The organism is Pseudoalteromonas lipolytica (assembly GCF_001306915.1).
Taxonomy (GTDB): Bacteria; Pseudomonadota; Gammaproteobacteria; order Enterobacterales; family Alteromonadaceae; genus Pseudoalteromonas; species Pseudoalteromonas simplex.
Genome location: NZ_LJTC01000003.1, coordinates 173,014 through 230,684 on the forward strand (window position 1 = coordinate 173,014; position 57,671 = coordinate 230,684).

Annotated in this window: 52 protein-coding genes and 1 pseudogene (1 of these 53 running past the window's edge); 34 read left to right on the plus strand and 19 right to left on the minus strand. The window is 40.3% G+C overall.

The genetic code is table 11. The annotated features are described in order from the left end of the window. Positions 1-1,330: 1,330 nt before the first annotated feature. Positions 1,331-2,233 carry an alpha/beta fold hydrolase gene (locus tag AOG27_RS06060; protein WP_054552115.1) on the plus strand — a complete coding sequence of 301 codons (903 nt, stop codon included), beginning with the start codon at positions 1,331-1,333 and terminating at the stop codon, positions 2,231-2,233. Here AOG27_RS06060 and AOG27_RS06065 read toward each other — a convergent pair. From AOG27_RS06065 to AOG27_RS21180, 3 genes are all read right to left on the minus strand, one after another. After that, positions 2,166-3,650, minus strand: coding sequence for a tetratricopeptide repeat-containing sulfotransferase family protein (locus tag AOG27_RS06065; protein ID WP_054552116.1), 1,485 nt, complete (start codon positions 3,648-3,650; stop codon positions 2,166-2,168). The two genes, AOG27_RS06060 and AOG27_RS06065, sit on opposite strands and share 68 nt — an antisense overlap. A gap of 136 nt (positions 3,651-3,786) precedes the next feature. Further along, positions 3,787-6,372 carry a TonB-dependent receptor plug domain-containing protein gene (locus AOG27_RS06070; RefSeq protein WP_054552117.1) on the minus strand — a complete coding sequence of 862 codons (2,586 nt, stop codon included), beginning with the start codon at positions 6,370-6,372 and terminating at the stop codon, positions 3,787-3,789. A 297-nt stretch (positions 6,373-6,669) separates the two neighbouring features. Continuing rightward, positions 6,670-6,822: an oxidoreductase-like domain-containing protein gene (locus AOG27_RS21180; protein WP_082389209.1), complete on the minus strand. Its 153-nt coding sequence runs from the start codon at positions 6,820-6,822 to the stop codon at positions 6,670-6,672. Between the two features lie 106 nt (positions 6,823-6,928). Here AOG27_RS21180 and AOG27_RS06075 point away from each other — a divergent pair, with 106 nt between their 5' ends. Both AOG27_RS06075 and AOG27_RS06080 read left to right on the plus strand, forming a co-directional pair. Continuing rightward, complete coding sequence (locus tag AOG27_RS06075) at positions 6,929-7,339, plus strand: hypothetical protein (protein WP_054552118.1); 411 nt, start codon at positions 6,929-6,931, stop codon at positions 7,337-7,339. Positions 7,340-7,425: 86 nt separating this feature from the next. Then, positions 7,426-8,787: a leucyl aminopeptidase family protein gene (locus AOG27_RS06080; RefSeq protein WP_054552236.1), complete on the plus strand. Its 1,362-nt coding sequence runs from the start codon at positions 7,426-7,428 to the stop codon at positions 8,785-8,787. Position 8,788: 1 nt separating this feature from the next. On the opposite strand, the gene AOG27_RS06085 is transcribed toward AOG27_RS06080, so the two are convergent. Beyond that, the gene (locus AOG27_RS06085) at positions 8,789-9,175 is read right to left on the minus strand and encodes a VOC family protein (protein ID WP_054552119.1); all 387 of its coding nucleotides are present in this window, start codon (positions 9,173-9,175) and stop codon (positions 8,789-8,791) included. 68 nt (positions 9,176-9,243) lie between these two features. Next, a complete protein-coding gene (locus AOG27_RS06090) occupies positions 9,244-10,317 on the minus strand; it encodes a ketoacyl-ACP synthase III (RefSeq protein WP_054552120.1) in 1,074 nt (357 codons plus the stop codon). A 160-nt stretch (positions 10,318-10,477) separates the two neighbouring features. On the opposite strand from AOG27_RS06090, the gene AOG27_RS06095 reads away from it, so the two are divergent. From AOG27_RS06095 to AOG27_RS06155, 13 genes are all read left to right on the plus strand, one after another. Further along, positions 10,478-11,779, plus strand: a complete 1,302-nt coding sequence (locus tag AOG27_RS06095; RefSeq protein ID WP_327077882.1) for an amidohydrolase family protein — start codon at positions 10,478-10,480, stop codon at positions 11,777-11,779. Positions 11,780-11,787: 8 nt separating this feature from the next. Further along, positions 11,788-12,192 (plus strand): DUF4440 domain-containing protein, encoded by a 405-nt coding sequence (locus AOG27_RS06100; protein ID WP_054552122.1) that lies wholly within the window; start codon positions 11,788-11,790, stop codon positions 12,190-12,192. 17 nt (positions 12,193-12,209) lie between these two features. Continuing rightward, on the plus strand, positions 12,210-13,421 hold the full coding sequence (locus tag AOG27_RS06105) for a sensor histidine kinase (protein ID WP_054552123.1): 1,212 nt from the start codon (positions 12,210-12,212) through the stop codon (positions 13,419-13,421). Continuing rightward, on the plus strand, positions 13,418-13,951 hold the full coding sequence (locus tag AOG27_RS06110; protein ID WP_054552124.1) for a response regulator transcription factor: 534 nt from the start codon (positions 13,418-13,420) through the stop codon (positions 13,949-13,951). The genes AOG27_RS06105 and AOG27_RS06110 overlap by 4 nt, the downstream gene beginning before the upstream one ends. Positions 13,952-14,103: 152 nt before the next feature. Further along, positions 14,104-14,508, plus strand: a complete 405-nt coding sequence (locus AOG27_RS06115) for a DUF1761 domain-containing protein (protein ID WP_054552125.1) — start codon at positions 14,104-14,106, stop codon at positions 14,506-14,508. Between the two features lie 38 nt (positions 14,509-14,546). Further along, on the plus strand, positions 14,547-14,798 hold the full coding sequence (locus tag AOG27_RS06120) for a hypothetical protein (protein WP_054552126.1): 252 nt from the start codon (positions 14,547-14,549) through the stop codon (positions 14,796-14,798). 147 nt (positions 14,799-14,945) lie between these two features. Beyond that, positions 14,946-15,215 (plus strand): CBU_0592 family membrane protein, encoded by a 270-nt coding sequence (locus tag AOG27_RS06125; protein WP_054552127.1) that lies wholly within the window; start codon positions 14,946-14,948, stop codon positions 15,213-15,215. A gap of 194 nt (positions 15,216-15,409) precedes the next feature. After that, positions 15,410-17,392, plus strand: coding sequence for a TonB-dependent receptor plug domain-containing protein (locus AOG27_RS06130; RefSeq protein WP_054552128.1), 1,983 nt, complete (start codon positions 15,410-15,412; stop codon positions 17,390-17,392). A gap of 22 nt (positions 17,393-17,414) precedes the next feature. After that, positions 17,415-19,154 carry a sensor histidine kinase gene (locus tag AOG27_RS06135; protein WP_054552129.1) on the plus strand — a complete coding sequence of 580 codons (1,740 nt, stop codon included), beginning with the start codon at positions 17,415-17,417 and terminating at the stop codon, positions 19,152-19,154. Beyond that, the gene (locus AOG27_RS06140) at positions 19,151-20,521 is read left to right on the plus strand and encodes a sigma-54-dependent transcriptional regulator (RefSeq protein ID WP_054552130.1); all 1,371 of its coding nucleotides are present in this window, start codon (positions 19,151-19,153) and stop codon (positions 20,519-20,521) included. The genes AOG27_RS06135 and AOG27_RS06140 overlap by 4 nt, the downstream gene beginning before the upstream one ends. 213 nt (positions 20,522-20,734) lie before the next feature. Continuing rightward, entirely contained in the window at positions 20,735-21,694 is a 960-nt protein-coding gene (locus AOG27_RS06145) for a porin (protein ID WP_054552131.1), read from the plus strand. 57 nt (positions 21,695-21,751) lie between these two features. Beyond that, a complete protein-coding gene (locus AOG27_RS06150) occupies positions 21,752-23,182 on the plus strand; it encodes an SLC13 family permease (RefSeq protein ID WP_054552237.1) in 1,431 nt (476 codons plus the stop codon). A 139-nt stretch (positions 23,183-23,321) separates the two neighbouring features. After that, entirely contained in the window at positions 23,322-24,734 is a 1,413-nt protein-coding gene (locus AOG27_RS06155) for a coniferyl aldehyde dehydrogenase (protein ID WP_054552132.1), read from the plus strand. A gap of 19 nt (positions 24,735-24,753) precedes the next feature. On the opposite strand, the gene AOG27_RS06160 is transcribed toward AOG27_RS06155, so the two are convergent. Continuing rightward, positions 24,754-25,476 carry a tetratricopeptide repeat protein gene (locus AOG27_RS06160; RefSeq protein ID WP_054552133.1) on the minus strand — a complete coding sequence of 241 codons (723 nt, stop codon included), beginning with the start codon at positions 25,474-25,476 and terminating at the stop codon, positions 24,754-24,756. Positions 25,477-26,021: 545 nt separating this feature from the next. Here AOG27_RS06160 and AOG27_RS06165 point away from each other — a divergent pair. Continuing rightward, positions 26,022-26,870, plus strand: coding sequence for a DUF6279 family lipoprotein (locus tag AOG27_RS06165; protein WP_054552134.1), 849 nt, complete (start codon positions 26,022-26,024; stop codon positions 26,868-26,870). Positions 26,871-27,069: 199 nt separating this feature from the next. Then, complete coding sequence (locus AOG27_RS06170; protein ID WP_054552135.1) at positions 27,070-28,113, plus strand: GGDEF domain-containing protein; 1,044 nt, start codon at positions 27,070-27,072, stop codon at positions 28,111-28,113. 11 nt (positions 28,114-28,124) lie between these two features. On the opposite strand, the gene AOG27_RS06175 is transcribed toward AOG27_RS06170, so the two are convergent. Beyond that, the gene (locus AOG27_RS06175) at positions 28,125-29,069 is read right to left on the minus strand and encodes a LysR family transcriptional regulator (RefSeq protein WP_054552136.1); all 945 of its coding nucleotides are present in this window, start codon (positions 29,067-29,069) and stop codon (positions 28,125-28,127) included. A gap of 118 nt (positions 29,070-29,187) precedes the next feature. On the opposite strand from AOG27_RS06175, the gene AOG27_RS06180 reads away from it, so the two are divergent. From AOG27_RS06180 to ppiC, 9 genes are all read left to right on the plus strand, one after another. Then, a complete protein-coding gene (locus tag AOG27_RS06180) occupies positions 29,188-30,354 on the plus strand; it encodes an efflux RND transporter periplasmic adaptor subunit (protein WP_054552137.1) in 1,167 nt (388 codons plus the stop codon). Positions 30,355-30,360: 6 nt separating this feature from the next. Further along, positions 30,361-33,507 (plus strand): efflux RND transporter permease subunit, encoded by a 3,147-nt coding sequence (locus AOG27_RS06185; protein WP_054552138.1) that lies wholly within the window; start codon positions 30,361-30,363, stop codon positions 33,505-33,507. Then, positions 33,500-34,906: a TolC family protein gene (locus AOG27_RS06190; protein WP_054552139.1), complete on the plus strand. Its 1,407-nt coding sequence runs from the start codon at positions 33,500-33,502 to the stop codon at positions 34,904-34,906. Before AOG27_RS06185 ends, AOG27_RS06190 begins: the two co-directional genes overlap by 8 nt. Before the next feature lie 13 nt (positions 34,907-34,919). After that, positions 34,920-35,942: a zinc-binding dehydrogenase gene (locus tag AOG27_RS06195; protein ID WP_054552140.1), complete on the plus strand. Its 1,023-nt coding sequence runs from the start codon at positions 34,920-34,922 to the stop codon at positions 35,940-35,942. 26 nt (positions 35,943-35,968) lie between these two features. Next, on the plus strand, positions 35,969-36,343 hold the full coding sequence (locus AOG27_RS06200) for a thiol-disulfide oxidoreductase DCC family protein (protein WP_235523679.1): 375 nt from the start codon (positions 35,969-35,971) through the stop codon (positions 36,341-36,343). 58 nt (positions 36,344-36,401) lie between these two features. Continuing rightward, the gene (locus AOG27_RS06205; RefSeq protein WP_054552142.1) at positions 36,402-37,031 is read left to right on the plus strand and encodes a lysoplasmalogenase; all 630 of its coding nucleotides are present in this window, start codon (positions 36,402-36,404) and stop codon (positions 37,029-37,031) included. A gap of 338 nt (positions 37,032-37,369) precedes the next feature. Beyond that, positions 37,370-40,420 carry a S8 family serine peptidase gene (locus tag AOG27_RS06210; protein ID WP_054552143.1) on the plus strand — a complete coding sequence of 1,017 codons (3,051 nt, stop codon included), beginning with the start codon at positions 37,370-37,372 and terminating at the stop codon, positions 40,418-40,420. A gap of 47 nt (positions 40,421-40,467) precedes the next feature. Continuing rightward, positions 40,468-40,806: a hypothetical protein gene (locus AOG27_RS06215; protein WP_054552144.1), complete on the plus strand. Its 339-nt coding sequence runs from the start codon at positions 40,468-40,470 to the stop codon at positions 40,804-40,806. 69 nt (positions 40,807-40,875) lie between these two features. Continuing rightward, a complete protein-coding gene (ppiC, locus tag AOG27_RS06220) occupies positions 40,876-41,154 on the plus strand; it encodes a peptidylprolyl isomerase PpiC (protein ID WP_054552145.1) in 279 nt (92 codons plus the stop codon). Between the two features lie 158 nt (positions 41,155-41,312). On the opposite strand, the gene AOG27_RS06225 is transcribed toward ppiC, so the two are convergent. The 3 genes from AOG27_RS06225 to AOG27_RS06240 form a co-directional block, all read right to left on the minus strand. Continuing rightward, entirely contained in the window at positions 41,313-41,870 is a 558-nt protein-coding gene (locus AOG27_RS06225) for a GNAT family N-acetyltransferase (RefSeq protein ID WP_054552146.1), read from the minus strand. A gap of 575 nt (positions 41,871-42,445) precedes the next feature. Continuing rightward, the gene (locus AOG27_RS06235; protein ID WP_054552148.1) at positions 42,446-42,934 is read right to left on the minus strand and encodes a hypothetical protein; all 489 of its coding nucleotides are present in this window, start codon (positions 42,932-42,934) and stop codon (positions 42,446-42,448) included. Positions 42,935-43,032: 98 nt separating this feature from the next. Then, positions 43,033-43,365 (minus strand): hypothetical protein, encoded by a 333-nt coding sequence (locus tag AOG27_RS06240; RefSeq protein WP_054552149.1) that lies wholly within the window; start codon positions 43,363-43,365, stop codon positions 43,033-43,035. 209 nt (positions 43,366-43,574) lie between these two features. Between AOG27_RS06240 and AOG27_RS21500 the strand changes: the two genes are divergently transcribed. Then, entirely contained in the window at positions 43,575-43,745 is a 171-nt protein-coding gene (locus AOG27_RS21500; RefSeq protein ID WP_161804343.1) for a hypothetical protein, read from the plus strand. Between the two features lie 223 nt (positions 43,746-43,968). Here AOG27_RS21500 and AOG27_RS06245 read toward each other — a convergent pair whose 3' ends face one another. From AOG27_RS06245 to AOG27_RS06260, 4 genes are all read right to left on the minus strand, one after another. Then, positions 43,969-44,352, minus strand: coding sequence for a DUF6678 family protein (locus AOG27_RS06245; RefSeq protein ID WP_054552150.1), 384 nt, complete (start codon positions 44,350-44,352; stop codon positions 43,969-43,971). 102 nt (positions 44,353-44,454) lie between these two features. Continuing rightward, positions 44,455-44,982: a hypothetical protein gene (locus tag AOG27_RS06250; protein WP_152967117.1), complete on the minus strand. Its 528-nt coding sequence runs from the start codon at positions 44,980-44,982 to the stop codon at positions 44,455-44,457. 117 nt (positions 44,983-45,099) lie between these two features. Continuing rightward, a complete protein-coding gene (locus AOG27_RS06255) occupies positions 45,100-45,384 on the minus strand; it encodes a DUF6881 domain-containing protein (protein WP_054552152.1) in 285 nt (94 codons plus the stop codon). A gap of 117 nt (positions 45,385-45,501) precedes the next feature. Beyond that, positions 45,502-46,023: a hypothetical protein gene (locus AOG27_RS06260; RefSeq protein WP_054552153.1), complete on the minus strand. Its 522-nt coding sequence runs from the start codon at positions 46,021-46,023 to the stop codon at positions 45,502-45,504. Positions 46,024-46,285: 262 nt separating this feature from the next. Here AOG27_RS06260 and AOG27_RS21895 point away from each other — a divergent pair. From AOG27_RS21895 to AOG27_RS06270, 4 genes and pseudogenes are all read left to right on the plus strand, one after another. After that, a pseudogene (locus AOG27_RS21895) lies at positions 46,286-46,928 on the plus strand (tyrosine-type recombinase/integrase). Between the two features lie 386 nt (positions 46,929-47,314). Next, positions 47,315-47,434 (plus strand): type II toxin-antitoxin system RelE/ParE family toxin, encoded by a 120-nt coding sequence (locus AOG27_RS21850; protein ID WP_268795031.1) that lies wholly within the window; start codon positions 47,315-47,317, stop codon positions 47,432-47,434. A 31-nt stretch (positions 47,435-47,465) separates the two neighbouring features. Further along, a complete protein-coding gene (locus tag AOG27_RS21855; protein ID WP_268795032.1) occupies positions 47,466-47,546 on the plus strand; it encodes a type II toxin-antitoxin system RelE/ParE family toxin in 81 nt (26 codons plus the stop codon). Between the two features lie 10 nt (positions 47,547-47,556). After that, positions 47,557-47,886, plus strand: coding sequence for a HigA family addiction module antitoxin (locus AOG27_RS06270; RefSeq protein WP_054552154.1), 330 nt, complete (start codon positions 47,557-47,559; stop codon positions 47,884-47,886). 224 nt (positions 47,887-48,110) lie between these two features. Here the strand turns inward: AOG27_RS06270 and AOG27_RS06275 are convergent, their stop codons facing one another. Both AOG27_RS06275 and AOG27_RS06280 read right to left on the minus strand, forming a co-directional pair. Continuing rightward, positions 48,111-49,517: a YfcC family protein gene (locus tag AOG27_RS06275; protein ID WP_054552155.1), complete on the minus strand. Its 1,407-nt coding sequence runs from the start codon at positions 49,515-49,517 to the stop codon at positions 48,111-48,113. A 152-nt stretch (positions 49,518-49,669) separates the two neighbouring features. After that, positions 49,670-50,890, minus strand: coding sequence for a M24 family metallopeptidase (locus AOG27_RS06280; protein ID WP_054552156.1), 1,221 nt, complete (start codon positions 50,888-50,890; stop codon positions 49,670-49,672). A gap of 129 nt (positions 50,891-51,019) precedes the next feature. Between AOG27_RS06280 and AOG27_RS06285 the strand changes: the two genes are divergently transcribed. Beyond that, positions 51,020-52,105 carry a M24 family metallopeptidase gene (locus AOG27_RS06285; RefSeq protein ID WP_054552157.1) on the plus strand — a complete coding sequence of 362 codons (1,086 nt, stop codon included), beginning with the start codon at positions 51,020-51,022 and terminating at the stop codon, positions 52,103-52,105. Positions 52,106-52,112: 7 nt separating this feature from the next. Here AOG27_RS06285 and AOG27_RS06290 read toward each other — a convergent pair whose 3' ends face one another. Together AOG27_RS06290 and AOG27_RS06295 are read right to left on the minus strand one after the other, a co-directional pair. Further along, positions 52,113-52,721, minus strand: coding sequence for a flavin reductase family protein (locus AOG27_RS06290; protein ID WP_054552158.1), 609 nt, complete (start codon positions 52,719-52,721; stop codon positions 52,113-52,115). A 10-nt stretch (positions 52,722-52,731) separates the two neighbouring features. After that, positions 52,732-53,478, minus strand: a complete 747-nt coding sequence (locus tag AOG27_RS06295; RefSeq protein ID WP_054552159.1) for an SDR family NAD(P)-dependent oxidoreductase — start codon at positions 53,476-53,478, stop codon at positions 52,732-52,734. Positions 53,479-53,902: 424 nt separating this feature from the next. Here AOG27_RS06295 and ppc point away from each other — a divergent pair, with 424 nt between their 5' ends. After that, positions 53,903-56,548, plus strand: coding sequence for a phosphoenolpyruvate carboxylase (ppc, locus tag AOG27_RS06300; protein ID WP_054552160.1), 2,646 nt, complete (start codon positions 53,903-53,905; stop codon positions 56,546-56,548). Here ppc and AOG27_RS06305 read toward each other — a convergent pair. Beyond that, positions 56,545-57,671 carry the 3' portion of an ATP-binding protein gene (locus AOG27_RS06305; protein WP_054552161.1) on the minus strand. Its footprint extends 904 nt past the window's final position, so the window shows 1,127 of its 2,031 coding nt (coding positions 905-2,031); its start codon lies beyond the right edge, outside the window; its stop codon occupies positions 56,545-56,547. The genes ppc and AOG27_RS06305 overlap by 4 nt on opposite strands.

A 57,671-nucleotide genomic window follows, 5' to 3' on the forward strand; every position in this document is an offset into this window, starting at 1 on the left:
GAGCTTACTTTTAGACCCACGCTAGCAGACTGGTTTCATTTATGGGAATCAGCGCAAGCAGCATTTTCTGATATGACGGATGGTATTGAGCAAGGATTAGAGGAGCTGCGCAGTATAAATAAGCTGGAAGATGCAGATAAATTCCATCTTAATGAGCTTTTTGTTCAAATTTGCCACGATATATAATTTAGCCTAACAAGGCCGTTAATAAAGGACCAAAAGCTTGGCTTAGCTCATTCTTTGCACTTAATGAGAGCGAATAATCAAACACATAACAAAGATATGCACCGGAACTGCTGTCCTTCGTAGCAATTTATACGCAACGCTGCCGCTTCGTTAATATAAATTACAGCTTCAGTCCGCTGTTCAGTGATAACAGTGTTACCAAGGCCTTTCTTTTATACAGAGCCGACCTTCGGTTCTAAGTCATAAATGTACAGCGATGGGTTATAAATATAACAGCCCTAAAAACTAGTTAGCATAAATGCTCTAAAGATCTATTCTTCAGAGGTAGCTAAACAATGAGGTTCCTTCTTGAGCGTTTTGTTACGGAACGACCTTTATCAATACCTTTGTGCGCACAAGTTGCCTCTCTACATTCTTGGTAATAGACCAAAGGATATTTGCTTGATGTTCTTAACGGAAAATAATTCGTAATGATTTGTATATTCGGATGAGATAATAAGTTCGAATTAAAGAAGGCTTCGGTATGTGTATTTTAAATCCAGAAACTTTCTCATTCTGTATGCTTTGAATATATAGGCCTAAAGTACATTTTGATTTTTCGGTTCAATGCTCCATTGTTCCATAATATTGATGAAGGTCTTAAAGCCTACTAGAGAAAGTTTTCCGTAAGAAATAATAGTTCCTGGTTAGTAAAGGAAATACCAAGCCTTGATAGCTTAAAGATATTAATAAACCTAAATTATGCCTAATAAAGTAAGCAATAACTCATATATTGCCTACTTTATTATGCATCATGGTTGCTAGAACTTATAACTGAAGCCTACGGAAAATGTTTGTTGGTTAGGCATGCCCTCGGGTTTTGTTTCGGTGTTCCCTACATAAAATTTTGTCCCTTTATCTATAAAGACTTCAGCACCATTTCATAGCTTTTCGTTAGTGATCATTTAGCCAAAGGCTCGTGCAAGTCGAACTTCTAACTTCAATGAATAATGGCTCTGCATTGGTGTTACTATTTAATCAAAATCTAATCGTGCCTGAGATTCTCATTTTGAGTGGCAATCGCCAAAATCACTCTTGCTTTGCTGTATAGACTGGCGTAACTTGATACTGGTACGATGAGTCTATAAGAATAAAAAGGTCAAACGTGACGATTAAACAAGAATCGGTGTTTATTAAACTCGCCGAAAGCCAAACTTTACATTTACGCCGTATCAGTAAGACTGATGTGAAAGGCCCTGCGGTGTTTTTTATGCATGGTGCCGTTGAAAATGGCAAAATCTTTTACACCCACAGCAATAAAGGTTTAGCACCATTTTTAGCTGAGCATGGCTATGTTTGCTATGTGGCTGATTTGCGTGGTCGTGGTGAGAGTAAACCTGCGATTTCAAAGCATGCAAAGTATGGTCAAACCGAGGCTATTTTAGAAGATATCCCCGCATTTCTAGATAAAATTAAACAGCTTGAAGGCGAGCCCGCTCGTTATTGGGTGGCGCACTCATGGGGTGGGGTGTTAATGAACAGTGTGTTTGCCCGTTTTCCTGAGTTGATTGATGATGTGAAAGCCTGCGGCTATTTTGGTTCTAAACGGTCTTTGTATAACCATCACCCAAGCAAGTATATTCAAGGTAATTTAATTTGGTATGGGTTGGCGCCCTTAGTTGCCCGTAAGCATGGCTTTGTGCCGGCTAAAAAGCTGAAATGGGGCAGTGATGATGAAACCCGTAAGTCACATTATCAAAGTATGCAGTGGGCTAAGCGTAAACCTTGGGTCGATACTGACGATGGCTTTGATTACGCCAACGCATTAGCTGATAAGGCACTGCCGCCCATTATGCATGTGGCGGGTGTTAAAGATAAAGCCCTATGCCAGCCGATTGATATTGAAAAATTTATGGAAGAGTCAGGCATCGGCAAGCAAACGATGACCATTTATGGCCGTAAGTTTGGCCATAAGGTCGATTATGATCACATTAATATGCTCACTCACCCACAGGCGCGTTTTGATCAGTTTGTTGACTTGTTGAACTGGTTTGAGACTCACGCATAAGCGTGTGCATTGCGCTCTCGTAGCGTTTGTATTTCTCTAATGCTTTATCAGTTAACGGCTGTCTTACAGCCGTTTTGCTGAGTGTTGCCACCGGTTTTTTTGACTTATAAAAATCTAAAAACTGTGTGTTGTACTCGATGTTTAAGAACTTACACAGGGCTGTTAGTGTTTGTTCGCTGTCACTGATAAGTGCTTCATAGCTTAAATCAAAAACCGCTTCTGGCATCACGTTTTGCCAATGCTCCATTAACTGCTGATACAAATCAAAGTACTGTTTAAACTCTGGGAGTGAACAAAAATAAGGTTCGTTTTCAGCAAAATAGTTGCTAAACACCGACCACGCAATTGCATCATATTCGCGCTGCATATTAATAAACTTGGCGTTAGGAAAGAGTAAGTAAATCAATCCAAGTGACTGATAGTTAGCAGGTAGCTTGTTGATCATAAAAGGGCGCACAACTGGCGCTTGTTTTATTCGTTCAATATAAATATTGCGGGCATTGTTAATTAGCCCTTGGTTTAGCTCTGCTAGGCAATCTGGGTAGAGGAGTTGCGTTTGTTGTTCAAGGTATGCAACAACCTGATTACTGATACTGGCATCTTCGCCAAGGCTGGCAAAGTCATTGTGGCTTGCCAGCATTTGCTCTACCAGCGTTGAGCCACTTCTTGGCATGCCAATTATAAAAATGGGGGTAATTGTGCCTGTAAATGTTTTGTCTCTGGCATCAATTAGCTCAGCTGTATTTTGCTCTATGATGCGCTGATAAAAAGGCACTAAGTCACGGGTTTTAAACTGCGTGAGTTTTGTTTGTAGCTTATTAGCTAGGCTGAAGTAGTTAAAAGCTTGTTCTGTATCATTTAACTGATCATAGCTTTTACCAAGGGCATAATAACACACCATTTTTAAACGCAGATTATTGGTTAAAGTTAAAAACTGGTGTAGCTCATTTATGTAATTTTGTTCGTTGTTAAAGCGCCCAAACTGTATTAGTTCAAATAAAATGTACGCCGTCACTGGGTAATTTCCCATACCGAGTGCATGCTTTAAAATACTGTACGCTTTGTCTAACTCACCATAAGTTAAATAATGCTGGGCAAGGTAGTAATGTGGCTCAGGGTTATGGCTGGCAATTGATTTAGCATATTCGAGTACAGTTAAGGCATCTTGCGGTGAATGCACGCCATTAAAAGCATCGGCAAGGGCATGGAGTGGTTCAAGCATGTGCGGTAGTCGTTCACAGGCTCTTTGTAAAAGGTAAACAGCGGCATCATAACGTTCTAAACGCAGTGCAATGCGGCTCAATCCAAATAACGCTTCGCCATTTTCAGGATCTGAATCGAGAAGGGTTTTAAAATGAAATTCGGCCTCTTTAAGCTTGTTTTCATTCAGTAGTTGATTCGCTTTTTCTAACAGCATAGGAATGGAGGGTTATTTGTTATTTTTATTTACTATAAAACGAAAAAGGCGAAATGTCTTTCGCCTTGGTTAACTATAAATATCCAGAAAAAATCCGGGGTATCGACTTTCTAGGTTGATTGCTCAACCTAGAAATTTAGAAAGTATAGGTAGCTTTCACGTAATAGAAGCCGCCGTTGATACCATATGGCGACGTTTCGTAGTATTTACCACCCCAGTTATTGTTAGGGATGCCAGTACTATCGAAGAAATCAAGTTTCTCTGCTTCTTGGTCGAATAAGTTTGTCGCACCAACAGAGAAGCTAAGCTCTTCAGTTAGGAAATAAGTCACTTCTGCATCAATCGTTACTGCAGCATCAGCTGTTTTCGCTGTTGCATCGTAATCTACGTGAACACCTTGGTATTCGCCATAGTAGTTAACACGTGTAAATGCAGAGAAGCTCTCCCATTGTTGTGCCCAGCTAAGTGTTGCACGGTGGTTTGGTAAGTCATTTTCTAAACGGCTTACTTTAAATTCACCAGTAATGTCTGTTGACTTAGTTACTTCAGTGTCGTTCCAGTTGTACGCTAAGCTGAATGTTGAGCTACCGCCTAACAAATCAGTTGAGTAGTTAGCTACTGCATCAATACCTTGCGTTGTTGTATCAAAGTCATTGGTGAAGAAGCTTACTTGCGCTAAGTTTTGTACGTTTGGCACGCCTGCTGCTTCAAGTGTGTCTTTATCTGCTTGACTTAATTCAATTTTATCTGATTGACTGATACGGTCATCTACTTGGATGTTGTAGTAGTCAATAGTGAAGAATAAGTCGCCAAGTGTCCATACTGCACCAAACGTGTAGCTTTGAGACTCTTCAGGTTGTAGCTCTGTACCACCTAATTGCACTGCAATTGGGTTTGTTGGTGGTAAAAGTGCCGAGTCAACAAGTACACCGCTGCTTAGGTTAGTTTGAACGTTACTTACGTTTGCTTGACCAACTGTTGGTGCACGAAAACCAGTACTGATTGAACCACGAATGTTCAAGTCTTCAGTTACGTGGTATTGACCCGTTAACTTGTAGTTAGTTGTTGAACCAAATGAATCATAATCTTCATAACGTAGTGCTAAGCCCATTAAGAAGTCTTCTGTGAATGGTGCTTCAACATCAACGTATGCAGCATAGTTACGACGTGTATACTCGCCCGCATCAGATGGTTTGAAACCAGGGAAACCATTTGAACCGATACCAAAACCTTGTTCTGTTAGTGGGCCAGCTGTGAAAGACGCTTCGTCACCAGAAACAACTGTGAATGTTTCTTCGTGCCATTCTAGACCACCGGCAACGTTTACATCGTAAGCTAAACCAAAGTCAAACCCTTTTGATAAATCAGCATTAAAGTTTTTCTCTAACTGTGAGTATTTACCTGGGCTGAAATCGCGCGGGCTTTCTGGGCCTAATGACGCATTGATTGTGTCATAGATGAAGTAGCGTGATTCGTTGTAACCAACTGTACCGCTTAAGTCATAGTATGCACCTTCAAGGAAACCAGATGTGATTTCACCTTTAGTACCAATTGTTAATGCAGTATCAGTGATGTTACCACCGAAGTTAGGTGTAAAACCGCCCGGAAGCATTTCGTTAAACGCAAAACAGTCTGGGTTGTTAGCAACTTCATCGATGTATCTTTGGTTATCTAAAACGTTATCATCAATCATGATATCGGTAGGACAGTTACCGCTCATATCGCCAGTTAAATCACCAACAAGCAGTGTTTCACCGCCGTCATTTGAGTAAACACCTGGGCGAGTGTGTGGGTTACGATAGTAGAAACCACCACGTACATCACGCTCAGAGTAGTTACCAAACATGTAGAATTCAGATGAATTACTTAACTCAAGACCGATGTTACCAAAGATAGTAATATCATCATCAACTTCTGGTGCACCCCAAACTTGTGCTAACGAAGATACTTCAGGCACACCTGCGGCATCTAGTGCGGCTGCATCAGGGCGTTGTACTGAGCGGCTAGTCGCATCAGCTGTTTTATATTGGAAGCTTAAGTTAGCAAAACCACTATCGGTAAATGGTAGACCCACGTTACCAGAAATTTGCGTTGTATCTCCATCGCCTTCGTAGTATTCACCTTGACGTATTTCGAATGAGCCGCCTTCAGAGGCATCTTTTAATACAAAGTTCATTACACCTGCGATTGCATCAGAACCATACTGTGCAGCAGCACCATCACGAAGTACTTCTACTTGCTTTAAGGCAATACTTGGAATAACAGAGATATCGGCACCTTGAGCACCATCATTAATACCACCGCCTAAGAAAGCGATAACAGATGCACGGTGACGGCGTTTACCATTAACAAGTACTAAAGTACTGTCAGAAGGAAGGCCACGTAAGTTAGCTGGGCGAACAAGTGACGCAGCATCACTAATTGGGTTTTGGTGAACGTTAAAAGAAGGAACGGAGCCTTTTAAAAGCTCAAGCATATCAGTGTTACCACCTTTATCTAGCTCTTCACCACCAATGATATCAATGGGTACTGGTGAATCACCGATTGAACGTGGTGCTGAACGAGTACCCACCACGGCAATTTTCTCTACATTTTTGTTAACTTTCGTCTCTTCAGCTGCTTGCTCTGCAGCAACAACCGAACCCGACACAAACAGGCCTGCTGTTGTTGTCGCTAAAGCAAATTTAATTGCTTGTTGTAGCGCATTATTTTTGAATTTCATTCCGACTTCCCCAGTTAGAATAGTTATGATTATGTCACCAAATAAAGTATTAGAACTTGGTGTAAATCTCTTATACATCCTGTAAATAATTTTTGCAAATTGTTAATTTTATGTTGTTTTGTGGGTGTTTCTTTGTTTTTTGTCGTTCTTTTGTGGATTATCTTATTGAAAGTAAAGAGGATAATTTATTCTCGATATTGGATTTTAGCGTAAGAAAATATATAAATTATGCAAAAATAATTAGATGGAAGGCTTTTTTGGATGGTTTTTGAACGGTTTTTGATTTGGAACGGTCTATTAAGCTTGTTGCAAATTATTGCTTAACCGCCATTGTTGCAGTTTTTCTCGGTATTCATCCCATACACATGGGCAACAGCTACCACCTCCACAACACTCATCTGAAGCTGGTTTTTTGGGTTTTGGCTCAGCTTGTTGTTTAGGTTGGTTCATTTTTAATACTGAAAAATAGTTACGAATAGAGTATTAAGGATAAAGTAAAATCTAATATAAGTAAATTATGCTTTGTGAACGTCGCATGCTGTGTGAAAATAACTAAATGCGATTATATAAAGTTATTCATCGAGCCCCATTTCGAGTGGCTAAAATTACCAAAAAGCGTCAAACATTACGTTTTAAGCGCGCTATGGTAGCACTCAAAATCGCACTTGCCCAAGAAAAGCAAGAAACAAAAGAAATGCTTCATATTTATAGGCGATACACCCAAGGCCAAGCTACTAAAGAAGAGTTACATACTGCTAATGAGCAGTTTTTAGATATCTTAAAAGGGCTTGGTTTAGGTGTGTTTGCAGTTTTACCCTTTGCGCCTATTACCATTCCTTTGGTTGTAAAGCTGGGGCAATGGGTTGGTGTCGATGTGCTACCTAGTTCATTCAATATAAATAAGTCAATTAAAGAGCTGGATCAACAAGTAGCAAAAGAAGAAAAAGAGAAACAAAACAAAGACTGATTAGGTTTTTTATCTGATTTTGCCTATACCTTTTGTATCAAGATATTGGTATGCTTAAATACCTTTTCTTTATATCGAGTCGTTTAATGAGTTCATTAATTCGCCATTCTTCTTCGGGAATTCCCCTGTCATTTATTGCTAAAGCTGACCTATCAACGTGGTTAACCGAGCAGCCGCAAGCCTTACAAAATTGGCTAACAAATTGTGATTTTAAAAACAAAGGCATGGCCTTAGTTGCTAATAATGAAACCGGCTCACTTGAGCATGTTTATTGTCTGGTAAATGATTTACAAGACTTTTGGTTAGCAGGTGACTTGTCAACAAAACTGCCAGCAGGTTGTTACCAAATACAAGGTGATGACAAATTTGTAGAACAAGTAGCGCTGGGTTTTGTGTTAGGCGGTTACGAGTTTAGTGAATATAAAGAAAAACCTTCGCCACGCGCTACCCTTGCCATTAAAGACGAATCGTTAGTAAATCGTTTATCTCAGCATGCAAGTGCTATTAATTTAGTGCGTGATTTAGTGAATACGCCTGCTGCGGATATGATGCCGCAGCATTTATCACAAGTAATGGCTGATTTAGCTGATACCTTTGATGGTGAGTTTAGCGAGTGGGTGGGTGATGAATTATTAGAGCAAAACTACCCAACGATTCATATGGTTGGTCGTGCGTCTGAGAATAAACCTCGCTTACTTGATCTACGTTGGGGCGCAAAAGATGCATCGCAAATTACCTTAGTCGGTAAAGGCGTGTGTTTTGATTCTGGCGGTTTAGATTTGAAACCAAGCTCAGGGATGCGCAACATGAAAAAAGACATGGGCGGTGCGGCACATGTTATTGGCCTTGCGCAGTTAATTATGGCTGCCAACTTACCAATTCGCTTACGTGTTCTGGTACCTGCGGTTGAAAATGCGGTTTCTCGAAATGCATTTAGACCGGGTGATGTGATAAAAACTCGCAAAGGGATCACAGTAGAAATTGATAACACGGACGCTGAGGGCCGTTTAGTGCTGTGTGATGCACTTGCTGAAGCGCAAAATGATAACCCCGATCTTATCGTTGACTTTGCAACCTTAACTGGTGCTTGTCGTGTAGCCCTAGGTACAGAATTACCTGGCTTTTTCGCAAATAACCGTGAAGTGGCTAATAAACTGATGGATGCAGGTGAAAGCTGTCATGATCCTGTATGGCAACTGCCGTTATTTGATCAATACAAAGCATTATTAAAAAGTGACGTAGCAGATATTGCTAATTGTGCTTCCACTCCATTTGGTGGTGCGATCACCGCGGCACTTTACTTAAAAGAGTTTATTGAACCAAGTACGCCATGGGTTCACTTTGATGTGATGGCCTGGAACTTACGTGCATTACCGGGTCGTCCTGCAGGCGGTGAGGCACTGGGTATTCGTGCTGTGTTCAACTACCTACAAGATCGCTTCCAATAAGTTAAAGCTGGTAAAGCTCTAACGGTAAATCATCGGGATCGGCAAAAAACGTAAATTGCTTCCCGGTGATTTCATCCACTCTTATTTCTTCAACCGAAATGCCTTGTTGTTCTAAATAATGCTTAGATTTTGCAATATCGGCGACTTTAAACGCCAAATGGCGTAGCCCTTGTGCTTCTGGATAGCTTGGTCTCGGTGGCGCTCCAGGAAACGAAAAAAGCTCTATTTGGCTGCCATCAGGAAGTGCTAAATCTAATTTATACGAGTCACGTTCAGCGCGGTATTGTTCGTGAATGATTGGTAGCTTTAATATTTCATTATAAAAATGCTTTGATTTTTCATAGTTGCTACAGATGATTGCAGTATGATGTATGCCTAATAGTTCCATTAATTAATCCTTTTATGCCCATAAAAAAACGCGGACTCAGCCGCGCTTCTTTATAAATGATAGGAGTATTACTGTGCCGCTTTACATGCTGCAACAGCCGGTGCAACCAGTTCAAGACCTGTTTTATCACACTCAGGTAGAGTTGCATCAGAAACCGCGATAGGTGTTACACGCTCGCCCCATTTAATGTAACTCGCCGCCCAAGTTAAACCAGCACCAAAGGCTGCTGACATAATGTTTGAGTTAGGTTTGATAAGCCCTTGCTCAACCGCTTCACAAATGGCAATCGCAATTGTTGCAGCAGACGTATTACCGTAATCGGCAATGTTCACCATTACTTTTTCGTCAGCTACTTTCAAACGTTGCTGAATAGCTTGGATAATACGTAAATTGGCTTGGTGAGGAACTAATACGTCAATGTCATCAAGCTCTAACTGCGCCTGGTTCAGCACGTCGTCACAAGCTTCGCTCATCCCTTTAACAGCACGTTTGAAGATTTCGCGACCTTCGAATAATAAGTTAGAAGGGCCAATTGGCTCGTACTTATTTAAATCGCTACCGAAGTTTTCGATATGCAGAATGTCGCGATCTTCACTGTCGCAACCTGTTTTAGTGGCAAGTAAACCTGATGGTGTGTCTGAGGCTTCTAATACCACGGCACCAGCACCATCACCGAATAATACAGCACTGTCGCGACGAGCCCAGTTGATGTACCACGTCATACGTTCAGCGGCAATAACGACTGCTTTTTTGATCATACCTGCACGAATTTGTGCCGTTGCTGCTTGTAATGCATATAAAAAGCCTGAACATGCAGCGTTTGTGTCCATTGCTGCAGCGCCAATCGCGCCAATGTTTTTTTGCACTAAAGAGGCCGTATTTGCCACCATGGTTGATGGTGTACAAGTCGCAAGAAGTACAAGATCAATGTCTTTACCATCAACACCAGCACAAGCAAGCGCTTGCTTTGCGGCAACGGTCGCTAAATCGGCAGTAGAAACATGGCTGACACGGCGAGATTTGATGCCTGTACGTGTTGTGATCCATTCGTCATTGGTATCAACAATATTGCTAATTTCATCATTGCTGATGCTTGCTGGTGGTATACATTTACCCCAGCCAGTAATTTGGGCATAAGACATAATGTGTTCTCTTTATGTGGTCAGACTTGTTAAATTTTCCCGAAGTTATATCAAAATTCACTTGTTAACACTAGTTCATTGCCGCGCTATGTCGTAAATAATGGCATTTACTCAGTATTTAAGTTAAACCTAGTATAAAAAAGAGGCGATTATGAAAAAAATAAATCTAAAAATAAGCACATTATCGGTACTATCTTTGTTATCTACGTTTGTGGTTAATGCACAAACCACCCTTATTCATGCAGGAAAGGTACTTGTTGGCACTGAACAGAGTGTTAAAGAGCAGCAAACGCTGGTTATTGAAGGTAATAAAATTGCTGCAATAAAAGCAGGCTACTTAACAACACAGCAGTTAGGCCTCAGTGATGCAGATGTTTTTGATTTAAAAAATCAGATGGTCTTGCCGGGTCTAATTGATATGCACGTTCATGTTACCTTTGAGCGAGATGCAACGCGTAACCCACATCAATGGGTCACTGAATACGAAGCAGATTATGCACTACGTTCTTTAAAATACTTAAAACGCACGGTTAATGCGGGTTTTACCTCTGTGCGCGACCTAGGTAGCAGCTATCAAGTTATCTTCCCATTAAAACGAGCGGTTGAGCGTGGCGACATTGTTGGCCCGCGCATTTTTGCAGCAGGTGATATGATCACACCGACCGGCGGCCACGCTGACATGCATGGCTATCGCCGTGATATTACCAAAGCGACAGAGGGTGGGGGCTTAGGTGTGTGTGATGGTGCTGACGATTGTACTCGTGCGGTACGCGATGTAATTAAAAGTGGTGCCGATGTGATCAAAATTACGGCAACAGGGGGTGTTTTAAGTAATACAGCGGCCGGGGTTAATCAGCAATTTACTGATGAAGAGCTCAGTGCCATTGTTAACACTGCTCATCATTTAGGCCGAAAAGTCACCGCTCATGCTCATGGCACAGAAGGTATAAAAGCAGCTCTCAGAGCGGGTGTTGATTCAATCGAACATGGCTCTTTTTTAGATAAAGACACAGTTAAATTATTTAAAAAGCAAGACGCGTATTTAGTTCCAACCTTACTCGCTGGCGCGACAGTAAAAGAAGAAGTGCTAAATAACCCTAATATGCCAAAAGCTATTGCTGAGAAGGTTGAATTTGTGGCGCCAAAAATGGAAGAGTCGTTTAAATTAGCATTAAAAAACAAGGTTAAAATAGCCTTTGGTACAGATTCAGGCGTATCTAAGCATGGTGATAATGCTAAAGAGTTCGAGTTATTAGTTAAATATGGCATGACACCAAAACAAGCAATTAAATCAGCCACCGTTGAAGCTGCTAAACTATTAGGTCAAAGTGATAACCTCGGTGACTTGAGTGTTGGTAAACAAGCAGATATTATCAGCGTTAATATGAATGTGCTTGATAACATTAATGAACTTAGTCAGGTTCAGTTTGTTATGAAGGGCGGTAAAGTGCTCAAACAGTAAGGGTTACTATGGGCGGTAAAATTAAAGAGACGTTATTTAATCATTTAATTGATGCTGAGCGGCAGCTACTTGAGCCAGAAGTTCGGCAATCTGCTGAAGCGCTTGATGCATTACTTGATGATGATTTTATTGAAATAGCTGCTGATGGTACGTCTTTTAATAAGTTCCAAGTGTTAACCCGTCTGCCAACTGAGGTAGTACCGCAGTTTTATAATCAACACTTTAAAGGTCGAATGCTCAGTGATGATATTGCACAGCTGAGCTATCAAGCAGCCTTTAGACGTTCTGCGCGGTCAGAGTTTAATTACTCCATTCGTATGTCACTGTGGCGTTTTAATGGTAAACAATGGCAAATGGTGTTTCATCAAGGAACGCCTTGTGCTGTTTTTACAATTTCAATGGACGATGATTAAGTTTTAAAGAGTCCGTTATGCAAACCGATCCGGCGATTAGTCGCCTACTAATTTTAAGAAGCGCCGCAATCGCCGTACAATTTGTCGCTGTTATTGCGGTGTACTTTCTATTTGAATACCAAATCCCCTTACTGCCTTTACTTGCTGTTATTTGTGTTGAAGCAATCTTTCAGCTGTTAAGTATATTCGCTTATAGAAAAGTAACCAAAGCCAGACCAGCCGCTGTACTGATGCAGCTGACAGCCGATTTACTGTTTTTAACGATTTTGCTGTCATTAAGTGGCGGGGCTACCAATGCATTTGTGTCGTTATTACTGTTACCGATAATGATCGCTGCGGTCTCTGTTAATGCGAAAGGGCTTGCTTATACCGCAGTGCTGGCAATCGCCGCTTATAGCTTTTTACTAATAAATATGCCTGAGCACACCATGCACCAAATGCAGATGACGCATCATTTTATTGGTATGTGGATTAACTTTGTTATTAGCGCCATTGTTATTGCTTTTGTTATTGGTACATTAAACAGTACATTGAGAGCAAGAGAAGCCACCATTGCACGAACTCGTGAGCAACAATTAAGGCATGAGCAATTATTAACGCTTGATGGCGCTGCTGCACAAGTAACGCACCAACTTGCAACGCCTATCGCAAACTTACAGCTGTTATTTGAAGAACTGAAAGAACAACAAGCTGATGACCCCATTGTACAAGAAATGGCTAAGCCATTAGCCCAGTGTAAAGAACAGCTTGCTCATTTTAGGTCGCTTTCAAATGCCTTAAGGACCGGTCAAACACGGCAAGTGATCAGCGCTGAAACACTACAAAGCACCATTCAAGATGCGATGACACTGCATTTTCCAGAGCAAAACTTACAGTGGCTAAATAACGCCCCTGATTGTTCGATTTTAAGTGATGCCATGCTGTTACCGGCTATTTTAAACTTGCTGCAAAACGCCGTATCGGCGAATAGCCATAATCACCAATACTGCGTAGAAGCTAAGTGGCACATAGATCAGCAAACAGTTTCATTGTCGTTACGTGATTTCGGTCAAGGTTTTAGCGAACAACAAATGGCATCATTAGGTGGCCAACTCATGCCAAGTAACAATGGTATGGGGATGGCAGTTATGCTTTCGAATGTGACTTTAGAGCGCTTAAATGGCTCATTAACACTAAGCAATCACCCACAGCAAGGTGCAATTGCGATGGTTAGTTTAAAAATTGTATGAAACTTTTAATTATTGAAGACGATGAAAATCTTGCCAGCACACTGGCAAGGCGTTTTACAAAACAAGGCTTCACATGTTCACTTGCTCATAACGCTGAGCAAGCTTTACAGCATATAACCACTTTTGAGGCGAGCCATTTTCTGGTGGATTTAAAACTCGGGGATGATAACGGCCTTGCGCTAATTAAACCCTTAAGAGAACAATTTCCTTCAGCTCGTATTGTGTTACTCACTGGGTTTGCCAGTATTGCCAGTGCAGTCGAAGCCATACGATTAGGTGCTGACGACTATTTACCAAAACCTGTCGATTTTAATTCACTTTTAAAAACAATCTTGGGAGACGCCGAGGTAAACCTATCACTTGAAGAATCAAAGCCAAACAAAATTATGTCGCCAGAGCGCCTTGAGTGGGAGCATATCCAACATGTTTTGCACAGTAACGATGGTAATATTTCCGAAACTGCGCGCCAACTGAATATGCACAGAAGAACATTGCAGCGTAAATTACAGAAAAAACCAGTTAAGCAGTAAAGTGATTATTAACGTAAGTAAAATAATTAGAAGGCGTAAATCAGTACAGGATTGAATTCTAAATAGGTACAAAATTACGTGTTTTAAATTTGCTGCATCGCTGATCCTTAACTAAAGTCATGTTAAACCTAATCGTTGTATGAGTCTGGTGTATGCATTTTTATCAACTTAACTTTTTCGCAATTTTTTTTGCAGGTCTTGCTTCATTCTTATTGGGAATTGTCTGGTATTCACCGTGGTTATTTAAGCGTATTTGGATGGAGAGCTGTGGTCTAACAGAGTTAGATTTGCAACAAATTAATCCATTTAAAGTTTTTGGTAGCAGTTTAATATTATGCTGTTTGATCTCATTTAGCTTTTCATTATTTGTTGGGCCCAATGTTGCTGTTGGGGTGGCTGTTGGTACAGGTTTTATAATTGGTTTATGTTGGGTAAGCCTTGCTATAGGCATAGGCTACATATTCGAACAGCGGCCGTTAAAACTGTTTTTGGTAAATTCAGGTTATGCTATTTTACAATTTTCATTAATTGGCTTGGTTTTGGGTCTCTGGTCATAGCGTGATAGCATGCACTTTTTGAAATAATAAATGGATTAATGGCAAAACCAAATAAAAAAGGGCCAACTAAAACGGTCGATATTTTTTGTTCACAATGTAAAACGCAGTTATTTAAATACCGTAAAGGTGGAAAAGGCGCGTTGGTTAAATGCTTTGTTGAACGGATTAGCCAAGATTTTACCAATGACACCGGTATTTGCCCTGACTGCCAACGCCCATTTGCCCGCCAGACCATGATCCGTGGTACTCCAGCTTTAAAAATAATCGGTGGTAAGGTGACACATAAATAGAATTAAAATACGGACATTTATCCTCGTTTCTTACTCATGCTCTGATACTATTGACCGGTTTGCTGTTTCAATGAATGAAAACAACCCTCCCCATGGATTGGGCCAGTTGTATGGGTATAAACATATGAACAAAATGGACTCACGCACGTGATAGCACTTTTATTTGATATTATTGGCATGACAGGCACATTCTTAGTGGTTGGTGCTTTCTTTTTACTACAACTGAATAAAGCATCGCCAACCGGCCTTGTGTATAACATGATGAACTTAACGGGCGCAATTCTGTTACTGATCAGTCTTTGTTATAACTTTAACCTTGCTAGTTTTGTTATTGAGATTTTCTGGATAGCGGCGTCACTTATTGGATTATATAAGTACATCAAAGCAAAGCGTACTGGAAATGTTGAAACAGCTTAATTAAGCTTGGCTCATTAAAACAGACGTTTTTAGAAACCCATTTACAGTTGAAAATGGGTTTTTTTGTCGCTATTTAAGAAAACTTTATAAACTAAAATTATAAAAACATTGCAAGCTTACCAATCTTTTGTATTAATAGTGTAAACATGGTGTTGCTTTTGCAACACGGGCTATAAGTACAGGTATCGCTTACCGTGGATCTTTTCAGATGTTCAGCACTTTTTACTATTGCAGTTGCCTCAACCTCGCCAGTGGTTGCAAACGCGGCTGAAGAGCAAGACTTATTCTCTTTAAGTTTTGAAGACTTACTTAATGTTCAAGTCGATATAGCAAGTAAAACCAACGAAACTTTGTCATCAGTCCCTTCTACAATAAGTGTTTTTAGTCGTAAGCAAATTCAAGCATTAGGGGTTGATAACGCCTACGAAGTGATGAATTTTGTGCCTGGTATGCAATCAACTCGAGGTGATTGGGTAGGGGCGGTGCCTAAAGATCATGCTCGGGGCGTTTATCTAGATAGCGGTAATGTTTTGGTGATGATAAATGGTGAGCGAATAAATGAATCATCATTTGGTAAGGCTTCTGTTTATTTGCCTTACATACCTGTGGAAGTTATCGAAAAAATAGAGTTTATTCGCGGCCCTGGGTCAGCACTTTATGGTAGTAATGCATTTTTAGGTGTTATGAATATTGTTACCTCTAAAGAGCGAAATGCATTGCAATTTGTAGTTGGTAACAATGGCCGATACGGCACAACAGGTCAGTTCAACAGGATATTTAGTGACAATACACGTATTTTTGCAAATTTCTCTTATGAACAAAAAGACGGCGAAAGCTACCCGCAAGGAGTAAAAGATCCTCTTGAGGCGCTTTACCTAGAAGCAGGTGTTGATTACAAAAAGCTGCAATTACGTGCCCGTTACAATGAAACATCCCTTGATGAATTTTTAAACCTCGCTGGATATTCTGAGCAAAACCAACATAATAGTGATAACACCTTTGTGGGAATTAAATACAACTGGATCAATAACGATAAGTTAAAGCTAGATTCTAGTTACTCATTCACAAAGCATAATATTTCAAGTGCAGGGTTAATCGCTACATTTGACGATATTCCAGACTTTCTCATTGGCCCTGCGTGGCAAACAACTGACAGTAAATTCGAAACTGAGCTAAGTTATCAATTCGATAACCAATGGCAGCTTGCTGCGGGAATTGAATACTCAGAGGCTAAGCAAACTGAAGCAGGAGTTCGCACGTCTTATTATGATTTCGATTCAGAGCAAATAATTATCGACCCTGCCTTTGAACAGCAAGGGATCGTGTCTGTGATGGACTTTCCTGAGTTTTCGTCACTTAAGTTTACATTCGAAACCTTGAGTGCTTATGGGCAGCTAAAAATACCATACTCAGATGCACTTACTTTATTTATTGGCGCACGCTATGACGATGTGAAGGACATCGACAGTAAACTTTCTCCACGTCTTGCGGGTGTCTATAAAATAAATTCAGAGCATACTGTTAAGCTGCAATATGGTGAATCGTTTAGAACACCGGTTACCAATGAGCTGTTTTCAAATGATGATGTGACAATAGGTAACCCATCGCTTCGCTCTGAGTCGATAAAAACAACTGAACTTGTTTGGCATTATAAAACCTCAGAGTTACAAGCTAATGCAGTGCTTTTTTATAATGAACTTAATGATTTTATAAATATTGAGCCAACATTATCAGATGATGCATTGTTTACCTTTACAAACTCATTCAACACCCAAAACAGTGGTATCGAGCTTGATAGCACTTGGCAATCAAGTAAAGATTTTTCGATTACAGGCACTTATACGCAATACTTTGAAGATCCAATCAATGCGAGCTTTAAGCGCTTTGCAAGCATAATCAGTAGTTATAACTTATCTGGTTCATGGCAGGTGAGCTTAAACTTATTGTGGCGCGATACAGTTGAAGTAAGCTCAGATACAGGTGCTCACTTTAAACAATCTGCTTACAGCTTATTGGGTGGCAGTTTAAAATGGCAGTTAAACAACAACAGCCAACTAATGCTAAAAGCAGAAAATTTGTTAGGAAAAAAATACAACGCATTTGATCCTCGCATTGACAATGGCGCAGTCGCTGGTACAACTGAGGAATTATCGTTACACTACCAATTCAATTTCTAGTAGTCCTGTTCGTAAGGTTTGAATGTCGTCATTAAGTAAAAAATTTATTGCAGCAGGTGTATTGCTAATAATGCTGTTAATATTAGTTTTTTATCTCGGTAGAAGCCATGATTACGAACAAGCTCAGCATCAAAGTCAAACACAAGCTACTCAGCTAAGCCATTATATCGCAAGTGAATTAGCACGATTTAAAACCATACCTAGCTTAGTAAGTGCCAATGATTTGGTAAAATCATTTATTGTCGAAAAAGGTGCTGGTGGAGATGCGGTCAATGATTATCTTGAAGATATTCAACGAGCGAGTGGGGCTTCAGATGTTTACGTAATGGATTTGTCAGGCACTGTTTTAGCAAGTAGTAACTGGCAAGTTGACTATACTTTCTTAGGAAGTAATTTTGCTTTTCGGCCGTATTTTTATTTAGCCAAACAAGGTGAAAAAGTTGCTTATTTTGCTTTGGGTATGCGCTCTAGTGAGCGAGGCTTTTATTTTTCTGAGCCGTTATTTTATCAAGGCGAGGTGGTTGCGGTAGTGGCACTAAAAGTTAATGCCAAAAAATTTGAACAAGATCGCCAGCTACTCAATGCATCAGACACTTCACATTTCTACATTGCTCTTGAAGACAACGTTATTGTTATGTCTGATGTAGCTGATTGGCGTTTAAAGTCACTTAAGCCCCTTGATAATGAACAAATGGCTGCATTAGTTAAATCGCGCCGATATCTGTCACATAAACCCACTTTACTGCCCTATACCCATAAACCTCTAAATGAACAAACCATACTGCAAAAAGTTTTATTAAACGGTAAGCAATCGCGCTTTATTAGTGCTGTTGAAAGCATTGAAATCATTAACGCCAAAGCGAGTGTGTTGGTGGATGTGACGAATGTCGAGCTTGCACAAATCCCTAGGCTTCTTTGGTTTAGTGTGTTTTATGCTATTGCGGTAGTACTTATTCATACGGCAATGGTACGTTTTGCTGGTTATAAAAAGCTATTGTTTTCTAGGCACAGCCTTGAGCAAGAGGTTATAGAGCGTACTCAGGCTCTCGAAAAGGCTCAAAAAGCGCTGATCCAAACAGCTAAACTTGCAACTATTGGTCAGTTAAGTGCAGGCATTAACCATGAAATCAATCAGCCATTAAGTGCCATGAATACCTACTTAGTGAGTGCAAAAAGGTTACTTATCAAAGGAAATATTGAGCAAGCCAGCGAAAATTTAGTTTTGGTGCAGTCGTTAATAGAGCGTGTACACAAAATTGTTGCACAGCTAAAGCATTTTAGTAAACCGGCACAAACTCAACTGAGACAGCAAAGCTTAGCGAGTATGTTAAAAAATGCCTTAATGATTGCAAGCGCACAGTTAAAGCAAGATGATATCGAAGTTAAAGCCGCAGATATTGATGCAAACATAACAGTATGGGTCGACAGCGTTAAGTTTGAGCAAGTCTTGGTTAACGTGATCACTAATGCCAGCCAAGCAATGAGTGAATCTGACAAACGCGAACTGAGCTTTGAGCTTGAACTGTTTGACGACCGAGTAAAGCTATCAATTCTCGATACTGGCCCGGGTATTGATCAACATGCATTAGGTAATATCTTTGAGCCATTTTATAGCACTAAAACCAGCAATGGTTTAGGCCTGGGCTTGTCTATTTCAAGGCAAATAATCGACTCATTTAATGGCCGCCTAACGGCCCATAACCGCCCTAAGGGCGGAGCACAATTTATTATAACTTTACAAACTAACAAGGAAACATCATGAGTGAAGTTGCAGCGACCTGTGATCAGGTAATCGTTATCGATGACGAAGCGGTGATCCGTGATTCATTGAAGCAGCTCCTTGAGATTGAAGGTTATCAAGTTCAGTGTTTTAGTGAGCCTACAGCGGCACTTTCAAAATTAAGTCGTCGCTTCGAAGGTATTGTACTAAGCGACATAAACATGCCAAAAATGGATGGCTTGGCATTTTTAGAGCAAGTTAAAGCCTTTGATAGCGAGCTACCGGTTATTTTTCTTACCGGCTTTGCTGATGTATCTGTGGCCGTTAAAGCCATGCAGCTTGGTGCTTATGATCTATTTGAAAAGCCGCTAACTGAGCAGTTATTAGATTGTATTGCTCGTGCTTCAGAAAAACGTGCGTTAGTAATGGAAAACCGCGCCTTAAAAATTGCTGTTGAAAAAACGTCTGCGCCCGGTGTGCGTATTTTGGGTGAAACCGAACAAATGCAACAAATGATGCATTTACTTAATGCGGTAATCGATACGCCAGCAGATGTGCTAATAGAAGGTGAAACAGGCACGGGGAAAGAGTTAGTTGCTCGCTATTTACACGATCAAAGTAATCGTTCAGCGGCTAATTTTGTTGCTATAAACTGCGGCGCAATACCTGAGCAACTTATTGAAAGTGAGCTTTTTGGTGCAGCCAGTGGTGCATACACAGGGGCGACACAATCTCGCCAAGGTAAGTTTGAATTTGCCAAAGGCGGCACTGTCTTTTTAGATGAAATAGAGTCTACGCCTGCGAGTTTACAAGTAAAGTTGTTGAGGGTGCTTGAAGAGCGCAAAGTAACCCCTGTAGGTGACAACCACGCCATTGATTTAGATGTACGTATAGTTGCTGCTACCAAAGTAGACTTAATGACACTAGTCGAAGCAGGGGAGTTTAGAGCCGATTTATATTACCGCCTAAATTTAGTAAAAGTGAGTATTCCGGCATTACGTGATAGAAAAGCTGATATTCCACTGCTTTTTAAACACTTCAGCTCGATAGCGGCGACACGTTTTCATAAGCCGCCTGCGCCATTGAGTAGTGAAGCTAAACAACGACTCCTTGCGTATGATTGGCCGGGAAATGTGCGAGAGCTTAGAAATCAGGCTGAACGTGCGGTATTGCTAGGTTCTGATCTTGCGTTTGCTTCTTACAGCGACACAAATAATCAAAATGAACTTGCTCAAGATCTAAGTCTTGCTGAGAAGATTAGCTTTTATGAGCAGTCACTCATCGAAGAAGCGCTAGAGCGAAACAACGGCAGCATAAAAGACACCATGGTCACATTACAAATTGCCCGTAAAACCCTTTACGACAAGATGACCAAGTACGGTATTAATCGCGAAATGTTTAAAGACTAAACAAACCTCTCACATTAAACTCTTCACAATGGGTGGAACAAGTGACAGCATATTTTTATAAATGTGTGGATATCCACCCATAAAAGCCAGCCTCTTTTACGCCAAAAAAGTTAATCGACTGTTATTTAACAGCTTTTTTAAAATTAACTAAGTTGGCAACCAACTTGCCTTACTAGTTAGGAACAACAATTTGAACCTAATAAGGGGCGCATAATGACAACAATATTCACTCATACAAAAACACGCGTAGCAGCGGCTGTGATTTTAGCGAGCACAGCTGGCTCAGCAATGGCAGCAGACTACGCGGTATACGGTAAAGCAGAAGTTCAAATAGCAAACACAGATACAGGCGTTATGCGCTATGTTGATGAAGGTACGCAAATCGAAGCACCTTTTTCGCGCATTGGTATTAAAGGTAGTCACAAATTAACAGAGTCACTTAAAGCAGTATTCAAATACGAAGTACAAGTAAAAGGCTTTGAACATGATGATACCAGTGAGCCATTTTCAGCTCGTAATACTTACTTAGGCCTTGCAGGCGATTTTGGTGAAGTGGTTGTCGGTCGTAACGACACGCGTTTTAAATATTCTGAAGGTAAAGTTGACGGCTTTAACGAAACCCAAGCTGATATTGCACAGCTGATCCCTGGTCAAGACCGTATCGGCGATACCATTACCTACAGCTCAAAAACATACGGTGGCGCATCACTTGCACTAACTTATGCTCCAAAAGATGACAGCAGCAACGATGAAGATGGTTTTGCGGCAACGGTTATTTATGGTGACCGTGCATTAAAATCTAAAGACTACTATGTCGCTATCAGCCATGTTGATGCGCTGAACAAGTTAACAGCAAGTCGTGTGGTTGCCGCATGGAAACTTGAAAACCTACAGTTAGCGGGTTTATTCCAACGTAGCGAATCTACCGATGGTACGAAAGAAGGCAATGGCTATGCAATTAGTGCAAGCTATGCAATCGATAAATGGGTACCTAAACTGCAATACGTTAAAGACGACTCAAAGATTCGCCATGCTGAAGAAGGTAAACAATGGACAGCAGGTGTTGACTATGTGTTCGATAAACAAACCACTGCTTACTTATTCTATACTGATTTAGATTTAGAACTTGAATCAGATAACAGCGTTGCACTTGGCCTTAAATACAAGTTCTAAGGAGTCGGTATGTCATTAGTAAATCAAACAAAAGATGGCTCACAGCCACGCCCATTAATGAGCACAGTGATGTTACTGCTAGGCCCATTAGTGATGTTATTAACTTGCTTAATTGATCCACCAGCGGGTATGAGTGTATCTGCATTACGTACTGCAGGCCTTGCATTTTGGATGGCTTCTTGGTGGGTAAGCGAAGTTGTGCCAATTCCTGCTACGTCTTTATTGCCACTGGTTATATCACCTCTTGCTGGCATTGCAGCAATCAAAGGGGTCGCGTCACCTTATGCACACCCTTTGATCTTTTTATTCTTAGGCGGCTTTTTGATCTCAATCGCGATGGAGCGTTGGGGTTTACACAAGCGTATTGCACTTAATACCATGCTTCGTGCAGGTACTAAGCCAAGCCTACAAATTTTAGCCATGATGTTAGTAACGGCATTTTTATCAATGTGGATGTCAAATACAGCGACTGCTGTGATGATGTTACCGATTGCAATGTCGATTACTATGTTGGTTAAACAGTCTAACCCAGATAATGACCAATTTGGTAAAGCATTGTTATTATCAATTGCCTATGGTGCTAGCATCGGTGGTATCGCAACCTTAATCGGTACGCCACCAAACGCATTAATGGCTGCATACCTATCAGATAGCTACAAGATTGATATTGGCTTTGCTGAGTGGATGAAAGTAGGTGTACCGCTTGCGACAGTTATGCTTATTTTATGCTGGGTGTGGTTAACTAAGTTTGCCTATAAAGTAGATACACAATGTGCAAAAAGTGCAAGCAAAGACACTAAATCTTTATTCTTGTCACAGTTACAAGAGTTAGGAGCTATGCAGCGCGCTGAAAAAGGCGTAGCTGTTGTATTTGCTTTAGCTGCAGTATGCTGGATTTTTAGGCCTATGATTGCTGATTTCTCTGGCCTTAAAATTTCTGATACGGGCATAGCGATTGCTGCAGCATTGATGTTATTTGTGTTACCAGCAAATAAAGGCGATGGTGAGCGAATCCTTGATTGGGAAAGTGCAGCTAAAGTGCCATGGGGCGTGTTGCTACTATTCGGTGGCGGTTTAACACTAGCTGCACAAATCAAGTCGTCTGGCCTTGCTGAATATATTGCCCATATGATCGAGGGCGCAAGTGCTATTCCGTTAGTTTTAAGTGTTTTAGCGGTAACGGCTCTTATTACATTCTTAACAGAAATAACCAGTAACACAGCCACAGCTGCAGGTTTCTTACCACTATTAGGCCCAGTTGCTGAGTCAGTATTTGGTACACCGCTTGTATGGGTCATTCCTGCTGCAATTGCATGTAGCTGTGCGTTTATGATGCCAGTCGCGACACCACCAAACGCGATTGTGTTTGGATCAGGGCAAATTCAAATGCGCGATATGATCCGTTCTGGGTTCGCACTTAACTTAATAGCTATTGCCATGATCACCTTAGTAACAATGACTGTAGCAGCGAGTGTATTTGCTTTTTAAATGTAAAAATTAATGAATACAGAACAATAGTTTCAACTCTTACCAACCACTCACAGCGCTCTTTATGGGCGCTGTTTTTATTTGCTCTCGATTTTATTCATCGTTATAGTTGTTTAAACCTTTTTGATGAGTACTCGTTTTGGTCGATCTAGATTCACAATTACAAGAACAATATTATCAGCTGAACGATGCATTTTTAGCTGAACCTTACTTACCAATAGATATTAGAATAAAGCTTCTAAAACGCGTCAAAGTTGCGCTTATTGAGAACGAGCAGGCTTTAGTGAATGCTTCAAGTAAAGATTTTGGATACCGTACAGCCTTCGATACTGTACTAGGCGATATTTTCCCAACAGTTAAAACAATCAGTGATGTGATTAAGCGTTTGCCAAAGTGGGCAAAAAATGAATCTCGTGGTGTTGGACTTAGTTTATGGCCTTCGTCTGCACATATCAGTTATCAGCCGAAAGGGGTTGTAGGCATCATTGCCCCATGGAATTATCCAATTCAACTTGCGTTAGTTCCTGCCATAACCGCATTAGCCGCAGGCAATCGCGTAATGCTAAAGTTAAGCGAATATACACCTCACACTAACGCAGTTATAAAAACGATTTTGGCTGATGAATTGAAAGAGCATTGTATCGTGATTGAAGGCGAAGCAGAACTTGCTGCAAAATTTTGCCAACTTCCTTTTGCTCATATGCTGTTTACTGGTTCAACCGCTGTCGGCCGTAAAGTAATGCAAAGTGCTAGTAAAAACCTTACCCCAGTGACGTTAGAGCTAGGTGGTAAATCACCAGTAATTGTTCTTGATGATGCAAATATCAAAGAAGCAGCGAAAACAATTTTATTTGGTAAATTGAACAATGCAGGGCAAATTTGTGTTGCTCCTGATTACGTATTTGTTCCAAAGCGGCTTGAACATCAGTTGGTAATGCAGCTTTGTGATATTTACCGAAAACATTTTAAACAAGGTGTTGAAGGTAAAAACCTAACTTCAATTATCTCCGAGAGTCAATACCAGCGATTAGCTGCTTATTTAGTTGACGCAAAAGACAAAGGCGCGCAAGTATTTGAGCCGATAGAAGGTCATCAAGTTGATGAACTAAAACACCGTATGGGCTTGCACATTTTAACGCAAGTGAATGATGATATGCGCGTCATGCAAGACGAGATCTTTGGCCCCTTACTGCCCATTATCGGTTATGAGTCATTGCAGCAGGTGATTGATACGATTAATGGTGACTCATTACCTCTTGCTTTGTATATATTGGGGCACGATAAAGAGAAAATCAGTAAATTAAGCACATCAATCAGAAGCGGTACATTAGCAATTAATGATGTATTGATGCAGGTAACAGCAGATCAGCTACCGTTTGGTGGTATTGGTGAGTCAGGGATGGGGCACTATCATGGCATTGAAGGTTTTAAAACCTTTAGCCATGCACGAAATACCTTGGTATCCGGTAAGTTTAATCCTCGCACTAGCTTATTGCTAAAACAAAATAAGTTGCTGATCAAACTATTAAAATGGCTGTACTTGCGCCCTTAAGCGCAAGTACGAAGTTTATTTATAGACGCCCGTCAGGTGCGTATAAACCAGCCTGTATTTTTGCATAAATGGCATCTGCTTTTTCTTTAGCAGCTTCAATTTCTGCAGGCATCATACTTCGCTCATCAAGCTTACGGCTATGACTTGCATCCATGTTGCCGTTGTATTCAGCAATGGTATTCCAAATGTATGATTTTTCGAGATTCTTAGGAACTCCTAACCCTTCGTAATACATTAAAGCCATGTTGAATTGCGCAAGAGTAAAGTTATTTGCAGCCGCCTTTTGGTACCAACTAAGCGCGGTACGGTAATCTTGAATTACCCCTTCGCCATTGGCATACATAACCCCCAAATTAAACTGTGCCGCTGGATGGTTTTTTTGTGACGCCATTTCATACAATGAAATGGCTTTTTCTTTATCAAGTTTGACACCTTTACCTTCTTGATAAAGTACACCCAATGCGAACATTGAATCAGCATGCACTTTTTTTACTGCTTTTTCGTACAACTCTGCTGCTTTACGATAGTCTCGTTGCACACCAAAGCCACCTTCGTACATTTTAGCAAGCTCATACATTGCAGGGGCATAACCTCTGTCTGCAAGGTAATTAAATTCATGAAGCGCTTCTTCAAAACGGCCTTCATTTGCCGCTAATTGGGCATCTTCAAGACTGGCATTTGCTAAAGGTGACAAGATTAACGTGCTAGCGAGCAATAGTGATTTAAAATTAGGCTTGATCATAGTCTGCCTCCAAATGTGTGTTAGGTATCAATAACAAAGCATTCAGCTATTGATAAAATGCCTTGCCAAACAGCCTCAGAGCAAAACATCACTTTTAGTTTAGCCCCAACAGCTGCAAATGCCCAATTTATAGACAGCGGCAAGCTTTGCAATTAACAAGTAGGCTTAAGATACAGATTTTCCAGAAAAATTAAAGAAATAAAAAAAGCCCTTAGCGGGCTTTTTCGTGTCATATCTACCGTCACCGATATGAGCAATGTAGCAAGTAAAGTGTAACGTTTTATGTCTATGTTTGGGTCGAGGAAACAGATGACAATCAAGAGTTACATCTTGAACTAACTTGGTAAAACAGCATCAAAACCTTTAACAGTATGATGTTGCTGTGAGAATAGTCTAGCGAACCAAGTTGTTGATAACGATTATTACTTAGGTTTAACCGTTCGTCAATACTCAAATGATAATTAATTTCATTTAATTTGGTTGCTGAATTTTTGTTCTTAGTGGTAAGTTTACTTTGTTTTGAAATAGGATTTGAAAAAACTACAATGAAAAAGCTATCAAAGTATCTAATAGTATTTAGTTTATTGTTTACAGCAACAGGGTGTTCTCCGAGCTTCACTTACAATAATTTAGGTTGGTTATCAGGGTTTTGGATTGATGATTATGTTGACCTTAACAGTGACCAGGCTGATAAATTTGAGCATATTGTCAAGGCCAGCCGAGATTGGCATCGAGAAACACAACTCCCCTTATATAAACGCGACCTTGAAAATTTAAAGACCATGTTAGATAAGCAAGTTGACCATAACGAGCTTAAAGCACACTTTGTACAAGCGAAGCAGCACTGGCAAACATTGATTAATAAAATTGAGCCTGAACTTATCGCTTTAGCGAATTCACTTTCTTATAAGCAGCGCGTAGAGTTTGTTGCTGCACTGCAAGAAAACATTAACGACGAGTACAAAGAGCACGAAGAAAAATCACCTGAGCAACATAAAAAAGAACGTTTAGAAGAAAACCTTGAAAATTATAAAGAGTGGTTCGGTAGCAGACTCACTGCGCAGCAAAAAACACTCATAGAGAGCTCATCAAATTCTCGAGTCGGTACATTTTTAATGTGGATGCAGTACAAACAAAAGCGTTTAGATGCATTAAAAACGTTATTTATGCAAAAGCAAAAACCAACAGACTTTGATAGCCAGTTGGCAGTCATCATTAATAATCGCTTGGCTTTTATGAGCGATGAGTTAATTGCAGCCGATGATAAAAATCTCGATAACTACGTTAATTTATTAGTGGAACTAAAACCTACATTAACCGATAAACAGCGTCGTAACGTTCGCGATGAGTTTGATGAGTTAATCGAAGAGGTAAGTGACTTGATTGATGATTAATGGGCTAGGTGTATTTGCACGTGATATGAAATTGATGGCAGCTAGCAGCTTATGTTTTTAAAATAAAAGTTAGAAAGTATCAGTTTTTCAAGATTTTATGTTAATAAACGTAATTTAATGAGGGTTCGCTTAATAATTTGTTCCTAATTTTTTAATTTGGAGTTAAAATCTAGTCACTAGAATAATAACGAGAAACTGAATGGATATTGGTGCGCTAAGAGGCACTCAAGCTTTACGTAATAACGTTCTTAAATGGATGGGCTTTTGTCTAGGTGTTTTAGCGGGCGTGTTCGCGGTTTTTAATCTATTTATAAATGACTTTGTTGTTCTAGGTGCGTTAGAAGTCGTTTTTGCTTCGTTTTGTTTTTATATCTTTTTCTATACCCGAAAACGTAATGCTCAGCTCTGGCAATCACTTACTCTGTGTTTGTTTTTAAGTTTACTCATTACATTAGGTACTTACTTAAGCAGTATAAAGAGTTTACTTTTTATCTGGACATGTTCATTGCCTGTATTGTTCTATCTATTACTTGGTAAGCAATATGGGCAAGTGTTGTCTTTGATGGTTGCACTATTACAAGCACTGATTTTATTTAGTAAATCAAGTCTTGAACCTCTCAATAGTGTTAATTTTTTACTCAATTTTTCATTTACCTATATCTGTATTTGGGCAGTATCTCACACCTTTGAAAATAGTCGTGCTGAATATGGACAGCGACTTGAAAACTTAGCCTTGCTCGACCCTTTGACTGGCGCGGGGAACCGCTTGGCAATGACCCATTATTTTGAAGTTGAATTAAAAAACAAAAATGGCTTGTTTATCTTAATGCTCGACCTTGATTATTTTAAGAATATTAATGATCAGTATGGCCATGATGTTGGCGATCGCATTTTGATTGAAGTAACCAGTTTCTTTAGGCAACGCATTAGTAAAGGCTATGTATTTCGTATTGGCGGTGAGGAGTTTGCTATCTTCTTACCCAGTAGTGACCCAAGAAGTGCTTATGAATTCGCAGATATGCTGCGCGAGCACTTATCAACCACTATCCACAATATTGATGAGCAAGTAATTAATCTGACCATTAGTATTGGTGTTGCTTGCTACATGCCAAATCAAACCCTGAAAAACTTTATTAAACGTGCTGACGATGCGCTATACCAAGCAAAGCAGCAAGGACGAAATAAAGTTGTAACAGCTTATGAGTTGAGCCAAGAGTCAATTGAGCATAATAAAGCGAGTTAGCGTTTATAAATTTAGCTTTTGTACATGGTGTCGAAATCAGGGATGTTTGCCTCCCAAATAGGAATATCTTTGCCTATGTATTCACGCATAGCATCAAAGAATAAACGCGTTCTTACTGGTAAGTCTCTGTGTGGGTAAACTGCATACACCGCGCTGTAATCGAGTAATTCCATATCGGTTAAAATGGGCACCAGATCGCCACGCTTAACTTCATCGTCAAGAATAAATGCCGGCGCCAAAACATACGCATTGCCTGAAATAGCTTTCATTAAAAGTACTTCTGCATCGTTCGCACGAAAGACGCTTTTAATATTTTGCTCAATAATATCGCCATCGGCATTACGATAACGAATTCCACTGATGCGTTTACTTGGGCTTGAATAGCTAGCGGCAGGTAGTTCTTTTAAATCCTCAACCTGTTTTGGCATACCGTAAGTTTCAATAAATTCCGGTGATGCCAACAGCAACATACGGTTGCGGGCAATTTTACGGGCAATAAATGACGAGTCTTTTGGTTCGCCAACACGAAACGCTAAATCATAGCCTTCTGATACTAAATCAATCAGCCTGTCGTCTAAACGAAGTTCCACCTCAACTTGCGGAAAGCGTTTTTGAAAGTCGTTAATGACTGGTTGAATATAGCGTTTACCAATAATACTTGATGAGGTAATTTTTAACGTACCACGGGGTTCTTGGTGGTAATTTTCAGCAAGTCTGACGGTATCTGATAACAAATCTCTCAGTTCAGCTGCTTTTTTTACCATTTCAGCACCAGCGGCAGTCAACGAAAAAGAACGTGTAGTACGATTTAGTAAACGCACACCTAATTCATCTTCGAGGCGGCTAATTTGTTTTGAAATAACTGAGCGATCTATATTTCTAGATTCGGCGGCTTTGGCAAATGAGCCTCGTTCAATTACTTCAAGCAACATTAATAAGCGGCTGGTGGTATCCATAGCAGTTCCTTAAATTCTATTGGTGCAATTCTGGCATTAATGAATTTAAAAATCTATCATTTTTATCCACTAATTAGTTGCGTAACATTGTCTCCTATCTAAATACAGGAGAGTCGTTATGAACAAATCTATTCTTGCAGTGGCTGTGACCATTGCGAGCTTAACGTTGGCAGGATGTGGTAGCGAAGCTAGCCAATCAGCGCAACAGCAACAATTACAACCTATCGATGTAGCGCAAGTACTTGTAAAGCCAGTACAAAATTGGCACACCTACACAACGCGTTTAGAGGCACCGCAAGAGGTTGCACTTATGCCGCGTGTTTCAGGTGTGATCGATAAAATTAACTTTAAAGAAGGTGACAGTGTTAAAGAAGGTGACTTGCTTTTCACCCTTGATGCACGCCCTTTTGCAGCAGTAGTAGATAGCTTAAAAGCGCAGATAGAGAGCGCCAAGGCCGCATTAGAGCAGGCTAAAAGTGAAGCAAAACGTGCAGAGCGCTTAACTGAGCGTAAAGCAATTTCAACGGAGCAAGCGGAGTCTCGTAAATCAACGCTAAGACAACGCGAAGCGCAATTGCTAGCGCTACAGGCTGAACTTACGGCCGCAGAGCTTGATTTAGAATTTACTCAAGTGCGTTCACCCATTGATGGCGTTGTATCGCGTGCGAATATTACCAAAGGTAATAACGTGCTTGCTGGTCAAAGCGTGTTAACAAGCATTGTTTCAAACCAGCAAATGTATGCTTATTTTGATATTGATGAGCGTACATGGAATCAGTCTTTTACTGATGTGACAGCGCAAAGTGAACAAGCGGTTGTGATGCAAAAAGTGGGTCAAACCAGCTTTAACTACAATGGCAAAATCAACTTCATTGATAACCAAATTAATGAAACTACCGGCACTCTTCGTGTACGTGCGGTGTTCGAAAACGATGAACAACAATTACGTGCGGGCTCATTTGCACGTATTAAGCTTGCTGCCAATAAAGTAAGTGAAAAAGTCATTGTGCCTGAGCGTGCAATTGGGACTGATTTAAAGAATCGCTTTGTACTCACTGTGGGTGAAGGCAATGTTCTTGAATACAAACTAGTAACGGTGGGTGAGCGTTACGGCAGTTTACGTGCGATTACATCAGGACTAAACGAAAACGATGTGATTGCTGTGAATGGCCCGGCGCGTGTTGGCCCTGGTATGCCAATTTCACCAAACACAGTCACAATCAATAGCGACGGAATTGCATTTACTCTTTCAAATAATCACTCAGATTTGGTTGCTAAACAGTAGGTCAAAATGAAATTTTCACACTTTTTTATCCAGCGACCCATCTTCGCAGCGATGCTGTCGCTTATATTTCTCATTGCAGGGGCAATTTCGTTATTTCAATTGCCAGTGAGTGAGTACCCTGAAGTTGTACCGCCAACGGTTGTAGTTACAGCAAATTACCCGGGTGCTAACCCAACGGTGATTGCCGAAACAGTGGCAACGCCACTTGAGCAAGAAATCAATGGTACAGAAAACATGTTGTATATGTTTTCACAAGCAACCAGTGATGGCCGCATGACTTTAACAGTTACTTTTGCATTAGGTACTGATTTAGACCGTGCACAAGTTCAAGTGCAAAACCGTGTTAACAGTGCGCTACCACGCTTACCACAAGAAGTTCAGCGTTTAGGTGTTGTAGCCGAAAAATCATCACCTGATTTAACCATGGTGGTGCATTTGTATTCGCCTGAAAAAACGCATGATACGACTTACTTAGCGAACTATGCTGATTTGTATATCAAAGACCAAATTGCGCGCTTAGGCGGTGTGGGTGATGTGCAAATGTTTGGTGGTGGTCAATATTCAATGCGTGTTTGGCTTAACCCTGATGCACTCTCTGCTCGCGATTTAACAGCAATGGACGTAGTAAATGCATTACGCGCTCAGAACCAACAGGTTGCTGCGGGTAGTTTAGGTGCGCAACCTACCTCGAAAAGTAATCAATTTCAAATTCTGATGAATGTAAAAGGGCGCTTAAGCTCACAAGAAGAATTTGAAAATGTGATCATCAAAGTAGGTGAGCAAGGTCAGCTTACACGCCTAAGTGATGTAGCACGCCTTGAATTAGGCCAAAACACCTATGCATTAAGAGCGATGTTAGATGGTCAACCTGCACTTGCAATGCCGATTTTCCAGCGCCCAGGTTCAAATGCGATTGAGCTTTCTGATCAAGTGCGTGAAACCATGAAAGTATTATCAAAAGACTTTCCGGCAGGTGTTGAATACGACATTGTTTATGACCCAACTGTATTCGTACGCGGTTCAATTGATGCTGTTATTAAAACGCTACTAGAAGCAATTGCATTAGTTGTAATCGTTGTTGTGGTGTTCTTACAAACTTGGCGTGCATCAGTAATCCCACTGATTGCAGTACCGGTATCTTTGATTGGTACGTTTGCGGTTATGCAATGGTTGGGGGTTTCGATTAATACCTTATCGCTATTCGGTTTGGTTCTTGCCATTGGTATTGTTGTTGATGATGCCATTGTTGTGGTTGAGAACGTTGAGCGTAATATCGAGCAGGGTTTATCACCACTTGAAGCAACCCGTGTTGCAATGACAGAAGTAACAGGGCCAATTATCGCCATTGCACTTGTATTGTGTGCGGTATTTATTCCAACGGCATTTATTACGGGTTTATCTGGTCAATTTTATAAGCAATTTGCTTTAACCATTACTATTTCGACGGTTATCTCTGCGTTTAACTCGTTAACACTATCGCCTGCGTTATCGGCGTTACTATTAAAAGGTCATGATGCAAAACCAGATCGTTTAACTAAACTATTAAACCGTGTATTTGGTAACTGGTTATTTAAACCTTTTAACCGCTTATTTGATAAAGGCGCCAATGGCTACGAAAAGCTGGTACAAAAGCTAATTCGTATGAGTGTGATTGTATTAGTTGCTTATGTTGCACTTGTTGGTGGCACAGTAAAATTGTTTGACGCAGTACCAGGTGGTTTTATCCCACAGCAAGATAAGCAATATTTAGTGGCTGTTGCACAGTTACCCGATGCGGCAAGTTTAGACAGAACTCAAGAAGTCGTGCAAGAAATGGAAAAAATTGCATTACAAGTACCGGGTGTTGCAAACACAGTATCGTTTCCTGGTTTATCGGTGAATGGTTTTACAAATAGCCCTAATAGCGGCATTGTATTTACACCGCTTGCCCCTTTTGAGGAGCGTCAAGATCCGAGCATGTCGGCAATGGCGATTGCGGCTCAGTTAAATCAAAAGTTTGCTAGTATTGATGAAGCATTTGTTGCGGTATTCCCGCCACCGCCAATTCAAGGTTTAGGTACAACGGGCGGCTTTAAACTGCAAATTGAAGACCGTGCAAACAAAGGCTTTGAAGCACTCTTTAACAGCTTACAAGCAACCATTGCGAAAGCGCAGCAAGACCCAGCGTTAATGGGGCTTTATTCAAGCTTTAGAATTCAAGTACCGCAAATGGATATCGACATTGACCGTGAGCAAGCGCTTATCCAAGGTATTCCACTTGATGAAGTATTCAATGCCCTACAAGTGTACTTAGGTTCTGTGTATGTGAATGACTTTAACTTGTTTGGTCGTACTTATCAGGTTAATGCGCAAGCTGATGCTGATTACCGCCAAGATCCTGAGCAAATCTTGAATCTTAAAGTACGTAACCGCATGGGTGAAATGGTGCCATTAGGCTCTGTATTAACTGTCACACCAACAACAGGCCCAGATCGTGTAATGCACTACAATGGTTACCCTACAGCTGAATTAAATGGTAGCCCAGCACCAGGTTATAGCTCAGATCAAGCGCAACATGCGATTGAAGCAATCCTTGCCGATACATTACCAAATGGTATTGAGTTTGAGTGGACAGAAGTAACTTATCAGCAAATATTAGCGGGTAATACCATGGTGTATGTTTTCCCACTTGTTGTATTGCTTGTGTTTATGGTACTTGCAGCGCAATACGAGAGCTTAAGATTACCACTGGCTATTATTCTGATTGTACCTATGACGATTTTCTCGGCACTGTTAGGTGTGTGGTTTGTCGGTGATGACAACAACATCTTTACGCAAATTGCATTAATCGTACTGGTTGCACTGGCAAGTAAAAATGCCATCTTGATGGTAGAGTTTGCACGAGATCAGCATAAAACGGGGTTGTCTCACCTTGAAGCCATTATTAAAGCGTGTCGCTTACGACTTCGCCCAATTTTAATGACATCAATTGCCTTTACGGCAGGCGTTGTACCTCTTGTTTTAGCCACAGGTGCAGGTGCAGAGATGCGTCATGCTATGGGTAACGCAGTGTTCTCAGGCATGATTGGTGTAACTGTGTTTGGCTTATTGTTCACCCCGGTGTTTTATATGTTAGTCACTAAAAAATCGCAGAAGGAGCAACACGATGCATAAGCCTCTTCATGGAATCTTTAAACACGGCAAACTAGTCAGTGCGATGCTGTTAGCCGGAGCACTAGCAGGCTGCGCACAAAGCGTTGATATGCAAGAGCAGCAAGTGAGCCTGACACAATTTGTTAGCGATACACAAATTGGTGAACAAAACGAAGGTGCGAGCGAAAATAACTGGTGGCGTCGTTTAGATTCAGCGCAGTTAAACAATTTAGTGACTGATGCATTAGCAATGAATCACGACCTAAAAACCAGTCAACTTCAGCTTGATGCAGCCATTGCCCGTTTAGGTGCAGCCCGCGCGGATTATTATCCGCAGGGCAGCCTAAGTGTGGGCGCAGAGCGCAGCAGCTTAGATGGCGCAATTACGCGCCAATCAAACGCAGGTGTGAACGTAAATTGGCAGCTTGATTTGTTTGGTCGTATTACAGCGTTAGTCGATGCTGCTAATGCAGGTGCACTAAACCAAGCCGAGCAGTTAAGAGCATTACAGGTTGAAGTGGTTTCTGCCGTGGTGCAAGGCTATGTCAGCTATCAAGGTAATGTACAAAAGCAAGCGATTATTGAAATGCAAATCGAGGCGCTCGAGCAAAGTATTGATGTGTTAAAAGCGCGAGTAGAGGAGGGGGTTGCGAATGAACTTGATCTTAACCGCACTCTAGCGCAGTTAAAGCAGCAACAAGCGCTTATTCCTGAGCTTAGTTACTTGCAATATCGCGACCTCGCAACCCTTGCGGTTCTAACAGGGCGACTTGCAAGTGACATAACTTTGATAGAAGAGCCTGAGTTACTCAGTCACGAATTTAGTGTGTCGTTTAATAAAGCCAGTGAAGCAATGGCACTGAGACCAGATATCACCAGTGCTTTATATCAGTTTAGTCAGGCTTATTCGCTAAGTGTTGCCGCCTCAAAAGCACTTCTGCCAGATATTAGTTTGGCCGGGTTTGCAGGTGTGGTGAGCTTAACCAGCAATGGCTTAGAAGATACTGTGCAACAATGGCAAGTCACACCAAAAGTTGAATGGTCATTACTCAGCTATCCTGCATTATTAGCTCAGCGTGATGCACAGCAATTTTTAAGTGAAGCTGCTTACAGTGACTATCAAAGTAAAGTATTAAAAGCCATTAGCGATAGTGAACTTACTTTACAAAGGCTAGTCAAACAGCAGCAACAGTTAAGTTATGCTGATCAGCGTTTTAATTATGCCAATAAAGCATTTGGTCAAGCTCAAGCAATGTATCAAGAAGGACAAATTCCTTACTTAGAGTTGTTAGATGCGAGACAGGATGTTTTAATAGCGCAAGAGAACGCTGTTGATTCAACAATTGCTTCATTACAGGCCAAAGTAAGTGCTTATCAAGCATTTAATGGTCGTTGGAGCTTTGAACTAAACAACCTTTAACCCAGAGTATTCAATGTCACATATTCAACAAACTACAGAACTTCCGTCAACAATGCGCGCGCTTGCACTGCTTGAGCCGAATGACGCCATCGCGTTATCTGAGCTTTCTGTGCCAGTACCGAGCCCTGAAGGCAATGAGCTTTTGGTTAAAGTTGAATATGTGGGCTTAAATCATGGTGATGCCAACTTTGCAAAACAAGGTTTTTGTAAATGGCATTACCCTCATGTACTAGGTCATGATGCTGTTGGCGTGGTTGTTCAGGCAAGTAAAGGTGTATTCCCAGGTGTTGGCGCACGTGTTGTATGGCACGCCAGCCTTGGCGACCAAGGTGTGTTATCTGAATACACAACGGTACCAAACTATGCGGTTTCGGTTGTGCCAGATAACGTATCACCGGCAGATGCTGCAACCTTACCTTGTTCAGGTATGACGGCATTAATTGCCCTTGATAAATTGCAGCTAAGCGAAGGGGATTCACTGTTTATTGATGCAGGTGCGGGCGGCGTTGGTCAATTCGCTATTCAATTTGCTAAGCAACGTGGTGCCACCGTGTTTACCACTGCCAGTAAACACAATCATAAGTTACTTAAGCAATTAGGTGCTGATGTGGTGTTTGATTACAAAGACCCAAAACTTGAAGATAAAATTCGCCGTGAATTAGGTCCGCAAGGCTTTGATGCGGTGCTTGATTGTATTGGTGGCGATACTACCATTCGTAACGTTGAGCTAATGCGCTTTTGTGGCCGAATTGCCTGTTTAAATGAGTTACCTAAGTTTGAACAAGAACTTATGTTTAGGCGCGCACCCAATATCGGCATTGTATCGTTAGGCGGAGCGTGGCTTGCAAATAGCTTATGTGCGCAGCAAAAGCTGAGCTTTATGGGTAACTTATTACTCGATAATGCAACCCGTGGCGAGATCAAATTACCGCAAATTCATGCTGTTGATTTTACCGCCGAGGCTGTTTCAGCTGCATTAAATAAACAACTTGCTGGTGGCTTTACCGGTAAACAAGTTGTGCAGGTAAGCGGTTAATCTTGCAAACCCACTGCCCAGTCATCTTGTTTGATGGTCAGTGCAATCTGTGCCATTTTTGTGTTCAGTTTATTGTTCGCTTTGATAAGCAAATCACCTTTAAGTTATGCCCCATGCAAAGCGATAAAGGTGAACGTTTACTAAAGGCGCATCAAGTTGACGATCCACTCTCTTCAATGTTAGTGATTGATAATAACCAGTTATATAAACAAAGTGATGCTGTGTTATTTATCGCAACTCAACTAGGTTTTCCTTTCTCTTCGGCTAAGGTGTTCAAGCTGCTGCCAAAAGGCTTTCGCGATCGTATCTATGATTGGCTTGGTCGTAATCGGTATCGGTTTTTTGGCAAGCAAACACAGTGTAAGTTACTGACCGAAAGACAAAAGCAGCATTTTTTATAAACATTTAGAGTAAAGCTTGCTATTCTCGTTATTGGGAACAAGTAACAATAATAAGAATATGAACATTCTCTTTCTAACCCTAAGCTCGGTTTACATTGCTTTACTGCTCTTTATACCATCATTAACTCAGCCTATTATGGCGCTATTTAAAACACTACCAATCGGCCTGTTGATTGTGATGGTGTTAAAAGGGCGTAGTCAGTTACAAAATCGCACTTTTATTACTTTATTATTCGCTCTTAGTTTTTCAGCACTAGGTGATGTGTTGCTAGCCCTTGATACGGGGCAACTGTTTATAGGCGGTTTAGCGGCATTTTTTGTTAGCCACGCTTTTTATATCATTACCATGTTGCCAATTAAAAACTGGCGATTAGACGTTTTACTTCTTTATCTATTTTTGGCCATCATCGTTTTTTGCTTATTCTACCCAAACTTGAATGACATGCTCATTCCGGTAATTTTCTATATGTTGGTACTTACCATAATGGCAAGCCTTACTTGGATGACGGATAAATCGAACGGCTTTTTAGTGTTAGGTGGAGCAGTGTTTGTTATATCAGACTCTATTCTTGGCCTTAACCGTTTTTATTTAGAAATAGCGCATGCAGATATCGCAATAATGATAACGTATTACATTGCGCAATTTTTCTTAATTAATGGTTTTATAAATCATCATTCAAATAAATAACGGCAGGATTTAACTAGCTATATAGCAAGGTGCTTGATGACAAAATGAGCAAAATCCATCTTTTTGTATTATTGCTATTAGAGGTTTTTAGTAAGCTTCGCTTGTTAAATTGTTGTGTTTAAATGAAAAAAGTTGTTTGTGATTGTTGCATTGTGGTTCTTTTGTATTAAACTTTCCCACCTAGAGCGCACTGACAAGATGTTAGCGTGCTTATGTTTTGGATATATAGCCCATTGTTATATTTCCTAGCATTTCTAGTTAATAAACCATGGAAAGGCTTATATCTCCAAAGTGTTCTTTTATTCGTAATAACGATTAAATTATTTAAGGATTAAATAATGAAACACCCTCGCAATATTGCGCTTACCTTAATTGCTACTTCATTGTTAGCAGCATGTGGTAGCGATAATGACAGTAATGATAAAAAACAAAATATTGCACCTGTTATAAGCGCAGAGAGTCAAGTTAGCTTCGATGAACTTACAACTTTAACTCTTGAACCTGAAGTAACGGACTCCGATGGCACTATCAGTAGTTATCAATGGGCACAACTCTCAGGCCCAGAAATAGATTTATCTAATACGACTGACGCTACTTTTTCAATTACCGCCCCCGAGGTTGATGAAGATACGACTGTTGAAATTGAATTAACAGCAGCAGATAACCAAGGTGCTTTGGCTAAACACACAACAACATTGACTATTAAAAATGTATTAATTGCTCCTGTAATTGATGCTAAAGATCCCCAAGAAATTAATGAAAATACATCGGCGACCTTAAACCTTGAGGCATCTGATCCAAATGGTGAAGTTATCTCTTATACATGGTCGCAAGTAAGTGGCGTTGAGGTAGAAATAGCTGATAATTCAAACACTAACCTTGAGTTCACAGCCCCAGATGTAGACTTTGATGAAGAGCTTCAATTTGAGCTTCTTGTTACTGATAACGATGGTCAAACATTTACTCAGACGCTTGATGTAATTGTTGTCAATGTACCTACAGATGCGCTTGGTTCACCTAAAGGCTTAGAAACCATTGAGGTTAACGGAAGAAGCGTTGAAGCAGCTCAAAATGAACTGTTAGTGCATTTAAAAGAAGATATTACCCTTGAAGAGCAGCAGGCAGTACTCGATAAAATTGATTCATTGGGTGGTTCACTAAACAGCTACGACAAAAAATTAAAATTAATGCAAGTAAGGGTTAGAGATACAGCTGAAGAGTCTGTGTTGATTAATGATCTAGCAAACCTTGAAGGGGTACGTCACTCTGGATTAAATGAAATTGTAGCGCCAGATAGCCTACGAGAAAATCCGATCAAATTTAAAAAGCCAAAATCGAATAAATCGATGCAGCTGGCAATGGCTAAGAAGGTTGCAAGTGTTGAAGATGAATCGACTTACACAGGTGATTATTGGCACAGTATCATTTCTGCAGATAAAGCATGGCAAGCTATTGAAGAAGACAGTTTAGAATCAGTAAAAGTGGGAATTGTAGATACAGGTATCTCAGATTCACAAACTAGTTTAGATGAGTCACGACTATCTCGATTACAGATATTAGCAGACGGAGGTTATGTAACCACAGATACTGACGATACTGATTCAGAGCATGGCTTGTGGGTTACTAGCTTTGTTGCAGCGTACAATATGGCAGAAGGTAAAAGTTATTCGGGGGTTAACCCGTATGCAAATGTTATTCATGCCGATGTGTATTTTAGACGTTGTGATGGAATTTTAAGTGCGGCTGATTGCCCATTTGGCATTGGCGAGAAAACATTTGTAACTGACTTAATTGCTGGTGCTAAAGCAACAATAGATAATGGCGCAAGTATTGTTAACTTATCTTGGGGTGATACAAGTAAGTGCTCAGATCCAACTGAAGTAAGGTTACAAAGCCGTCGTAGCTGGCGATTAAATCAAACCAACCTTGTTGAATATGCAAAATCAAAAGATGCGTTACTTGTGTATTCTGCAGGTAACAACTGCGAAAAAGCTGATCACCAGCTATTACTATCTGAAGATGATATTGGCGCTGATGCGTGGAAAACAAACGCGCTAATTGTTGCTGCGACTGATAGTAGCAATATGGATGCTACTTTTTCACGTATGGGAGAAGTGGTAAATATAGCTGCGCCCGGTGTCGATTTAGGTTGGGGTAATGGCGAAGTTGGAAGCGGGACATCATATGCTGCGCCTTTAGTCACAGGTTCTGCTGGTTTGATCAAAGGTATCAACTCATCGTTAAAAGCCGCTGAAGTTCGTGATATTTTACTTTCAACTGCAAGTAATACAGTTGTTTTATCTGATGAGTCTAAAGATGTAGGCACTACATCACCTACAAAATTACTAAACCTTAATTCGGCAGTTAAAACAGCACAATTAACAGTGGACTCTGATCTTGAGGTTATGGCAGCTACTTCATTGAGCAAAGGCACTGAAATTAATAAAACCATCGAGTTTTCTTTACCAGAAACAACAGTAAATGCATTAGATATTATGTTTTTAATTGATGTTAGCGGTAGCTATGACGATGACATTAGTAATTTAAAGACACAAGCTGATGCAATCCTTGATAACTTAACTGGTCGGGGTATTAACGTAGCCTTTGGTGTATCGGCATTTTCTGATTTTCCAATTGATGGGTATGGTAGTGCAGGAAGTGGTGATGAAGCGTTTTATTTACTTCAAGAAGTTACCACTAATGTTGATGATGTGAAGTCAGGTATTACTAGTTTAGAGACCTTTTATGGCGGTGATTATCAAGAGTCACAACTTGAAGGCCTTTATCAAGTAGCAACAGGCGCAGGACGCGATATCAACGACGACGGTCAATACACAGACGCGGGTGAAATATCGCCTTCTAGTATAGGTTGGCGTGAAGGGGCATTAAAGGTTGTGCTACTTGCGACCGATGCCGCTTTCCATGATTCTGATCTCGAAACTGACTATCCAGGTGCAGGTTTCACACAAGTTATTAGTGAGCTGCAAGATAAAGGCATCACGGTGTTTGGACTTCAAAGTGGTAGTAACAGTGATACAACAGAAGATATCAACCGTGTTGTAAGCGCAACGGGCGGTGTATCATTTATGCTATCAACAGACAGTAATGAAATCGCAGATAGAATCTCTGAAGCATTAGATGAAGCGCTGAAAGAGATTGATATTTCGATTGAACATATCTCTGGAGAAGAGTGGGTAGCTAATATCACACCAGAAGTCATCCAGGCGGCTAAACCAGGTGACACAGTAACTTTTGATGTAACATTGCAAGGCGTTAAAAGTGCATCAATAGAACCACTAAACTATGAAGTTATTTTATGGGTTAGAGGTGATGAAAGTGCTGTTCTAAGAAGGGTTGTTCTACCAATTACAGTTCCTGTAGCAGAGTAAAGTAATAGCGGGTATTTTTAATAAATACCCGCTTTTTAGGGGCAATAATGTTTAAGCGTATTTTTATTTTCAACATCCTTTTGTTTACGAGCTTTATAAGTGCTTGTAAGCAAGATCGAAATCAGTGCGTTTACGAAGGTTTAAAGTATGAATGTGGTGTACTCGTTTTGTCTGTAGCAAAAGAATATGTTGAGTCTGCTGAGTTAGCTGATTTTTCAAAAGTGAATAGTGGCTATTTAAGAGCTGTAGACCCAGAGCTCGGGCGTGTAATCATTGAGTTCGATAAAAACATAGAGCCAACCTTATTTAAGTCCCACATTCAAACACTTAACAGTCTCAAAGGAGTGAAAAGAGTTCATTACTTACCTGTAAGCCAGCCTGATTAACTAGATAACATATCAGTGATTATGCGTTTTTATGTTATTATACGCACGTTTTAATTTACGAGATTTTCCATGGCAAATACAGCGCACGCACTGCACATCCTTGTTAAGCATAAAGAACAAGCTGAAGACATCATCAAGCAACTTAAAAAAGGTGCGAAGTTTCAGACGTTAGCTAAAAAATATTCAACCTGTCCGTCGGGTAAAAAAGGCGGCGACTTGGGCGAATTCAGACGTGGGCAAATGGTGCCACAGTTTGACAAAGTAGCTTTCAGCGGCGAAATTTTAGAGCCGCATCTAGTGAAAACTCGCTTTGGTTGGCATGTTATTAAAGTGCTATATAGAACTTAAAAATTAAAGCCTGCCTAAATAGTGTAAGACATGTTGTTAGTCTTATACTTTTCATCTCAGTGAGTTAAAGCGCTAAGTTTAACTCACTTTGCCCAAAATCAGACCGTTATAGTTTGTAATTCAAAGGGCTATTTTAAGTCTTTAGTTTAATTAACTTGTTATATTTCTTTAAATTCAGGTTTTATTAAACCAAAACACTTTAAATCATGGAATTCGTTTTTCCAGAAACCACTTGAACGCCTAATTCCTTCCTCTTTGAAACCTAGCTTTTTTAACACTGACTCAGAAGCAGCATTTCCAATCATAATATCACCTTGGATCCGGTAGAGTTCGCCTAAAGGTTGGTCATTAGAGAATGCAAATTGGATAATCGTGTTAATAGCTTCGGAAGCATAGCCAAGCCCCCAATACTTTGAGGCTAACTCATAGCCAATACCTGCATTTTTCATCTTCAAGTTTATTGAGTTAAATCCACACGTACCAATTAGTTTTCCCGAACTCTTAACTCGAATAGCCCAACGAACACCTACTTTGTCAGCAAAGCGTTGATTAAAAAAATCAATTAACTCCAATGATTGTTTTTCTGAATTAAAAACATCGATATCGTAATATCTAACAACGTTTTCATCAGTGAAAATATCAAGTAAAGCCTGTCCGTCACTTTTTGATAACTTATTAAGAATTAAACGAGATGTTTCTAGCTCTGGAAATTGCACTTAGTCTTCCTTGAAATAAAACGCCGTTTTAAGCGGCATAAATGCTTGGCTAAAATTAGCGACAAAGGAGCGCAAGCCAAGCGTTTTGCGTCCATTTAATTGACTTGTTATATGCCGATTACCAATTAACCTGCTTAGTTTTTTTATAACCTAGCCACATAGTAATTGCTAGCGTTAAACATCCCAGTAAAATGAAAACAGTGGTTGCATTTTGGGACTCTTGCACAATACTAAGTTTTGCATTTAACCACGCAGGGAAGAATATACTAAACGGGATGTAGGTAACGATAAACAACAGAAACAAAATATATTGGCTGCATAAGTTTAGCAAATTACGTCGATTAACCCGTTTAAGATTATCTGCTACATGTTTATGGAGTTTTACGGTAGCCAAGCAGATCCCTATATAGACTACAAATGAAACAACAAAAATAGCAATATTCATATAACTCTCTTAGGCATATAACGCCTTAATAAACGGCGGAAGATAGCAGGCTAAACTAAGCGAAGAATGAGCGCAAGCCTGCTGTTTTACGTCCACTGTTTAATTAATTTGTTAGGTTTATTTTTGCATACTAATTTTTTATAACATACCAATTATCAAACAAGTGCTCTAAACATTGTACTTTTGGTAAACACACATCTTTGGGGTTAATATTCTTACCTAAAGCGTAAGCACCTTCACCAATTCCGTACTCACTTTTAAAGGAAAAAGCTTTTCTTAATATCCAAGCCTCACCCTCTTTTTGAAGCCAAAGTGAATTAAAGCCATTTTCTTTATATGGAACTACAATTCTGCTTAAATCTGGGTTGGAGACTTTTTTATATTTGGCACCTTCAGCAACCCAAGCTAGTGAAACTTCGGTTTCTGCAGAGGTTTGTACCCACTGTATTGAAGCATAACCTTCTTGCTCGGTTGCCCTTATAGCTTTTACAAAACTTTTTGAATTCAAAAACACATAAACTACATGCTGCAATTTGCTTTCAGGCCAGTATGGGACTGTTTTCAGTATTACAAAGCAAATTATTAAAGAGAAACTTAAATATAAAATCGGCTTCTTCATAAACCTAACGCTTGCCTATCCGGCGCAAAATAACAGGCTAAAATTAGCGACGAAGGAGCGCAAGCCTGCTGTTTTGCGTCCTTAGGTTTAGGCACTTGTTATGTATTTTTTAACCTTAGCTTATACAAACCAGTTAACCTTTTTGATAAGCCCATACAAATCATCACTGCATAGAGCAATACAACAATATTCCACCCTAGATAAATTAGAACTCCAGTATTAATAAAGCTATTAATATACAAAGCCCAACCTAAATTTCGGTCTATTGCTCCTTGGGCAAAGTCAGTACTATTTACTGTAAATAAAGCAATAGTCCCCATTAACGCAAAAATGAAGAAAAGTACTGAAACAGGATAATAAATCCACACAACTTCAAAATATACACTTAAAGCGAAGATTATGGTGATTATTGTCCACCTAATTGTTTTCATACTTTAAACCTAAGAAATACATAACGCTCGATTAACGGGTAAAAAATTGTAGGCTAAAATTGAGCGAAGCGAATAGCCCGCAAGTTTTTTATCCCTGTTTAATTGCTTGTTAGGCAATGTGTTACGCATGAGGCTCAGTTGGGTAACTATGCATTACACACCTTTGATTACATTTGTCACAATCTGCCGAGATAACCAACTTATAGTTGATGAAATACCCAAGAATGTTGAGCAATTTTGGCATGTACTTCACTAAAAAGCGTGTAAGTATTAAATACAAAATAACTACAGATACTAAAGACCTTAAAAGTACAGGGTTTGTGTTTACACCTGCCAAAATTGATCCAACGGCACCGACAAACAGTGATGTTACTCCGTAGACTATCGCAAACAAAATTGAGGCAAAAGGAATGCAAAGTACAAACAATCCAAAACAATCTAACAGACTAATTTTAAATTCGATTTTCCGTTTAGATTTATTTCCACAGACGCTACATTTCATCGAGTTGCCTAACGCCCGCATAATGGGCGGATTAAGCTTGGCTAAAATAGCGAAGAATGAGCGACAGCCAAGCTAAAGACGTCCATTCATTGATGCGTTTGTTAGGTATACTTTGCACCAAATTCTTTGTAACACTTTGGAAAGTAACCCCAAACTCTTATAAATGAGTCTGTCGCTTCAAATTCAAAGCCGATGCGTTGAATAAGGTTTAGAACCTTTTCAGACAAATCAATATCAATCCACTCAACACTCAGCAGTGTGAATGGCAAGTGATAGTACCATTCGCTATCGCAACCAGAAATGTAACCGTTAACTACCTTTGTTCGGTAACAAGGTTTTTTTGAAAAATCGCGAACCTCAGAAATAAGCTCATTCCATTTGGTATTGTTGGCTGCCCCAACCAACTGCCTTTCAGCAATAATTCTCATTGCTTCTTTTTTATACTTTTCATCGGAAACGGCATCAGCCATTGGCATCAGACTCATTAGTATACCTAACGCCTTAATAAACGGCGAAAAATAGCAGGCTAAACTAAGCGAAGAATGAGCGCAAGCCTGCTGTTTTACGTCTATTGTTTAATTAACTTGTTATATTTCTACTGCACTCCAAATCACTCCGTTTAGAGAAATAACTACGTGCCTTTCGCAACCCTCAAACTCTTTTTCAGTGAAAAGTATATGGTCAAAAGGCGGGCTTAAATCATAAATTCCATCTCTAAAAGATACAAAACCTTCAAAATCATACTTTAAAAGGTCAATACCCTCACTAGTGAACAAATCAGTCACCAACTGGCCTTTATTGCAAGTAATTTCATGGGTAGGAGCAATTGAGTGAAAGAAAACTCGGCTATGTGCCGCAGCTTCATAGTCGCTACCACAACCGTATATCACTAAGCTAGATTCATTGGAGCAAACAGTTCTTTCAACAATTAATTCCCAATTTGATTGCGCCCAATCATGGAAATAATCATCAAAGCAAACGGCAAAGTCTCTATCTCTTGAATCAGCTTCTTTTGCATATGATTCATATGAAGCCAATACGGAGCTAAAGCCTGAATTCAATATGCTCCTGAAGTTTTTAATCGCTAGTGGTAGCAATTCTTGATTTATACTCATGCCAGTGACTCAATAGAAATATAACGCCGCAAATAAACGGCTAAAAATAGTTGGCTACAATTTGTGAGGAACGAACAAAGCCAACTGTTTTTTGTCCGCACTTTTTAATTTGCTTTGTTATATGCCGTTTACAACATGTATTTCCCAAAGTTTGTCAAACTCTTGCTGAGTAATAACCTTTGCGAAAAATAAAGGATCTGAGTTTATTTCTTCGATACTAGGGACTACATCAGTTCCAAGTAATGTTGTTTTCGAACTTTGATTACTTGTAGCAATGCCCACAGTGCCGTCTGAGAAAAACTCAAGTTTTCTGATTTCGAAATTATCAGCACCGACCTCCGAAACAAGCCTTATAGGATATACGCTCGATTCATGGTTCCAAGTTACATCTATGTATTTCAAGTGCTCGATTTCCCTTAGGCATATAACGCCGCAATATGGGGCGCATTAATGCTTGGCTAAAATTAGCGACGAAGGAGCGCAAGCCAAGTGTTTTGCGTCCCACACATAATTGCCTTGTTATAAGCCACCGATAACTAAATGATAGATATTTGTGACTAAGGGACTAAACCAATCAAGCCCTTTAAAACTAACTATTATCCAATAAGTTAATAGTAAAGTAACTAAAAGATACATGATTGCATAAAGTTGAACTACTTTAAAATTACCGCCTGTTTTGAAGCCATCCTTGGGTACAAATGTAGCCGCGAATGAATATAAAAAACCGCCAGTGCACCAGAAAATAAAAAATACTATATCCAACGAAAGCTGATAGTTAATGGAATATGCCAAATAAATATACGTGTATGAAAGAAACGCTCGATATAATGCATATAAATATTGGTCAGAATACTCCCCTAAATCAATAGCATCCAAGAAATAACCACTTTCGCGTTTTTCAGGAAATAAGTAGCTTAAAGGAATAGCTAATAATATGAGTATTGGGCTGAATAATTGGGAATCAATTAACCCAATAACGAGGAAATACGCTAATAAAAGCCAAAAGTTAAAATATCGTTTCTCTAGTTTTAAAATACTCACAGGGTTCCAAAGTGACGGTGGCTATTGTGGCTTATAACATGTTTATAGCGAGCTAATCGCGCGTTTTTCTACCACAGCGTAGCTCGTTTTTCTTATTAGATTATTTCTAACAAACTTGTTAACTAATTACCAGTGTTAATAAAATTTAAGAGTTCACGCTTTTACCTCAGGATAAAAACGAGCGATTGGGTCGTTTTCTTGCCTATACGAGCGACTGAGCTAAAACTGTATATATATACAGCCTCATTTCAAAGGAATGAAAATGAAAACTCGCTCTCCTTATTTAAACTACATTGCAGACTATATGCTCACTCGTCAGTATTCATTAAGAACAATTAATGCTTATTTAGGTTGGATCGCAAAATTTATTCACTTTCACAACAAACGTCACCCAAGCTCAATGGGAGATGCAGAAGTCAAAGCGTTTTTAGACCATATTGTATTAAAACGTAATATGTCACCTAGAACACAAAGTGCAGCTTTAAATGCGCTCGCTTTTTTATATAAACATATTGTCAAAAATGAGCTTTCTTTAAACTTGAATTTTGCACGAAGTAATCGACAACCCAAGCTGCCTGTAGTGATGACGCCTGATGAAGTAAAGCAATTGATGAGTCATCTTTCCAAGCGATATTACTTAATCACGGGGTTAATGTATGGAAGTGGTTTGCGTGTGATGGAAGCGGTGCAATTGCGAGTAAAGGACATTGATTTTGATTACAAAGGTTATTACGCCTCATACCTTGCGCCATTCATTTGCAACGCACCTATTGCAAAGTGGCGCCGATATTCGCACCGTTCAAGCACAATTGGGCCACTCTGATGTCAAAACCACACAGATTTACACCCATGTTTTACAACAAGGAGCAAACGGTGTTGTAAGCCCATTAAGCAAAATTTTCTAGCTATTATTAAAGATGCGTTAACTTATCATTCAATGTGTAGGGCTTGGACCGTTTCTTGATTGCTCAAAGCAGCAGTTAGAGCATTTAACCTAAATTATTTTGGGGCAGAATCAAGGTAAGGCTTATTTTTTGCTTTTGGCACAGAGCCGTCCTTCAGTACCAACTTATTTATATTGAAAAATGGTTTTCTACAAATAAGTTTATACACGAAAAAAGTGCCTAGAGTGATTTTTAAACGTATATATTGTGCACATTATGACTGTGCGCTACAATTTCTGTACTGATGCACAAGGGGACAGTGCAAGGATATGGCTGTAAATTTTAAGGATGAGTGGCTCTAAGCATTCTATGAAGAGGAAAAGCGGCATCGATTAATCCCTAAGGTTATCAAGAATGCTTTATATCGTAAGCTAGAAATATTAGATGCAGCAAAGGCTGAATCTGACTTAAGAGTACCACCAGGTAACCGGTTTGAATATCTTGAAAGTAACTTGAAAGTAACTTGAAAGTAACTTGAAAGATTGGGGCTCAATACGAGTGAACAAACAGTATCGATTGATTTTTAAGTGGGTTGATGGTGTAGCAGAAAACACCTATTTAGACCCTCATAAGTATTGAGGTAAGGGTTATGCGTATTACAAAGCGTCGTCCAGTGAGTGTAGGTGAAATGCTGAAGCTAGAGTTTTTGGAGCCTATGGGCATTACATCAAAAATTTTAGCTGAAGCAATGGGTGTGCATAGAAATACAGTTAGTAACTTGATTAATGGCGGTAGCTTAACGGCGCCACTTGCAATTAAGCTAGCTGCTGCGTTAGGGAATACCCCAGAGTTTTGGCTTAATATCCAGCACTCCGTAGATTTATGGGATACGAGAAACCGTTATCAAGAAGAGGCTAAATCTGTAAAACCCTTACTTTCTGCTCAAAAAACTTCACTACGTACATCACAAACTATTTAAAGAACTCATAACGTATATTGTTAATCCACAATCTTGATCATTACGGCAAATTCATTTGCTAGTGAAGCTGAGAAAGACGAGTTAAAAGCTTTCGTACAGAAGTTTTTATAATTAGCTTTTTTTATCCGACAATATTTCGTGGCATGTAATGCACAGAGCCACGCTAACACACAGGTGTTAGCGGGCATCATTAACTTAGGAGCCAATTAGCTCACTCAACTAAATTAATTAAGTGTGGGCTGCACATCTAAGCCATAGCCAAACATTACAGCTAATACTAATACAACCGATGCTGCGACCATTAGTTTAATTAGTAGTGGTAAACAGAATCTAAACCAATGTCCGTAGGGCACACCTGCCATCCCTAAAATGCCCATAAGTACGGCATTGGTAGGTATGATCATATTTGAAAAGCCATCACCAAATTGGTAAGCAAGCACAGCAACTTGTCTTGGTACACCGACTAAATCACCTAGTGGCGCCATTAATGGCATGGTGACATAAGCTTGGCCTGATCCAGAAGGAATAAACGTATTGAGTAGGGTTTGAATAACCAGCATGCCAATTGCAGATATTTCAGCAGATACATAAGAAAGCGGTAACGACATGCCATGTACAAGGCTATGCAGGATTTGGCCGTCTTCTAAAATAAGGGCGATACCCCGTGCAACACCAATTAACACTGCGGTGGTAACAAGATCAGATACGCCTTCTATAAATTTGTTTGCTGCTTCATCAGCAGATAGTTTGCCTAAAATGGATACAACCACACCCCAAGCAATAAAAACACCACCTAGCTCGTATAAGTACCAGCCCTTAGTTGCGATGCCCCATACTGCAATTGCTAGGGTAATAATAAAGCTGCCTAAAACTAGTTTATGGCGCAGGGCAAGTGCTGGGTAACTTGTTGCTGTTTGATTTTCCAGTGGGCAAGGCACGCCAATCATCATTGATTTAGACGGATCGTTCGCTACCTTTTTGGTGTATTGCCAAACATGATGAAAACCAATGAGTACAAATGGAATAAATATAGCTAAACGTAACCACAGACCAGAGTAAACAGGAATGCCTGCAATTTGCTGTGCGATTAATACCGTAAATGGGTTAAATGCCGATACCCCATAACCAATGCCATAACCTGCGACTATCATCCCTACGGCGGTCATTGCATCTAGGCGCATTGCTTTACAAAGCGCGACGAGAATAATAACAAAAGGAATATATTCGCCGGCGGTACCAATACTGCTTGATGCTAAGGCAAAGCAAAACACCACCATAAAGATTAATCGTTGCGGTTTTTTACCGTGTCGCTCTAAAAGCCTACCAATGAGCGCATCAACAGTGCCTGTGGCACGTGCAACAGCTAATACGCCGCCCACAATTAACACAAAGAAAATAACATCTTGAGCAGCAGCAAAAGCGCGAGGTATGGCTTGTAATAAATCCCATGGAGTTAAGTAATGGCGCTCAGCAACCGTTTGATAGGTGCCCGCAACAACCATTTCTCGGCCTGATTCACTTAATGTAGTCGTGAAAAAACCTTGTGGTACTAACCAGGTAGCAATAAGCGCAACAACCATCATGCCCAGCAGCAGTATCAGGGTATGTGGAACTTTAAAACGTAAACCCATTTATTCTCCGTAATTATGTTAGGTTAAATTCTTGAAATCATAACATGATAAAAGCGGATAGGTTGTCTCTAAAATGTCCACACTGTTAATGATTGTAATAATTAAGATACAAAAAAGGCCAGAAAACTGGCCTTATAAAGTTTATTTGAATTTTATTTAGCTAACCCAAATGGGTCATCGATGCTATGAGCAGGCTCGGTAAACCAACGCGGACCTTCGTCTGTCATATAAAAGTGATCTTCTAAGCGAATACCAAACTCATCAGGTACGACAATCATAGGTTCATTACTAAAACACATACCTGTTGCGAGTGGGGTAGGGTTACCACCCACGAGGTATGGCCATTCATGAATATCTAAACCAATGCCATGGCCGGTTCTGTGTGGGCAGCCTGGTGTTTGATACTCTGGTCCCATGCCATTTTCGGCAAGGTACTGTCTTGCAGCATCGTCTACTTTGCCACATGCCACACCATTTTTTGCGGCAGCAAAAGCAGCAAGTTGGGCATTTTTCTCGTGTTGCCAAAACATACGTTGACGTTCGGTTGCTTCACCAAATACATAAGTACGGGTAATGTCAGAGAGGTAATCATGCACTTTACAGCCAGTATCAATCAGTACCACGTCACCTTTTTTAAGGGTTTGCGGGTTTTTAACACCATGCGGAAAAGACGACGCAACACCAAATAACACAATACAAAAATAGTTACCCGGTGCGCCGACTTTTTGGTGCGCTTTTTTAATAAAGGCTTCAACCTCAGTTGTGGTGATACCTTCATAAAGCATACTTGCCGTTGCTTTGTGTACTTCTAAAGTCATGTCCATAGCACGTTGCATTAAGGCAAGTTCATTGGCTGATTTATGCATACGGCAGTGCGCTGTCACGCACTGTGCGTTAACAATGTTGTAATTGCCGTTAGCTTTATTAATGCCGTCGTAGATGAAAAACTGTGCGCTTTCATCAATACCAAGGGTGCCTGTTTTGCTAATGCCCATTTCTGTAAGAACATCTACACATAGTTGATAAGGGTTTTCGTGTTCTTGCCAACCACGAATTGGGCCATCAATCACCATAAAATCGTTTAAGCTGCCGATTTCAAAAAACGGCGCTATGTATTGCACATCACCTTTTGCAGGTAAAATAGCGCCAACTAAACGCTCACTTGCGTACCAACGCATCCCTGTAAAATAGGCTAGGTTAGTGCCTGCATTTAAATAAATTGCATCAATGTTGTTTGCTTGCAGATACGCTTGTGCTTTTGCGATACGCGCATCAAATTCGTCATTTTGAATAGGGGTTAAATCTGTTGTCATATCTGACAAAGAGTCAAGCGCCTGCTCTGGCGTTTGTGTGCCAATACCATATGTTGTCATTGTGTACTCCTTGGTTTTTTCTGCATTGTGGCTTGAGTAAACAGTTGATGCAAACTCACTGCGACTAATCGCATAATATTCGTATTTATGGACATAACTGTTAGCATGCGCAAAAAATAAGGAGCGACAATGCAAGTTAATTACTTAAAAAGACAAGCTGAATTTAAAGCCTTGCTAGAGCAACAAGGTTACAGCGCCATGTTAGTACTTGGTCATGAAAATATTCGTTACTTAAGTGGTTTTAGCGGTAATGCTGCTTATGCATTAATTACTCAAGATGCGTGTGTGTTGATCACTGATTACCGATACCACCAACGTGCAATTGCAGAAACAACTGGGTTTGAAGTTGTTTGTCGAGACAGAGACAACGAAACCCTTGGCCATTGTATAAATAGGCACCTTAACCCGAACAGCCATGTCGCATTTGATGCAAGCTATGTCACGGTAGCAATTTGGCAAGGTGTGGCAGATGAACTAACCGGTCACACTCTAACAGCGGTAAACGGCTTAATTGAAAAACTTAGACGCGTTAAAGACAACTGGGAAGTTGCGCAAATCAAAGCTGCTGCGGCCATCGCTGATGAAGCATTAGCACAAACGCTACCTTATTTTAAACCGGGTGTAACTGAGCGTGACCTTGCCTTAGAGCTTGAATTTAGAATGCAAAAGCTAGGTTCAGAAGGTATGTCGTTTGCCACCATTATGCTATTTGCAGAGCGCTCAGCCTTGCCGCACGGTAACCCGTCAGATCAGGTTTTAAAGCAAGGTGACTTTGTAACCCTTGATTTTGGTGCGGTTGTAAATGGCTATCGCTCTGATATGACCCGCAGTTACATCATTGGCGAAGCGTCAGAAAAACAAACCCGTATTTATAATACTGTTCTTGATGCACAAAATGCGGCACTAGAAATGGTTAAATCGGGTGTTAATTGTTTAGATTTAAATGCTATATCAAACAAGGTGATTGCTGAAGCGGGCTTTGGTGAGTACGCCGGTAAAGGGCTTGGCCATGGTTTAGGGCTATTTTTACATGAAGTGCCATTTATTAACACATTGACAGACTACAACCTTGAAGTTGGTAATGTGATCACTATTGAGCCTGGCATTTATATACCAGGCTATGGTGGTGTACGCCTTGAAGATGACATAGTTGTCACCGAATCTGGTTTTGAGGTGTTAACCCATGCGCCTAAGCCATTTATAATCTATTGCTAAATTAAGGTTATTTTTTAGCATACGCTAAGCGGGCTAAACGTTCAGTTACATGGTAACTATCAAGCCCGCTCACTGTGACTGTGTCAATGGCTTCAATATCGACAAAGCCATCTTCTTGCAAGCAAGCCTCATCTAAGTAAATATCGGTTATTTCACCTATGATCAGCTCAGTGCCATTGATGGCAAGGTGATGGTGTTCTTTCAGCTCAAGCGCATATTTAAGCTTACTTTCTTTAACAAAAGGCGCTGTAAAGTCATTTAGGTATTCAGTACTGAGCCCTGTTGCATCAAATTCAGACTCGTCTTTGTCGTAGCGTGCTGATGTTTGATGTGCTTTGTTATAAATGTCTTTGTTCACGTGGTTAATCGTGTACTGCTTAGTGGCTAATAAGTTCTCTAAGGTATGGCGAGGCACTGAATGAGGCCTTATGATCATACCCACTAAAGGGGGATGTGCCCCAAGATGAAATACTGAACTGACAATCGCCAAATTGGTTTGGCCGTTGCTATCTTGAGTGCCGATTAAGTTGGCACTTTTAAACCCCGACAAACTATTAATTAAATGAGCGCGGTAGCGGTTTTCTAAATCAGCAATGACTTGTTTTGTAAAATGCATAAATTTCCTGTTACCAGTCTATGGGTTTTCCTTGCCAGTCAAAGTAGGCAGGGTTTTGTGATTGTTGTAAATAGTCAGCATCACTTATCAATGAATACAGCTGCTCGGCTACAAACTTAGGGGTAAATAACTTTCCTTTGGGTACATTTGCCTGAAAGGGTTTTGATAACGGCGTATCAGTGGTACCTGGGTGAAATAACACGCAGTAGCACTTTTTATTGCGTCTGCTAAGTTCAATCGCTGCAGATTTAAATAACATATTTAATGCCGCCTTCGATGCCCGATAGCTATACCAACCGCCTAACTTGTTATCACTGATGCTACCAACACGTGCACTAAGGGCACACACCACAGTTGAAACTTGTGGCTTTAAAAGCGATGAGAATAAAGTCACACAGCGAATTGGTAGTAGAGCATTCGTCATCATGCTATTTATAAAGTGCTGCTCAGATATTTGTTCAAGTTTACGTTCAGGCGCATTATCTGGATCATGTAATAGGCCGTTAAATATCATCAACTGGGCTAAATCATAGTGGCCATCGGCAAGTTCTTTAGCAATGCCACTTAAGCTTTGCTCTGAATAATCAGTAATAAAATGCTGGTGACTTATCTCATTGCTTGATGACTCATTGAAACTTGCCTTAAATTCATCTCGACTGATGGTGACGATATGACCCGTGTTGATTTGTTTATGAAGAGTAGTGAAATAGGCATTTGCAATTTCACTGCGTGCACCACACAAAATATAGAGTTGCATTTTTGACCTGTTATAAAAATATTTGAAAAAAATTTCGCTCAAACTATCACCAACTAATAAAATGATAGTAGCTCTGTTTGTCTTGAGCTAACCCTACAAACATATAAAAAAAGGCGGGTAAAGATTTGACCATGCAAACATAAAGGATGCCTTAATTTACGGGGATTTTACCTTTTAAATTGGTAAGTCCATTTTACCAATTGAGCTAGCTTTAACGCTTTGTAGCTGACTAAGCTGCGTATTTATTACACTTTTATGTTTATAGATTGGTTATTCTTTTTTACGAGTATGTTAGAAAATTCGATCTATTAAATTAACGCTGACAATGATATTAATAAAAGGGATCAGTATTTAGCTGCGCTCGTGCTTGGCTAAATACTGTGCAGTAAGTACTTTCAACTTAGTTAAAGAAAGGAGTATGAGAATGAGTGAACAATACGCTGCACTTCGCGGTAATGTTAGTATGCTTGGACAAATGCTGGGTCAAACCATTAAAGATGCACAAGGACAAGCCATTTTAGATAAGGTAGAAGAGATTCGCGCTTTATCTAAATCGTCACGTAGTGGTAACGAAGCCGACAGACAGGCGCTTATCGAAGTACTACACGCTCTCACAGATGAAGAACTATTACCGGTTGCACGCTCATTTAATCATTTTTTGAATCTTGCTAATGTTGCTGAACAATTTCATACCGTATCGCGCTTTAATGATGTTGGCTTTTGCCAACTAAACCCTCTCACTCAAACATTAAAAGCGTTAGCAACAGCTTCAAAGCAAGGTCAAGTTGATCCGAATCACTTGGCACAAACACTCTCAAAACTCCACATCAATTTAGTCCTGACGGCTCACCCAACTGAGGTGACACGCCGTACAATGATCAATAAACACGTTGAATTAAGTGATTGCCTTGCCTCTTTAGAGCGTAAAGACAACTTACCAAGTGAACGTGCAGATTTATTAAACCGCATTGCCCAACTTATTAGCCAAGCGTGGCATACCGACGACATTCGTCGCTCACGCCCAACGCCAATTGACGAAGCTAAATGGGGTTTTGCGGTTATTGAAAATAGCTTATGGCACGCTGTTCCGCGTTTCTTACGGGAGTTTGGCGAGGACGTAAAATCAGAGCTTGATCTTGAGCTGCCTATTGATTTCAGCCCAATAGAATTTACTTCTTGGATGGGCGGTGACCGTGATGGTAACCCGTTCGTCACCGCTGAAGTCACACAGCAAGTACTTGATCATGGCCGCTGGATGGCACTCGATTTGTATTCCCGTGATATCGAAACGCTAAGCAATGAGCTATCAATGTCGGATGCAAGCGATGAGCTTATTGAGCTTGCAGGCCAAGACTTTGAACCTTACCGTGCGGTACTTAAAAAATTAAAGAATCAAATTGCTGAAACTGTGACGCATTTGGGCGCTAAAATTAAGAAAAAGCGCACTGATTCTGAAGATTTAATTACCGATATCGCGCAAATTAAACACCCAATCGAAGTGTGTTATCGCTCGCTTATTAAAACCAACATGAAAGTAGTTGCCGATGGCTTGCTGCTTGATGTTCTGCGCCGTATTAACAGCTTTGGTCTGCGCCTTGCAAAACTTGATGTACGTCAGGATTCATCGCGTCATGGTGATGTTTTCTCTGAACTAACACGTTATTTAGGTTTAGGTGATTACCATCAATGGCAAGAAGAAGACAAACAAGCGTTTTTACTTGCTGAGCTAAACTCTCGACGTCCGCTAATTCCAAAACATTGGCAACCAAGTCCAGAAGTACAAGAGGTGCTAGATACATTCGATGTAATCGCAGCGCAAGATGCTCAAACATTTGGTTTGTATATTATCTCGATGGCACGTACCGCATCTGATGTGCTGGCAGTACAGTTATTGCTTAAAGAAAGTGGTTGTAAGTTTAACTTACCGGTTGCGCCATTATTTGAAACGTTAGACGATTTAAATAATGGTAAAGAGGTTATCGAATGTTTACTTGATAACACTTGGTACCGTGGTCATATTCAAAACCAACAAAATGTCATGATCGGCTACTCAGACTCAGCAAAAGATGCAGGTATGATGGCTGCTGGTTGGGCACAATATGAAGCTATGGATAAGCTGGTTCAATTAGCCGAAAATCGCGGTATTGAGCTTATCTTATTCCACGGTCGTGGTGGTACGGTTGGTCGCGGTGGTGCGCCAGCTGCGCAAGCACTGCGCTCACAGCCTCCAGGTTCATTAAAAGGTGGCCTGCGTGTAACAGAGCAAGGTGAAATGATCCGCTTTAAGTTTGGTTTGCCTGCTGTTGCGCTACAAAGTTTAAATATTTACGCCGGTGCAGTTCTAGAAAGTAACTTGCTACCACCGCCAGAGCCAAAGAGCGAATGGCGTGATGTTATGGAACTTATTAGTGCTGATTCGTGTGAGCATTACCGCCAAGTTGTGCGCCATGATGAAAACTTTGTGCCTTACTTTAGAATGGCAACGCCAGAGCAAGAGCTTTCTAAATTGCCACTAGGCTCTCGCCCTGCGAAGCGTAATCCGAACGGTGGCGTAGAGAGCCTACGTGCTATTCCATGGATTTTTGCATGGAGCCAAAATCGTTTAATGTTGCCTGCTTGGTTAGGTGCGTTAACAGGTCTTAAAGCTGCGTTAGATAAGTATGGCATCGAGACACTTCATGAAATGAGCTTAAAATGGCCATTCTTCCGTGCTCGTTTAGAGATGCTAGAGATGGTATTTAGTAAAGCCGATTCATGGTTAAGTGCGCATTACGATGATGCACTAGTGACTGAGCAATATAAGCCATTAGGCGTGAAGCTACGTCAAGAATTGAGCGAGGCGATTGAGCTTGTTCAATCGCTTAGCCCACAAAAGAGCCTGCTTGCAGACCAACCTTGGATCAAAGAGTCAATCGCACTTCGCAACCCGTACACAGATCCACTTAACTTATTACAAGTTGAGTTACTGCGTCGTTCACGCGTAGCTGACGTGGGCTCTGAAGGCGATATTGATAATGCCTTGATGATCACTATGACAGGTATCGCTGCTGGTATGCGTAATACCGGTTAATAGCAAGTATCATCAACCAATCGAGCATCGATTGGTAGGCTAATAACAAATCGTGCGCCGTGTTCATAAGGCTCGGCGCATATTTCTCCCTTCAAATTAAATTTAACTGCATTAAAAACAACATTTAACCCAAGTCCTAGGTGTTTATCGCCCATATTAGTGGTATAGAAAGGAGTAAAGATATCATGCAAGATAGTTTCCTTAATACCGACCCCGTTGTCTTGATAAATAATTTCGACATGCTTAGGAAAAGCTTTAATCTCGATCTCAATTAAGCCGTGTAGCTTTATTGCAAAACCATGTTCGCAGGAATTAATGATTAAGGTTTTTAATATGTCACCAATAATTGCAGGGTAAGAAGTTATTACAACATTATCGCCCTGAATATCGAATTTAATACACTTTCCTAAAAAACTTGAGAAAGGCAGAACTCTGCGTGATATTTCTTCTTTTAGGTTAAACTGGACTAGTGGTTTATCTAAATCAATAGACACATTGAGTGCCTTAAATTCTTCGACAATACTGGCAAGTCGAGCGATGCTAGCCTGTATTAAATCTTTTGCATCGTTTGTATCGTTTAAAAAGCTATGAAGGTGCTTGCTAGATAGCTCTTGAGATTTAAACTTTTGGCAAATAAGTGTAAGTTGATCATCAATTAAAGAGCTAGCGGTTACAATGGTGCCAATGGGCGTATTTAATTGATGCGCCATACCAGAAACTAATGCGGTTAACGATGCTATTTTTTCGATTTCAATAAGTTGTGCTTGTGTGTTATGAAGTTTTGTTAATGTTTTAGACAGGGCATTCTTTTGTTGCTTCGTCCTCACTGTCATCAACGTTAATACGATTAAAATTGAGCATAAGGCAAAAGCAATCGCCATAAAGATCACTTTATTTGCTTTATTTTTTGAAGCCTGAACTTGATTTGATTTAGTTAAAAGTTCTATTTCTGCTTCTTTAGTCGTTATATCTAATTCTGCTAACGCTTTGGCAAGATTAGTACTGGTTTGTCTTCTTAGAATTTTTTCTTGAGTTTCATAGAGCTGTTTGTATGCATCAATTGCTGCATGGTAGTTTTTTTGTTGTAAATGCAAAGAGGCTGATAGCTCTTGTGTAGCTAGCA

Bases quoted from the DNA above. Each gene is read 5' to 3' on its own strand.
- AOG27_RS06065 (WP_054552116.1), bottom strand. From the start codon at position 3,650: ATGCTGTTAGAAAAAGCGAATCAACTACTGAATGAAAACAAGCTTAAA.
- AOG27_RS06070 (WP_054552117.1), bottom strand. From the start codon at position 6,372: ATGAAATTCAAAAATAATGCGCTACAACAAGCAATTAAATTTGCTTTA.
- AOG27_RS21180 (WP_082389209.1), bottom strand. From the start codon at position 6,822: ATGAACCAACCTAAACAACAAGCTGAGCCAAAACCCAAAAAACCAGCT.
- AOG27_RS06075 (WP_054552118.1), top strand. From the start codon at position 6,929: ATGCGATTATATAAAGTTATTCATCGAGCCCCATTTCGAGTGGCTAAA.
- AOG27_RS06080 (WP_054552236.1), top strand. From the start codon at position 7,426: ATGAGTTCATTAATTCGCCATTCTTCTTCGGGAATTCCCCTGTCATTT.
- AOG27_RS06085 (WP_054552119.1), bottom strand. From the start codon at position 9,175: ATGGAACTATTAGGCATACATCATACTGCAATCATCTGTAGCAACTAT.
- AOG27_RS06090 (WP_054552120.1), bottom strand. From the start codon at position 10,317: ATGTCTTATGCCCAAATTACTGGCTGGGGTAAATGTATACCACCAGCA.
- AOG27_RS06100 (WP_054552122.1), top strand. From the start codon at position 11,788: ATGGGCGGTAAAATTAAAGAGACGTTATTTAATCATTTAATTGATGCT.
- AOG27_RS06105 (WP_054552123.1), top strand. From the start codon at position 12,210: ATGCAAACCGATCCGGCGATTAGTCGCCTACTAATTTTAAGAAGCGCC.
- AOG27_RS06110 (WP_054552124.1), top strand. From the start codon at position 13,418: ATGAAACTTTTAATTATTGAAGACGATGAAAATCTTGCCAGCACACTG.
- AOG27_RS06115 (WP_054552125.1), top strand. From the start codon at position 14,104: ATGCATTTTTATCAACTTAACTTTTTCGCAATTTTTTTTGCAGGTCTT.
- AOG27_RS06120 (WP_054552126.1), top strand. From the start codon at position 14,547: ATGGCAAAACCAAATAAAAAAGGGCCAACTAAAACGGTCGATATTTTT.
- AOG27_RS06135 (WP_054552129.1), top strand. From the start codon at position 17,415: ATGTCGTCATTAAGTAAAAAATTTATTGCAGCAGGTGTATTGCTAATA.
- AOG27_RS06140 (WP_054552130.1), top strand. From the start codon at position 19,151: ATGAGTGAAGTTGCAGCGACCTGTGATCAGGTAATCGTTATCGATGAC.
- AOG27_RS06145 (WP_054552131.1), top strand. From the start codon at position 20,735: ATGACAACAATATTCACTCATACAAAAACACGCGTAGCAGCGGCTGTG.
- AOG27_RS06150 (WP_054552237.1), top strand. From the start codon at position 21,752: ATGAGCACAGTGATGTTACTGCTAGGCCCATTAGTGATGTTATTAACT.
- AOG27_RS06160 (WP_054552133.1), bottom strand. From the start codon at position 25,476: ATGATCAAGCCTAATTTTAAATCACTATTGCTCGCTAGCACGTTAATC.
- AOG27_RS06165 (WP_054552134.1), top strand. From the start codon at position 26,022: ATGAAAAAGCTATCAAAGTATCTAATAGTATTTAGTTTATTGTTTACA.
- AOG27_RS06170 (WP_054552135.1), top strand. From the start codon at position 27,070: ATGGATATTGGTGCGCTAAGAGGCACTCAAGCTTTACGTAATAACGTT.
- AOG27_RS06175 (WP_054552136.1), bottom strand. From the start codon at position 29,069: ATGGATACCACCAGCCGCTTATTAATGTTGCTTGAAGTAATTGAACGA.
- AOG27_RS06180 (WP_054552137.1), top strand. From the start codon at position 29,188: ATGAACAAATCTATTCTTGCAGTGGCTGTGACCATTGCGAGCTTAACG.
- AOG27_RS06185 (WP_054552138.1), top strand. From the start codon at position 30,361: ATGAAATTTTCACACTTTTTTATCCAGCGACCCATCTTCGCAGCGATG.
- AOG27_RS06190 (WP_054552139.1), top strand. From the start codon at position 33,500: ATGCATAAGCCTCTTCATGGAATCTTTAAACACGGCAAACTAGTCAGT.
- AOG27_RS06195 (WP_054552140.1), top strand. From the start codon at position 34,920: ATGTCACATATTCAACAAACTACAGAACTTCCGTCAACAATGCGCGCG.
- AOG27_RS06205 (WP_054552142.1), top strand. From the start codon at position 36,402: ATGAACATTCTCTTTCTAACCCTAAGCTCGGTTTACATTGCTTTACTG.
- AOG27_RS06210 (WP_054552143.1), top strand. From the start codon at position 37,370: ATGAAACACCCTCGCAATATTGCGCTTACCTTAATTGCTACTTCATTG.
- AOG27_RS06215 (WP_054552144.1), top strand. From the start codon at position 40,468: ATGTTTAAGCGTATTTTTATTTTCAACATCCTTTTGTTTACGAGCTTT.
- ppiC (WP_054552145.1), top strand. From the start codon at position 40,876: ATGGCAAATACAGCGCACGCACTGCACATCCTTGTTAAGCATAAAGAA.
- AOG27_RS06235 (WP_054552148.1), bottom strand. From the start codon at position 42,934: ATGAAGAAGCCGATTTTATATTTAAGTTTCTCTTTAATAATTTGCTTT.
- AOG27_RS06240 (WP_054552149.1), bottom strand. From the start codon at position 43,365: ATGAAAACAATTAGGTGGACAATAATCACCATAATCTTCGCTTTAAGT.
- AOG27_RS21500 (WP_161804343.1), top strand. From the start codon at position 43,575: ATGAAATACCCAAGAATGTTGAGCAATTTTGGCATGTACTTCACTAAA.
- AOG27_RS06245 (WP_054552150.1), bottom strand. From the start codon at position 44,352: ATGAGTCTGATGCCAATGGCTGATGCCGTTTCCGATGAAAAGTATAAA.
- AOG27_RS06250 (WP_152967117.1), bottom strand. From the start codon at position 44,982: ATGAGTATAAATCAAGAATTGCTACCACTAGCGATTAAAAACTTCAGG.
- AOG27_RS06270 (WP_054552154.1), top strand. From the start codon at position 47,557: ATGCGTATTACAAAGCGTCGTCCAGTGAGTGTAGGTGAAATGCTGAAG.
- AOG27_RS06275 (WP_054552155.1), bottom strand. From the start codon at position 49,517: ATGGGTTTACGTTTTAAAGTTCCACATACCCTGATACTGCTGCTGGGC.
- AOG27_RS06280 (WP_054552156.1), bottom strand. From the start codon at position 50,890: ATGACAACATATGGTATTGGCACACAAACGCCAGAGCAGGCGCTTGAC.
- AOG27_RS06285 (WP_054552157.1), top strand. From the start codon at position 51,020: ATGCAAGTTAATTACTTAAAAAGACAAGCTGAATTTAAAGCCTTGCTA.
- AOG27_RS06290 (WP_054552158.1), bottom strand. From the start codon at position 52,721: ATGCATTTTACAAAACAAGTCATTGCTGATTTAGAAAACCGCTACCGC.
- AOG27_RS06295 (WP_054552159.1), bottom strand. From the start codon at position 53,478: ATGCAACTCTATATTTTGTGTGGTGCACGCAGTGAAATTGCAAATGCC.
- ppc (WP_054552160.1), top strand. From the start codon at position 53,903: ATGAGTGAACAATACGCTGCACTTCGCGGTAATGTTAGTATGCTTGGA.